General features: G+C 67.1%; 42 protein-coding genes (1 of these 42 only partly in view). 11 read left to right on the top strand and 31 right to left on the bottom strand.

From position 1 onward, the window contains the following. The 6 genes from DID96_RS15480 to DID96_RS38925 all read right to left on the bottom strand — a co-directional run. Positions 1–276 (bottom strand): ATP-binding cassette domain-containing protein (locus DID96_RS15480; protein ID WP_124600167.1); only part of this gene is annotated, 276 nt, incomplete at its 3' end. Between the two features lie 186 nt (positions 277–462). Beyond that, positions 463–1,581 (bottom strand): polyamine ABC transporter substrate-binding protein, encoded by a 1,119-nt coding sequence (locus DID96_RS15475; protein ID WP_124600166.1) that lies wholly within the window; start codon positions 1,579–1,581, stop codon positions 463–465. Positions 1,582–1,641: 60 nt separating this feature from the next. Then, a complete protein-coding gene (locus DID96_RS15470) occupies positions 1,642–3,069 on the bottom strand; it encodes an aspartate aminotransferase family protein (protein ID WP_124600165.1) in 1,428 nt (475 codons plus the stop codon). Positions 3,070–3,097: 28 nt separating this feature from the next. After that, positions 3,098–4,435, bottom strand: coding sequence for a glutamine synthetase family protein (locus DID96_RS15465; RefSeq protein ID WP_124600164.1), 1,338 nt, complete (start codon positions 4,433–4,435; stop codon positions 3,098–3,100). Positions 4,436–4,461: 26 nt separating this feature from the next. Continuing rightward, complete coding sequence (locus DID96_RS15460) at positions 4,462–5,247, bottom strand: gamma-glutamyl-gamma-aminobutyrate hydrolase family protein (protein ID WP_124600163.1); 786 nt, start codon at positions 5,245–5,247, stop codon at positions 4,462–4,464. Between the two features lie 325 nt (positions 5,248–5,572). Then, positions 5,573–5,794 carry a hypothetical protein gene (locus DID96_RS38925; RefSeq protein WP_124600162.1) on the bottom strand — a complete coding sequence of 74 codons (222 nt, stop codon included), beginning with the start codon at positions 5,792–5,794 and terminating at the stop codon, positions 5,573–5,575. A gap of 412 nt (positions 5,795–6,206) precedes the next feature. Between DID96_RS38925 and DID96_RS15450 the strand changes: the two genes are divergently transcribed. Next, entirely contained in the window at positions 6,207–6,758 is a 552-nt protein-coding gene (locus DID96_RS15450) for a cupin domain-containing protein (RefSeq protein ID WP_124600161.1), read from the top strand. A 90-nt stretch (positions 6,759–6,848) separates the two neighbouring features. Next, on the top strand, positions 6,849–8,351 hold the full coding sequence (locus DID96_RS15445) for an aldehyde dehydrogenase (RefSeq protein WP_124600160.1): 1,503 nt from the start codon (positions 6,849–6,851) through the stop codon (positions 8,349–8,351). A 121-nt stretch (positions 8,352–8,472) separates the two neighbouring features. On the opposite strand, the gene DID96_RS15440 is transcribed toward DID96_RS15445, so the two are convergent. After that, the gene (locus tag DID96_RS15440) at positions 8,473–8,673 is read right to left on the bottom strand and encodes a heavy-metal-associated domain-containing protein (protein WP_124600159.1); all 201 of its coding nucleotides are present in this window, start codon (positions 8,671–8,673) and stop codon (positions 8,473–8,475) included. A gap of 340 nt (positions 8,674–9,013) precedes the next feature. Between DID96_RS15440 and DID96_RS15435 the strand changes: the two genes are divergently transcribed. Both DID96_RS15435 and DID96_RS15430 read left to right on the top strand, forming a co-directional pair. Beyond that, positions 9,014–9,346 (top strand): cupredoxin domain-containing protein, encoded by a 333-nt coding sequence (locus DID96_RS15435; RefSeq protein ID WP_124600158.1) that lies wholly within the window; start codon positions 9,014–9,016, stop codon positions 9,344–9,346. 11 nt (positions 9,347–9,357) lie between these two features. Further along, positions 9,358–10,194, top strand: coding sequence for an FTR1 family protein (locus DID96_RS15430; RefSeq protein ID WP_124600157.1), 837 nt, complete (start codon positions 9,358–9,360; stop codon positions 10,192–10,194). A gap of 96 nt (positions 10,195–10,290) precedes the next feature. Here the strand turns inward: DID96_RS15430 and DID96_RS15425 are convergent, their stop codons facing one another. The 7 genes from DID96_RS15425 to DID96_RS15395 form a co-directional block, all read right to left on the bottom strand. Further along, complete coding sequence (locus tag DID96_RS15425) at positions 10,291–10,509, bottom strand: hypothetical protein (protein WP_124600156.1); 219 nt, start codon at positions 10,507–10,509, stop codon at positions 10,291–10,293. Beyond that, the gene (locus DID96_RS15420) at positions 10,509–10,997 is read right to left on the bottom strand and encodes a hypothetical protein (RefSeq protein WP_124600155.1); all 489 of its coding nucleotides are present in this window, start codon (positions 10,995–10,997) and stop codon (positions 10,509–10,511) included. The genes DID96_RS15425 and DID96_RS15420 overlap by 1 nt, the downstream gene beginning before the upstream one ends. Before the next feature lie 48 nt (positions 10,998–11,045). Further along, positions 11,046–12,863 carry a glutamine--fructose-6-phosphate transaminase (isomerizing) gene (gene glmS / locus DID96_RS15415; protein ID WP_124600154.1) on the bottom strand — a complete coding sequence of 606 codons (1,818 nt, stop codon included), beginning with the start codon at positions 12,861–12,863 and terminating at the stop codon, positions 11,046–11,048. Between the two features lie 53 nt (positions 12,864–12,916). After that, complete coding sequence (glmU, locus tag DID96_RS15410; RefSeq protein WP_124600153.1) at positions 12,917–14,278, bottom strand: bifunctional UDP-N-acetylglucosamine diphosphorylase/glucosamine-1-phosphate N-acetyltransferase GlmU; 1,362 nt, start codon at positions 14,276–14,278, stop codon at positions 12,917–12,919. A gap of 147 nt (positions 14,279–14,425) precedes the next feature. After that, on the bottom strand, positions 14,426–15,520 hold the full coding sequence (ttcA, locus tag DID96_RS15405) for a tRNA 2-thiocytidine(32) synthetase TtcA (protein WP_260463906.1): 1,095 nt from the start codon (positions 15,518–15,520) through the stop codon (positions 14,426–14,428). After that, complete coding sequence (locus DID96_RS15400; RefSeq protein WP_059613472.1) at positions 15,517–15,921, bottom strand: dihydroneopterin aldolase; 405 nt, start codon at positions 15,919–15,921, stop codon at positions 15,517–15,519. The genes ttcA and DID96_RS15400 overlap by 4 nt, the downstream gene beginning before the upstream one ends. Positions 15,922–15,976: 55 nt before the next feature. Continuing rightward, entirely contained in the window at positions 15,977–16,750 is a 774-nt protein-coding gene (locus tag DID96_RS15395) for an SDR family oxidoreductase (protein WP_124600152.1), read from the bottom strand. 13 nt (positions 16,751–16,763) lie between these two features. On the opposite strand from DID96_RS15395, the gene DID96_RS15390 reads away from it, so the two are divergent. Together DID96_RS15390 and DID96_RS15385 are read left to right on the top strand one after the other, a co-directional pair. Next, the gene (locus DID96_RS15390) at positions 16,764–17,954 is read left to right on the top strand and encodes a class I SAM-dependent methyltransferase (protein ID WP_124600151.1); all 1,191 of its coding nucleotides are present in this window, start codon (positions 16,764–16,766) and stop codon (positions 17,952–17,954) included. 12 nt (positions 17,955–17,966) lie between these two features. Then, positions 17,967–18,161, top strand: coding sequence for a DUF2905 domain-containing protein (locus DID96_RS15385; RefSeq protein WP_124600150.1), 195 nt, complete (start codon positions 17,967–17,969; stop codon positions 18,159–18,161). A gap of 6 nt (positions 18,162–18,167) precedes the next feature. Here DID96_RS15385 and DID96_RS15380 read toward each other — a convergent pair whose 3' ends face one another. The 6 genes from DID96_RS15380 to DID96_RS15355 all read right to left on the bottom strand — a co-directional run bounded on the left by DID96_RS15380 (position 18,168) and on the right by DID96_RS15355 (position 24,926). Beyond that, a complete protein-coding gene (locus DID96_RS15380) occupies positions 18,168–18,389 on the bottom strand; it encodes a hypothetical protein (protein ID WP_124600149.1) in 222 nt (73 codons plus the stop codon). Between the two features lie 66 nt (positions 18,390–18,455). Next, complete coding sequence (locus DID96_RS15375; RefSeq protein WP_124600148.1) at positions 18,456–19,367, bottom strand: carbohydrate kinase; 912 nt, start codon at positions 19,365–19,367, stop codon at positions 18,456–18,458. Further along, positions 19,364–20,644 (bottom strand): AGE family epimerase/isomerase, encoded by a 1,281-nt coding sequence (locus DID96_RS15370; RefSeq protein ID WP_124600147.1) that lies wholly within the window; start codon positions 20,642–20,644, stop codon positions 19,364–19,366. The genes DID96_RS15375 and DID96_RS15370 overlap by 4 nt, the downstream gene beginning before the upstream one ends. After that, entirely contained in the window at positions 20,641–21,657 is a 1,017-nt protein-coding gene (locus DID96_RS15365) for a LacI family DNA-binding transcriptional regulator (RefSeq protein ID WP_124600146.1), read from the bottom strand. Before DID96_RS15365 ends, DID96_RS15370 begins: the two co-directional genes overlap by 4 nt. 232 nt (positions 21,658–21,889) lie before the next feature. Next, complete coding sequence (locus DID96_RS15360; protein WP_124600145.1) at positions 21,890–23,740, bottom strand: EAL domain-containing protein; 1,851 nt, start codon at positions 23,738–23,740, stop codon at positions 21,890–21,892. A gap of 142 nt (positions 23,741–23,882) precedes the next feature. After that, positions 23,883–24,926, bottom strand: a complete 1,044-nt coding sequence (locus DID96_RS15355; protein WP_124600144.1) for a bile acid:sodium symporter family protein — start codon at positions 24,924–24,926, stop codon at positions 23,883–23,885. A gap of 350 nt (positions 24,927–25,276) precedes the next feature. Between DID96_RS15355 and DID96_RS15350 the strand changes: the two genes are divergently transcribed. The 3 genes from DID96_RS15350 to DID96_RS15340 all read left to right on the top strand — a co-directional run bounded on the left by DID96_RS15350 (position 25,277) and on the right by DID96_RS15340 (position 28,306). Next, positions 25,277–25,753, top strand: a complete 477-nt coding sequence (locus tag DID96_RS15350) for a peptide-binding protein (protein WP_124600143.1) — start codon at positions 25,277–25,279, stop codon at positions 25,751–25,753. A gap of 343 nt (positions 25,754–26,096) precedes the next feature. After that, positions 26,097–27,173 carry a porin gene (locus DID96_RS15345; RefSeq protein ID WP_124600142.1) on the top strand — a complete coding sequence of 359 codons (1,077 nt, stop codon included), beginning with the start codon at positions 26,097–26,099 and terminating at the stop codon, positions 27,171–27,173. Positions 27,174–27,343: 170 nt separating this feature from the next. Then, a complete protein-coding gene (locus tag DID96_RS15340; RefSeq protein WP_124600141.1) occupies positions 27,344–28,306 on the top strand; it encodes a LysR family transcriptional regulator in 963 nt (320 codons plus the stop codon). A gap of 164 nt (positions 28,307–28,470) precedes the next feature. Here DID96_RS15340 and DID96_RS15335 read toward each other — a convergent pair whose 3' ends face one another. Further along, complete coding sequence (locus tag DID96_RS15335) at positions 28,471–29,430, bottom strand: nitronate monooxygenase family protein (RefSeq protein ID WP_124600140.1); 960 nt, start codon at positions 29,428–29,430, stop codon at positions 28,471–28,473. A gap of 308 nt (positions 29,431–29,738) precedes the next feature. On the opposite strand from DID96_RS15335, the gene DID96_RS15330 reads away from it, so the two are divergent. Next, positions 29,739–30,635, top strand: coding sequence for an alpha/beta fold hydrolase (locus DID96_RS15330; protein ID WP_124600139.1), 897 nt, complete (start codon positions 29,739–29,741; stop codon positions 30,633–30,635). A 25-nt stretch (positions 30,636–30,660) separates the two neighbouring features. Here the strand turns inward: DID96_RS15330 and DID96_RS15325 are convergent, their stop codons facing one another. Continuing rightward, on the bottom strand, positions 30,661–31,152 hold the full coding sequence (locus DID96_RS15325) for an Lrp/AsnC family transcriptional regulator (RefSeq protein ID WP_124600138.1): 492 nt from the start codon (positions 31,150–31,152) through the stop codon (positions 30,661–30,663). Positions 31,153–31,263: 111 nt separating this feature from the next. Between DID96_RS15325 and DID96_RS15320 the strand changes: the two genes are divergently transcribed. Beyond that, positions 31,264–32,166 carry a DMT family transporter gene (locus tag DID96_RS15320; RefSeq protein ID WP_124600137.1) on the top strand — a complete coding sequence of 301 codons (903 nt, stop codon included), beginning with the start codon at positions 31,264–31,266 and terminating at the stop codon, positions 32,164–32,166. 296 nt (positions 32,167–32,462) lie between these two features. Here DID96_RS15320 and DID96_RS15315 read toward each other — a convergent pair whose 3' ends face one another. The 9 genes from DID96_RS15315 to DID96_RS15285 form a co-directional block, all read right to left on the bottom strand. Beyond that, positions 32,463–32,918 (bottom strand): PaaI family thioesterase, encoded by a 456-nt coding sequence (locus DID96_RS15315; protein ID WP_185732268.1) that lies wholly within the window; start codon positions 32,916–32,918, stop codon positions 32,463–32,465. After that, positions 32,915–33,934 (bottom strand): hypothetical protein, encoded by a 1,020-nt coding sequence (locus DID96_RS38310; protein WP_185732267.1) that lies wholly within the window; start codon positions 33,932–33,934, stop codon positions 32,915–32,917. The genes DID96_RS15315 and DID96_RS38310 overlap by 4 nt, the downstream gene beginning before the upstream one ends. Positions 33,935–33,974: 40 nt before the next feature. Further along, the gene (locus tag DID96_RS15310) at positions 33,975–35,069 is read right to left on the bottom strand and encodes a prolyl oligopeptidase family serine peptidase (RefSeq protein ID WP_260463908.1); all 1,095 of its coding nucleotides are present in this window, start codon (positions 35,067–35,069) and stop codon (positions 33,975–33,977) included. Between the two features lie 20 nt (positions 35,070–35,089). Next, positions 35,090–36,520 carry a hypothetical protein gene (locus DID96_RS38305; protein WP_185732265.1) on the bottom strand — a complete coding sequence of 477 codons (1,431 nt, stop codon included), beginning with the start codon at positions 36,518–36,520 and terminating at the stop codon, positions 35,090–35,092. Between the two features lie 43 nt (positions 36,521–36,563). Then, a complete protein-coding gene (locus tag DID96_RS15305; protein ID WP_185732264.1) occupies positions 36,564–37,334 on the bottom strand; it encodes an outer membrane lipoprotein-sorting protein in 771 nt (256 codons plus the stop codon). A 66-nt stretch (positions 37,335–37,400) separates the two neighbouring features. Next, on the bottom strand, positions 37,401–38,795 hold the full coding sequence (locus tag DID96_RS15300; protein WP_124600133.1) for an ABC transporter permease: 1,395 nt from the start codon (positions 38,793–38,795) through the stop codon (positions 37,401–37,403). A gap of 18 nt (positions 38,796–38,813) precedes the next feature. Next, the gene (locus DID96_RS15295; protein ID WP_124600132.1) at positions 38,814–39,560 is read right to left on the bottom strand and encodes an ABC transporter ATP-binding protein; all 747 of its coding nucleotides are present in this window, start codon (positions 39,558–39,560) and stop codon (positions 38,814–38,816) included. Between the two features lie 24 nt (positions 39,561–39,584). Beyond that, the gene (locus tag DID96_RS15290) at positions 39,585–40,517 is read right to left on the bottom strand and encodes a transglutaminase domain-containing protein (protein ID WP_124600131.1); all 933 of its coding nucleotides are present in this window, start codon (positions 40,515–40,517) and stop codon (positions 39,585–39,587) included. Continuing rightward, positions 40,517–41,642, bottom strand: partial view of an AMP-binding protein gene (locus DID96_RS15285; RefSeq protein WP_124600130.1) — the 3' portion only. 512 nt of this gene lie beyond the right edge of the window; 1,126 of the gene's 1,638 nt are visible here — the last part of the coding sequence; the start codon falls outside the window, past its right edge; its stop codon occupies positions 40,517–40,519. The genes DID96_RS15290 and DID96_RS15285 overlap by 1 nt, the downstream gene beginning before the upstream one ends.

Here is a 41,642-nt window from a genome sequence, read left to right as displayed (position 1 = left end):
CGATGCGAGATCCTCGCCGTCGACGTAGATCTTGCCGGAGGTGGCCGTCTCGAGGCCGGCGAGCATGCGCAGCAACGTCGACTTGCCGCAGCCCGAGCTGCCGAGCAGTGCGAACAGCTCGTTCTTTGCGATCGTCAGGTTCACGTTGTCGACGGCGGTGCTGTCGCCGAATTTCTTCACGACGTTCTCGATGCGCACGAACGCATCGTTCTTCGAGCGGGCCGCGGCGGCCGGCTGCGCTTGGCGCGCGGCAGCGGAAGAGGGTATCGATTGCATGTGTTTCACCATTCGTTCATCACGGATTGCAGGCGTGAGCGTCCCCGCGCGAGGCGCAGGATGCGACTCGCGTGAACGGCTCGTGCCGGGTGGAGCGTGCGCGCGACGCGCGCGGGCGGACGGTCGTCCGCGTGATTCATGCGTGCAGGGATCGAGCGATTCCTGCGCCGCGTGCATGCATGGCGATCAGTGGCCGGTCTTCAATTGCGCCCACAGGCGGTTCTGCAGACGCAGGATGTCGGCCGGCATCGGCTTCATCAGCGTCATCTTCTTCAACACCTCTTCGGACGGGTAGACGGTCGGGTCCTGCGCGACTGCCGGCGTCACGAGCGGGTGTGCGGCCTTGTTCGCGGTCGGATAGAACACCGTGTTGGTGATCGCCGCGTTGACCTTCGGATCCTCGATGTAGTTGATCCACTTCAGTGCGGCTTCGGCGTGCGGCGCGTCCTTCGGGATCACCATCACGTCGAACCACAGCAGGCCGCCTTCCTTCGGGTTCGCGAACTTGATGTCGTACGAGCGCTTCGCTTCCGACGAGCGGCGGTGCGCGATGCCGACGTCGCCCGACCAGCCGAGTACGACGCAGACGTCGTTGTTCGCGAGATCGTTGATGTAGCCGGACGAGTTGAACTGGGTAATGTACGGGCGGACTTTCTTCAGGACGTCGAAGGCTGCCTGGTAGTCGGCGGGGTTCGTGCTGTTCGGGTTCTTGCCCATGTATTGCAGCGTCGCCGCGAACACGTCGACGGCCTGGTCGAGGAACGACACGCCGCAGCCCTTCAGCTTCGCCATGTTGGCCGGGTCGAACACGAGCGCCCAGCTGTCGACTGGCGCGTTGTCGCCGAGCGCCTTCTTCACGGCCTGCACGTTGTAGCCGATGCCGTCCGTGCCGTATGCCCACGGTACGCCGTACTGGTTGCCCGGATCCGCATCCGAGATCATCTTCATCAGCAGCGGGTCGAGGTTCGTGAGGTTCGGCAGCTTCGACTTGTCGAGCTTCTGGTAGACGCCCGCCTGGATCTGCTTGGCCATGTAGTTCGACGTCGGCACGACGATGTCGTAGCCCGAGCTGCCTGCGAGCAGCTTCGCCTGCAGCGTGTCGTCGCTGTCGTAGTTGTCGTACTTTACGTGGATGCCGGTCTGCTTCTGGAAGTTCGGAATCGTGTCGGGCGCGATGTAGTCCGACCAGTTGTAGACGTTCAGCTCGTCGGCGGCTTGCACCGGCGGGCTGGCGACGGACGTGAACGCGGCCGCGGCGGCAAGGGCGGCGGCGGAGCAGGCTTGGCGAAGATGACGAGCACGCATGGTGGAGTTCCCTTGGGTTATATGGGCGGCGGCGCCCGCCGCCGCCCGTAAGCGAAGCCGTTACGAGAGGCCCAGTTGCTGGGCGGTCGCATCGACGGCTTTCTTCGCCTTCGACACGAGTTCGTCGATCTCCTGGCGCGAGATCACGAGCGGCGGCGACAGCAGCATCCGGTCGCCGGTCGCACGCATGATCAGGTTGCCGTTGAAACAGAAGTCGCGGCAGATCGTGCCGACGTCGCCGCCGTTCGCGAAGCGGCGGCGCTCGGCGGGCGCTTCGGCGAGCTGCAGGCTCGCGACGAGTCCGTGGCCGTGCACTTCGCCGACGATCGGATGACGCGCGAACATCTCGCGCATCAGCGCCTGGAAGTACGGGCCCGTATCGGTCTTGACCCGTTCGACGATGCCTTCGTCGCGCAGCAGCTTCAGGTTCGCGACCGCGACCGCCGCCGCGACCGGGTGGCCCGAATACGTGAGGCCGTGGTTGAACTCGCCGTTGTCGATGATCGGCCGCACGACGCGCTCGTGGATGCCGACCGCGCCCATCGGCACGTAACCGGACGTGAGGCCCTTCGCCATCGTGATCAGGTCCGGTTCGAAGCCGAAGTGCTGGTGTGCGAACCATTCGCCGGTGCGGCCGAAACCGCCGATCACTTCGTCCGCGACGAGCAGGATGTCGTACTTGCGGCAGATCCGCTGGATTTCCGGCCAGTACGTCGACGGCGGGAAGATCACGCCGCCCGCGCCCTGGAACGGCTCGCCGATGAACGCGGCGACGTTTTCCGCGCCGAGTTCGAGGATCTTCGCCTCGAGCTGCTGCGCGCGTGCGAGGCCGAACGCTTCCGGCGTTTCGCCGGCCTGCGCTTCGCCGAAGAAATACGGCTGGTCGATGTGCACGATGTGCTCGACCTTGGACGGCATCTGCTCGTGCATGTAGCCCATCCCGCCGAGCGTGCCGCCCGCGATCGTCGAGCCGTGGTAGCCGTTCCTGCGCGAGATCACGTATTTCTTCTGCGGCTGGCCCTGCACGCGCCAGTACTGGTGCACGAGACGCAGCACGGTGTCGTTGCCTTCCGAGCCGCTGTTGCAATAGAAGAAGTGGTTGAAGCCCGGCGGCGTCACTTCGGCGAGCATTGCCGACAGCTCGATCACCGGCGGGTGCGTCGTCTTGAAGAACGTGTTGTAGAACGGCAGCTCCTGCAGTTGCCGGTACGCGGCGTCGGCGAGTTCCTTGCGGCCGTAGCCGACGTTCACGCACCACAGGCCGGCCATCCCGTCGATGATCTTGTTGCCGTCCGAGTCCCACAGGTAGACGCCGTCTGCCTTCACGATCACGCGGCTGCCCGCGCGGTTGAGCGCGCCCATGTCGGAGAACGGATGGATGTGGTGCGCGGCATCGAGCGCGCGGTATTCGGCGGTCGTGCGCTGTTGCGTCGCGCGGGCCGCCGGCGCGGCGGGCTGGATCCAGGCTGATTCGTTGCGGTAGGTCATGTTTCCTCCGGATTGCGGTTGTGCACGCTTACACGTGCAGCAGCAGATGGCGGCGTTCCCACGAGCTGATCACGCGGAAGAACGCTTCGTATTCGGTTTCCTTCAGCGCGAAATACGCCTTCAGGAACTTGTGGCCGAGAATCTCGCCGAGCGGCTCGCAGGCGGCCATCAGCGTCAGGCCTTCCTCGAGGTTGCGCGGCAGCTGGTACGGCAGGTCGTAGCCGTCGCTGACGAGCGGCTCGGTCGGCTCCAGCCGTTGCGTCATGCCGAGATAGCCGGCCGCGAGCGTCGCGGCGAGCGCGAGGTACGGGTTGCAGTCGACACCCGGGATCCGGTTCTCGATGCGGCGCGCGGCCGGGCCCGAGTGCGGGATGCGGAAGCCGACCGTGCGGTTGTCGTAGCCCCACTGCACGTTGATCGGCGCGGCCATGAAGCGCGACAGCCGGCGGTACGAGTTGATGTACGGCGCGAAGATCGGCATCAGCGCCGGCGTGTACTTCTGCAGGCCCGCGAGATAGTTGTAGAACATCGACGTCGCGCCGCCCGTCTCCTTCGACGTGAACAGGTTGTGGCCCGTTTCCTCGTCGACGATGCTCTGGTGCACGTGCATCGCCGAACCGGGCTCGCCTTCCATCGGCTTCGCCATGAACGTCGCATACATGTTGTGGCGCAGCGCCGCTTCGCGCACCGTGCGCTTGAACAGGAACACCTGGTCGGCCAGCGACAGTGCGTCGCCGTGCATGAAGTTGATCTCCATCTGCGCGGCGCCGACCTCGTGGATCAGCGTGTCGATGTCGAGGTTCTGCGATTCGCAGTACTCGTAGATGTCCTCGAACAGCGGATCGAACTCGTTGACGGCCTCGATCGAATACGACTGGCGGCCCGTTTCCGGGCGGCCCGTGCGGCCGACCGGCGGGCGCAGCGGCAGGTCCGGGTCCTTGTTCATGTCGACCAGGTAGAACTCGAGCTCGGGTGCCACGACCGGCTTCCAGCCCTTCGCCTTGTACAGGTCGAGCACGCGGCGCAGCACGTAGCGCGGCGAGATCTCGACCGGGGAGCCGTCGAAATGCACACAGTCGTGGATCACCTGCGCGGTCGGGTCGACCGCCCACGGGATCAGGCGGATCGTCGACGTGTCGGGCACGCACACCATGTCGGGATCGGTGACGCCGGTGAGCGACCCGTCTTCCGGATATTCGCCGGTGACGGTCTGCACCATCACGGCCTGCGGCAGGCGCATCGATTCGCCGGACGTGAACTTGTTGCGCGGCGTGATCTTGCCGCGCGCGATGCCGGCCATGTCGGGAATGATCGCTTCGATCTCGGTGATCCGGTGTTTCTTCAGAAATTCGTCGATGTCTTGCATGTCTGTTCTCGTTGTTGGGTCGGCGCTCATGCGAGCGCGGCGGACGCGGCGGGCGTGCGGGCCGTGCGGCGCGCGCGGCAGGCCGCGCCGAATGCACGGAAGATCGCGCTCGACAGCGCGTCGTGCGCGTGACGCCATTCCGGATGCCATTGCACGGCGAGCGCGAAGGCCGGCGCGTCGATCACGCTCACGGCCTCGATCAGGCCGTCGGGGGCGGTCGCTTCGACCGCGAGCCCCGCGCCGAGTCGCGCGATGCCCTGCTTGTGCAGCGAATTCACCTGCACTTCGTCGCGGCCATCGGCGAACCGATGCAGCAGGCCGCCTGCCGTCAGGCGCACGGGATGCGCGGGGCCGTATTGCGATTCGAGCGGTGCGTCGTCGTCCTCGCGGTGATCGGCGAGGCCTGCCACTTCGTGCACGCGCTGGTGCAGCGTGCCGCCGTACGCGACGTTCAGCTCCTGGAAGCCGCGGCAGACCGCGAGCACCGGCACGCCGGCGGCGATCGCCGCGCGCAGCAGCGGCAGCGTCGTCGCGTCGCGCGCGGCGTCGTGCTTCGTGCCGGGCGCGCTCGGTTCGCCGCCGTACAGGTGCGGCTCGACGTTCGAATAGCTGCCGGTAAACAACAGGCCGTCGACCGCGTCGACGATGTCGTCGACCGACTGCCGTTCGCCGAGCGCGGGCAGCACCATCGCGAGCGCGTGCGCGCCGTCGACGATGGCCGCGACGTACTTGTCGCCGACGGTGTGCGACGCGTGCGCGCCGATTTGCGTGTAGTCGGCGGTGAGGCCGACGAGAGGTTTCCTTTCTTCCATGGCGTCAATCAGGTTGCCTAAACAGGTGCCTAAGCAGGCCGTGAAGCGTTGCTGCCGATGCAAGCCGGACGTGGCTAGCGCCGAAAAGCAGGCGCGACTTGGCCCCGCGGCCGTGCGCTGTGCGCCAAGGCCGCTGACAAATGAGCGCAGCGTGAATCCGTGGGCGACCCGCGCTGCGCGCGACGATCAGGCCGGCGTCCGTTTCGTGGTGCGGCGCAGCGCGCGGCAACGCACGCGCGAGCGCGATCCGTCACCGGTCACCAGTCAAACGGTGGGCGGCAGACGTGATGCGGGCGAAACGGACGGCGGAAAAGGAAAAGAGGCGCTACGGCAGCAGCGACGCCACTTCGTCGGTATGGATCGCGACGAACGCGCGCGCGGAGACGGCGTTGTGACGTCGAACGGAACGACGGGACAGGATGGTGTAGATCGACAGATGCAGGCGAGGACTATGCCAGCCGCAACTGCCGTCGGAAGGCGGGGCAGCGCTGCGCAAACTTCGCGCATCGCCTCGATCCCACCTCACCAGAGGGCCACGGACTCTCACGATTACACTCGACTGGTTTGTTGAAAGTATTGAACACCTGATTGCTCGAACACCGGGGGCGTTTAAATAATCGAGGCGCCGGTCGCGCGTCATTCACATCGATGAGCGTCGATTTTTGCGTTGCAATAATGCAATTCGCTGCTCATGACGGTCAGATGACGCTGACCTGAGAGCCAGCATATACGAGCCAAAAACGGCGTCAAATGTTTTTTATCGGCTCCGCATCAGGGCTTTCCCGAGCACTGCGAATAAAAGATGCGTAAATGGAATGATGCGCGGGGTGTTGATTATTTCGAACGCCTTTCAGGGTTTTCCCCGTCAATGCGCGGCATAAAGTGATTAGAATATTCAACGGGCGTACCACGCGTCGTTTCACTTTTTCATCGCATCTATCGTGTCCGAATCCGAATCGATGTCCACCGAAGTCGCCGAGCGTCTGCGCTTCGTGCGCAACAAGCATGGCCTGTCGCAACGCGAACTCGCGAAGCGGGCCGGCGTGACCAACGGCACGATTTCCCTGATCGAACAAGGGCGCGTCAGCCCGTCGGTCGGCTCGTTGAAGAAGCTGCTCGAATGCATCCCGATGAGCCTCGCGGAATTCTTCACATTTGAGCTCGTCGAATCGCGCACGGTGGTGTCGCGCCGTGACGAGATGCCGAACCTCGGCAACGATACGCTCGCGTTTCATCTCGTCGGCGCGGGCGTGAAGGACCGCAACATGTGCATCATGCGCGAGGTGTACCAGCCGCAGGCCGACACCGGCCCCGAGATGCTCGCGCATGCGGGGCACGAGGGCGGCGTCGTCGTGTCGGGGCAGCTCGAACTCACCGTCGACGGCGCGACCTGGCTGCTCGACCCCGGAGACGGCTACTACTTCGAAAGCCGTTTGCCGCATCGTTTTCGAAATCCCAGCGCGGAGCAGATCTGCGAGGTCGTCTCGGCCAACTCGCCGCCGACCTTCTGACCTTCTTGCCGCGCGTCACCGCATTCGCTGCCGGCCATGTCGTGGGCGCATCGCTTCGGATGGCGAATGACTCAACACTGAGGCATCCTGATGAACAAGTTGACTTTGGCTTTGACTTTGGCTGATTGGCAGGACAAGGCAGCGTCGCTCGAGATCGAAGGGCGCGCATTCATCGATGGCGCGTTGCGCGACGCGCACGCTGGCAAGACGTTCGACTGCGTGAGCCCGATCGACGGCCGCGTGCTCGCGAAGGTCGCCGATTGCGGCGAGGCGGACGTCGACGCGGCCGTCGCGGCCGCGCGCCGCGCATTCGACGCGCAGGTATGGGCGGGCCTGAACCCGCGCGCGCGCAAGGCGGTGCTGCTGCGCTGGGCCGCGCTGATGCGCGAGCATCTCGACGAGCTGGCGCTGCTCGAGACGCTCGACGCGGGCAAGCCGATCGGCGATACGACGACGGTCGACGTGCCGGGCGCCGCATACTGCGTCGAATGGTTCGCCGAAGCGATCGACAAGGTCGGCGGCGAAGTCGTGCCGGCCGACCATCACCTGGTCGGGCTCGTCACGCGCGAGGCGATCGGCGTCGTCGCGGCGGTCGTGCCGTGGAACTTCCCGATCCTGATGGCCGCGTGGAAGTTCGGCCCGGCGCTCGCGGCCGGCAACAGCGTCGTGCTGAAGCCGTCGGAGAAATCGCCGCTCACGGCGATCCGGGTCGCGCAGCTCGCGCACGAAGCCGGCATTCCGGCCGGCGTGTTCAACGTCGTGCCGGGCGCGGGCGAGCCCGGCAAGCTGCTCGCGCTGCATCGCGACGTCGACTGCGTCGCGTTCACGGGCTCGACGGCGGTCGGCAAGCTGATCATGCAGTACGCCGCGCAATCGAACCTGAAGCGCGTGTGGCTCGAGCTCGGCGGCAAGTCGCCGAACATCGTGCTGCCGGATTGTCCGGATCTCGACCGCGCGGCGCAGGCCGCGGCCGGTGCGATCTTCTACAACATGGGCGAGATGTGCACCGCGGGCTCGCGCCTGCTCGTGCATCGCGACATCAAGGATGCGTTCGTCGAGAAGCTGGTCGCGGCCGCGCGCGCGTACGTGCCCGGCAATCCGCTCGACCCGTCGACGTCGATGGGCGCGATCGTCGACGGCATCCAGCTCGAGCGCGTGCTCGGCTACATCGAGGCCGGGCGCAGCGAAGGCACGCTCGTGACGGGCGGTGCGCGCGTGAAGGAGGAGACGGGCGGCTTCTATGTCGAGCCGACGGTGTTCGAGGTGAAGCCCGACGCGAAGATCGCGCGCGAGGAGATATTCGGGCCGGTGCTGTCGTTGATCGTGTTCGACGACGTCGACGAGGCCGTGCGCATCGCGAACGACTCCGAGTACGGGCTTGCGGCCGCGGTGTGGACGTCGAACCTGACGACCGCGCACGAGGTATCGCGCCGTCTGCGCGCGGGCACCGTATGGGTGAACTGCTACGACGAAGGCGGCGACATGAATTTCCCGTTCGGCGGCTACAAGCAGTCGGGCAACGGCCGCGACAAGTCGCTGCACGCGCTCGAGAAATACACGGAGCTGAAGTCGACGCTCGTGCGGTTGCGCTGAGCTCGAGTGTGCGCGTGCGTGCCGCGGCGGCATGCGGTGTGCACGCGGCCGGCTGCCGTGTGGCAGCCGGCGGTGCGCGGGTGGTGTGCCGGTGATGCGTCGGTGATGTGCCGGTGGCGTGTTACGCGGCGCGCAGCGCGGGATGGAAGCCCGCGGCTTCGATGATCGACTGCACGTGTGTCGCAGACTGCGTCGATTCGACCTTCACCGTCTTTGCCGCGACGTCGATGTCGAGCCTGGCGCCGGGATCGGCCGCCGTCACCGCACGGGTGATCGCGTTCGCGCAGCCGCCGCAGGTCATGTCCTGTACTTCGAATTCCATCATTGCCTCCCAGGTTGAAGAACGTGCACAGCATGAAGCTTGCCACGGTGGCAAGGTCAAGTGCGCGCGCGCATGCCGCGCATCGTGCGTCGCATCCGCGTCGCGACAGGAATTAGTAAGAATGTAATCAGATGATTTAAAAATTCGCCGGAACGTCATTCGGTAGTTAGCCTGATTGACCGTTTGAGGATGCCTGGCAGTTCGCCGAAAGCCATTTATAAACAAGCGCTTGTGCGAATCTCCGCTACGCGATCTCCATTTGACGAGCAAGGGCATCCGATGTGAAAATGCGAATCGATCTTAATATCAATCTCTGTCAACATTTCGTTCCCTGTCAAACATGAACCGTATCGCTTTCGGCTTTGCTGTGGCCCTGCTGGGCGCGTCGGCCACTTCCGCGTGGGCTGCCGACGACGTCTACAACCTGACCCTGAAGGACCACAAGTTTTCGCCTGAGGGCGTGACGATTCCGGCCGGCAAGAAGGTGAAGTTCGTCGTGAAGAACCTCGACGCGACGCCGGCCGAATTCGAGAGCGACGACTTCAAGGCCGAGAAGGTGATTCCTGCCGGCAAGCAAGCGGAAATCATGATCGGGCCGCTGAAGGCCGGCACCTACGAGTTCCACGACGAGTACCACGAGGCTCAGTCGAAGACGCATCTCACCGTCAAGTAAGCGCACCCGCCATGTTGTCCACTGCCCTGATCGTTTTTCGTGAAGTGCTCGAGGCCGCGCTGGTGGTCTCGATCGTGATGGCCGCCACGAAGGGCGTGCCGCGGCGCGGCTGGTGGGTCGGCAGCGGGCTCGTCGGCGGCATCGTCGGCGCGGGCCTGATCGCGGCGTTCGCCGACGTGATCTCGCAATGGGCGTCAGGGATGGGCCAGGAGGTGTTCAACGCGGGCGTGATGTTCGTCGCGACGCTGATGCTCGCATGGCACAGCATCTGGATGAGCAAGCATGGCCGCGAAATGGCGCAGCACATGAGCGCGGTCGGCCGGGCCGTCGCGGCCGGCAGCAAGCCGCTCACCGGGCTCGCGATCGTCGTCGGCGTCGCGGTGCTGCGCGAAGGCTCGGAGGCCGTGCTGTTCCTGTACGGCATCGCGGCGGGCGATCCGGGGCAGACGCCGCAGATGGTCGCGGGCGGGCTGCTCGGCGTGTTCGGCGGCGCGGGGCTCGGCTATGCGATGTATGCGGGCCTGCTGCGGATTCCGCTGAAGCGCCTGTTCTCCGTCACCAACGGGTTGCTCGTGCTGCTCGCGGCGGGAATGGCGAGCCAGTGCGTCGGCTTCCTGCTGGCGGCCGATCTCGTGCCGTCGTGGGGCGATGCCGTGTGGGACACGTCGTGGCTGCTCAAGGATACGAGCATCGTCGGCAAGGCCTTGCATACGCTGATCGGCTATACCGCGCGTCCGGCGGGCATCCAGATCGCCGCGTATCTCGGCACGCTGGTGGCGATCGTCGTGCTGGCGCGGCTCGTTGGCCGACCGCAGCGCGCGGTGCAGCCGCCGCGGCAAGCCGTCTGATTCGACACGCGAGCGTGAATGCGACAAGGGGCGTCCGAGGACGCCCCTTGTTTCATTGAAGGCCAGGATCGGCCGTGCCTCACCAGCCGCAAGCGCTCAGCGATGGTTGTCGATCCACGCGCGAGCCCATTCGAGCCCGGCAACGCGTGCGTCATCCTCGGTGTCGAACACACCCAGCACGCCCGACGCTTCGACGAGCTTGTTGTTCTGCGTGATCGTTCCGCTTGCCGCGAAGCGCTCCGGCTGCAGGATCTCGTCCTGCTGCAGGATCGCGTGGCCCCAGATCTGGTAGCCGTGGTAGGTTTCCGCTTCCATTATCGTGCCACCCTGGCCGGCCCGTTGCGCGTGCCGACCCGCAGCACGTTCCCGTCCGGCGTGTATTGCCGCGGAATGTCGTTGTACGCGAGGCCATGCGGCGTGTCCTGCGCGTCGGGCTGCATCACCGTCAGCCGGCCCGGCGCCGGCTGGGCGACGGGGCGCGCAGCCGGTGCGGCGTCGGGCGCCGGCGCGTGATGCGCGCCCGTCTTCAGCGTCTTCAGCGTCTGCGCGGTTTGCACGACATGGCGCTTGTGGAGTTTCACGGCCGCCTTCGGCTGCACGGCGGCATGCTTCGCCGGTGCGGCCGCGTGCGGCTCGGCGGGGCGGGCCGCCGGCGTCCGGGGCGCCGATGCGTGTGCATCCGGCGTACGGGCATCCGGCGTACGGGCTTCCGGCGGATTCCAGACCTCGACGTAATGCTCGGCGGCCCAGCCCGACGACGCGAATGTGAGTGCCAGCAACCCGCAACCAATCAGTCTCACCATGCTATCTCCGTCTGTCTCGTCGGCGGTGCAACAGGCGTGCGACGCCGCTTATTCGACCGTCACCGACTTTGCCAGATTGCGCGGCTTGTCGACGTCGGTGCCGCGCGCACATGCGGTGTGGTACGCGAGCAGCTGCAGCGGCACGACGTGCAGGATCGGCGACAGCTGGCCATAGTGTTCCGGCATCCGGATCACGTGCAGGCCTTCGTCGTTGACGATATGCGTGTCGGCGTCCGCGAACACGTACAGCTCGCCGCCGCGCGCGCGCACTTCCTGCATGTTCGACTTCAGCTTCTCGAGCAGCGTGTCGTTCGGCGCGACCGTGACGACCGGCATCGCTTCCGTGACGAGCGCGAGCGGGCCGTGCTTCAGTTCGCCGGCCGGGTAGGCCTCGGCGTGGATGTACGAGATTTCCTTCAGCTTCAGCGCGCCTTCGAGCGCGATCGGATAGTGCAGCCCGCGGCCGAGGAACAGCGCGTTTTCCTTGCGCGCGAATTCTTCCGCCCACGCGATGATCTGCGGCTCGAGTGCGAGCACGCTGTTCAGCGCGGCCGGCAGGTGGCGCAGCTGCTTCAGGAATTGTGCTTCGAGCGCGGCGTCGACGTGCCCGCGCAGCTTGCCGAGCGTCGCGGCCAGTACGAACAGCGCGACGAGCTGCGTCGTGAACGCCTTCGTCGACGCGACGCCGATCTCGGTGCCCGCGTGCGTCAGGAACTGCATCTCGGTGAGGCGCACCATCGCGCTCGTCGCGACGTTGCACACCGCGAGCGTGTGCGTATGGCCGAGCGACTGCGCGTGCTTGAGCGCGGCGAGCGTGTCGGCGGTTTCGCCCGACTGCGAGATCACCAGCACGAGCTGGCGCGGGTTCGGCACCGATTCGCGATAGCGGTATTCGCTCGCGATCTCGACCTGGGTCGGGATCTTCGCGATCGATTCGAGCCAGTACTTCGCGGTGAGGCCCGAGTAGTAGCTGGTGCCGCACGCGAGGATCAGCAGGCTGTCGATGTCCGCGAACGCGGCGGGCGCCGCGTCGCCGAACAGCGTCGCGTCGAATGCGTCGGCCTGCGGGACCGTGTCGCTGATCGCGCGCGGCTGCTCGAAGATTTCCTTCTGCATGAAGTGGCGATACGGCCCGAGCTCGACCGCGCCGCCGTATGCGCTGACGATGCGCACTTCACGCTGCGCGAGCTCGCCATGACGGTCGACGATCTTCACGCCTTCGCGCGACAGCTCGCAGACGTCGCCTTCCTCGAGGAACGTGAATTGGTCGGTGCTGCCCGCGAGCGCGAGCGCATCGGACGCGAGGAAGTTCTCGCCATCGCCGTAGCCGACGACGAGCGGCGAGCCCTGCCGTGCGCCGACGACCGTGTGCGGCTGGTCCTTGTGGATCACCGCGATCGCGTACGCGCCGTGCAGCTGCTGCACCGCTTCGCGCACCGCGGCGAACAGGTCGCCGCGATACAGGCTGTGCACGAGGTGCGCGATCACTTCGGTGTCGGTCTGCGACACGAACTCGTAGCCCTTCGCGCGCAGCGCATCGCGCAGCGGCTCGAAGTTCTCGATGATGCCGTTGTGGACGAGCGCGAGCGCGTCCGACGAGAAGATCGGGTGGGCGTTGTGCGTGACCGGCGCGCCGTGCGTCGCCCAGCGCGTGTGTGCGATGCCCGTCGTGCCTTCGAGATGCGTGTCGCGAACCTGCTCGTCGAGGTCCGAGACGCGCGCGACGCTGCGCGCGCGCTTCGGTGCATTCGGCTCGAGGACGGCAACGCCGCACGAATCGTAGCCACGGTATTCAAGGCGCCGCAAACCTTCGATCAGCACCGGAACGATATTACGCTGCGCAACTGCGCCGACAATGCCGCACATGGAAATCTACCCTCTATGTCGAAGCGGGCGCCATGCCGGCGCCCGCGAGAAGTTCAGCTTTTCTTCTTGACCGGTCGGACGTAGCCGCTTTTCGCGGTCTGCGTCTTCTCGTTCAATGCGAGAAGGCCGTCGGCGACGTCCTTCCAGATCGTCGTGCCCGCCGCGATCGTCACGCCGCGGCCGACATGCACCGGCGCGACGAATTGCGTATCCGATCCGACGAACACGTCGTCTTCGATGACGGTGCGGAACTTGTTCGCGCCGTCGTAGTTGCAGGTGATCGTGCCCGCGCCGATGTTCACGCGCGCGCCGATGTCGGCGTCGCCGATGTACGTGAGGTGGTTCGCCTTCGAGCCGTGCCCGATCACCGCGTTCTTCACCTCGACGAAGTTGCCGACGTGCGCCTCGTCGGCGAGCTGCGCGCCCGGGCGCAGCCGCGCGTACGGGCCGATCACCGTGTGCGCGCCGAGTTCGGCGCCGTCGATGTGCGTGAACGCGTCGATGCGCGTGCCCGCGCCGATCGACGCATTGCGGATCACGCAGTTCGGGCCGACCGTCACGTTGTCGGCGAGCGTCACGTTGCCTTCGAACACGCAGTTGACGTCGATCGACACGTCGCGGCCGCAGCGCAGCGTGCCGCGCACGTCGAGCCGCGCCGGATCGGCGAGCGTCACGCCGTCGACGAGCAGCGCGTCGGCGAGGGTGCGCTGGTGCACGCGCTCGAGCTCGGCGAGCTGCGCCTTGCTGTTCACGCCGAGCGTTTCCCATTCGGCGTCGGGCTGCGCGGTGACGACTTCGAAGCCGGCCTCGATCGCGAGTTCGACCACGTCGGTCAGGTAGTACTCGCCCTGCGCGTTTTCGTTCTTCAGCGCGCCGAGCCACATCGACAACTGGGCCGTGGGCGTGACGATGATGCCGGTGTTGATCTCGTTGATCTTCTGCTGCTCTGGCGACGCGTCCTTCTGCTCGACGATGCGCGTGACGAAGCCCGCGGCGTCGCGCACGATGCGGCCGTAGCCGGTCGGATCGTCGAGCGTCACCGTCAGGATGCCGTAGCGGCCTTCGCGCGACGCATCGACGAGGCGCTGCAGCGTCGAAACGCGGGTGAGCGGCACGTCGCCGTACAGCACGAGGGTCGGTTGCGCGGGGTCGAGGAGCGGCAGCGCCTGGCGCACCGCGTGGCCGGTGCCGAGCTGTTCGGCCTGCACCGCGAACTGCACGTCGGGGGCTGCGACGGCCGCCTGGACCTGCTCGGCGCCATGACCGACGACGACGACGAGCCGGGACGGCTGCAGCGCGCGCGCGGTGGCGATGACGTGGGAGAGGAGCGGCCTGCCGGCCAGGGGATGAAGCACTTTCGGCAGCGCGGAACGCATGCGCTTGCCGGTGCCTGCCGCCAAAATCACGATATTCATGGCGCCAGCGTGTCAGAAGAGTTCGAAGCCGCCCATTTTAGCATGGGCGCTCCGGCGCCCGAGGGCCGCCGCACGAGATTGGCGGAACCGGAAAGGGCGCACCGCGGAACCCGGAAGCGGCGCGTCGCGCCCCTTCCGGCAGCCATGTTACAGGTCGTCGAACTGGACGATCGAAATGGGTTTCGCGCCACCTGGCGCGGACGTGTCGTCGCCCGTCGCGCACGGCTCCTCGTCGAACGCGATGTCGCCCTGCGGATCGGCCTCGCCGGTCGCGCGCAGCGACGCGAACGGGAACTGCGTGGTGTCCATCAGGTGCGACGGCACGACGTTCGCGAGCGCGCTGAACATGTTGTCGACGCGGCCCGGGAAGCGCTTGTCCCATTCGCGGATCAGCGCCTTCATTTCCGCGCGCTTCAGGTTCGGCTGGCTGCCGCACAGGTTGCACGGGATGATCGGGAATTCGCGCAGCTCCGCGAATTTCTCCAGATCGGTTTCCTTCACGTACGCGAGCGGGCGGATCACGACGTTCTTGCCGTCGTCCGACTGCAGCTTCGGCGGCATCCCCTTCAGCTTGCCGCCGTAGAACATGTTCAGCAGCAGCGTCTGCAGGATGTCGTCGCGGTGATGGCCGAGCGCGATCTTGGTCGCGCCGAGCTCGCCCGCGACGCGGTACAGGATCCCGCGGCGCAGCCGCGAGCACAGCGAGCAGGTCGTCTTGCCCTCGGGCACGAGGCGCTTGACGATGCTGTAGGTGTCCTGGTTCTCGATATGGAACGGCACGCCGATCTGCGTCAGGTACTCGGGCAGCACGTGCTCGGGGAAGCCCGGCTGCTTCTGGTCGAGGTTCACGGCGACGATGTCGAAGTCGATCGGCGCGCGCTCGCGCAGCCGCAGCAGCACGTCGAGCATCGCGTAGCTGTCCTTGCCGCCCGACAGGCAGACCATCACCTTGTCGCCTTGCTCGATCATGTTGTAGTCGCCGATCGCCTGGCCGACCTGGCGCACGATCCGCTTGAACAGCTTGTTGTTCTCGTACGCTTCCTTCTGCTCGCGGCGCGTCAGCGCGCGGCGGCCGGCGTTGGCCGCGCCGGCTTCGACGGGGGCCGCATCGGCGGCTGCGGTGTCGGCCGTCAGGCTGGCGACTGCCGCGGCATCGGTTGCCGCGCTATCGACCGCCGCGGTATCGACCGCCGCGGTACCGACCGCCGCTTCATTCAGATTGGGGGTATGGGGGGCGTTCATGCTCGCTCCTCGTCCTTGATGCGAAAGACTTCGACGCCGACGGCGTCGCAGTCCGGATAAGCGTCCGGTTTCTCGGTACGGACGCGTACCGCGCGCACGGCATCGTGCGCCAGCAGGTGCGCGGCGATCGCGTCGCACAGCGTTTCCTGCAGGTGGATGTGGCCGCGCGCCACGCATTGCGCGACGCTCTGCTTCATCAGATCGTAGTCGACGACTTCATGCAGCCGGTCGTCGACGGGGGTGCTGAGCGCAAGCGGCACGAACAGGTCGACATTGATGACGACGCGCTGCTCGCCGCGCTTCTCGTGCTCGAATGCCCCGATGTTGATGTGCACTTCGTAGTCGCGCAGGTAGAGCCTGCGGCAATCCGCGAGGCGGGGGTGCAGGAGGGCGGAATGCATGGTCGTTCCAGTCAAATTGGCGTGCGCGCACGCAAAGCGGCGCGGGCGGCGGCCGTCATGGCGCCCGCCCGTGCGGTTCATTCGGGTCGGCGGCAGGCGGCACCAGGTGCTCGCCGCCGTCGACGGTCAGCGTCGCGCCGGTGATGCCGGGCGCGTCCGCCAGGTAGCAGGCTGCCGCCGCGATGTCGTCCGCGTGCGGCGCGTGCCCGCGCACGAGCGCCGCGACGCGCACCTTCGGCGCAAGCGCGAGCGCGAGCGCGGCGGTCGCGCGGTTCAGCGCGGCCTGCATCAGCGCGTGCGACAGCTGCCCGGGCGCCGGGTGGAACAGCGCCTGGTCCAGCACGTGGATCGCACATGCGCGCAGCGCTTCGTCGGCGCGCGCGCCGTCAGGCGTCGCGGCTTCGAGCGCGCGGGCCAGCGCGAGCGGCGCGGTGACGTTGCGGGCGAGCGCGGCAGCGAGCGCCACGTGGTTCACCGATTGTGCATCGTCGGCGCCCGCCGGTGCACTGTGGAACACGACACACGCGGGCCGGCCGAGCGCCGCGCCGCAGGCGTCGACGAGTCCCGCCGCGCCGGCTTCGAGGGTCAGATCGGCATCGAGCACGGCCGCGCGGCGTCCGAGCGCGCCGATCTCGGCGACGATCTCGGCAAAAATCGCGTCGGCCGCCGCCCGCGGCGCGCCGGCGCCGCGCTGCAGCGCGACGTCCCAGCCGCGCCGGGCGAACGCCGTCGCGAGCGCGCGACCGATCGACGCGGCGTCGGCCGCGCTGTCCGCGGCGCCGGCGATGAGCACCACGCGTGCGGGCGACATATCGGCTGAAACGGTCATTTACAATGCCGGGATGAACCCGAAAGCTCACGAACCCGCTAGTTTACCTGCTCCCGGCCCCGACGCGCTCGCGCAGTCCGAAACGCTTGCCGCGCAACTGCGTGGCGAGATCGCGGCGGCCGGCGGCTGGCTGCCGTTTGCCCGCTTCATGGAAGCCGCGCTGTACGCGCCCGGCCTCGGCTATTACAGCGGCGGCGCCCGCAAGTTCGGCCGCCGCGCCGAGGACGGCAGCGACTTCGTCACCGCGCCCGAATTGTCGCCGCTGTTCGCGCAGACGCTCGCGCGGCCGGTCGCCGAAGCGCTCGCGGCGAGCGGCACGCGCCGCGTGATGGAATTCGGCGCGGGCACCGGCAAGCTCGCGGCGGGGCTGCTCGCGGCGCTCGACGCGCTCGAGGCCGGGCTCGACGAATACCTGATCGTCGACCTGTCAGGCGAGCTGCGCGAACGGCAGCGCGACACGATCGCGGCCGCCGCGCCGGGCTTCGCGGCGAAGGTGCGCTGGCTCGACGCGCTGCCCGAGCGGTTCGACGGCGTCGTCGTCGGCAACGAGGTGCTCGACGCGATGCCGGTGCGGCTGTTCGCGAAAGCGGACGGCGCGTGGCGCGAACGCGGCGTCGCGCTCGACGCGCGGCAGGCGTTCGTGTTCGACGACCGTCCGGTTGCGGCGGCCGGGCTGCCGCCCGTGCTCGCGACACTCGACGCCGCCGACGGCTACGTGACCGAGACGCACGAGGCGGCGCTCGCGTTCACGCGCACCGTCTGCACGATGCTCGCGCGCGGCGCGGTGCTGCTGATCGACTACGGCTTTCCCGCGCACGAGTACTACCATCCGCAGCGCGACCGCGGCACGCTGATGTGCCACTACCGCCACCGCGCGCACGACGACCCGTTCCTGTACCCGGGCCTGCAGGACATCACTGCGCACGTCGAATTCTCCGGCATCTACGAGGCCGGCGTCGCGACCGGCGCGGACCTGCTCGGCTATACGTCGCAGGCGCGTTTCCTGCTCAACGCGGGGATCACCGACGCGCTCGCCGCGCTCGATCCGTCCGACGTCACGCAGTTCCTGCCGGCCGCGAACGCGGTGCAGAAGCTGATCTCGGAAGCGGAGATGGGCGAGCTGTTCAAGGTGATCGCGTTCTCGCGCGGCATCGACGGCACGCTCGACGCGTTCGCGCGCGGCGACCGCTCGCACGTGCTCTGACGGGAGCGGGCGATGCTGCGCTGGCTGATGGCGTCGTTCATCGCGGTGATGATCCTCACGCGCTGCTGGCCGTGGCTCGGCAAGCTCGGCGTCGGGCGGCTGCCGGGCGACGTGACGCTGACGCTCGGCGGGCGGCGCTACCCGTTTCCGTTCATGTCGACGCTGGTGATCACGATGCTGGTGTCGATGGTGGCGCGGCTCGTCTGACGCGCGTCACAGCTCTATTTCGCCGAGGATCCGGTGCGCGAGCGCCTTCGCCTCGTTGAACGCTTCTTCCTCGTTGGGGCTCGTCGTGTGGACGTCGTAGCGCACATTCTCGGTATCGTCCCCGTTGTCCCGGGTCAGGATCACGTAGCCCTGGAACTGCCCGGTGCCGGAATGCTGGGTGTGCGCCTTGGCCGTGTAGATGCCCTTCGTGAACGTGTTGGTGTCCATGACGCTTCTCCCGCAACAGGATCATTTCATCGTAGCACTGCGCCGCACCATGTACAGCGGTTCGTGTCAATCGTCGAACAGCGCGACGACCTCGTCGAGCGTGGGCGCGTGCGCGCCCGTGTGACGGCACGCGGCGGCGCCGGCCGCGAGCGCGAACGCGAGGTGCGCGCGCCACGGCCGCTGCGGCGCCGCCATCAGGCTGAACAGCAGCCCGCCGATCGACGCGTCGCCCGCGCCGACCGTATCGACGACTTCGATGCGCGGCGGACTCGCTTCGTGAACGTCGCCGTCCGCGTATAGCGTCGCGGCATTCGCGCCGCGTGTGACGAGCAACGCCGCGCGCGGGTTCATCGCCCGCAGCGCCGCGATCGCATCGGCTTCGCTGCCGCCGTCGAACAGGTGCCGCAGATCCTCGTCGGATACCTTGATCAGGTCGGCGAGGCTGGCCATCCGCTCGAGCGTCGGCCGGTAGGCGGCCGTCATCAGGTTCCGGAAGTTCGGATCGAAGCTGATCTTCACACCGCGCGCGTGCAGCTCGGCGGCGAGCGCAAGCAGCGTGCCCGCGAGCGGTTCGCGCACGAGGCTGATGCAGCCGAAGTGCGCCCACTGCACGTGATCGGCCCAGCCGGCCGGCAGCCGCGCGGGATCGAACGCGAGATCGGCGCTGCCTTCGCCGATGAAGAAGTAGGCGGGCGGCCGCGTCTCGTGGACCATCGCGAGCAGCGGCGGCCGCGCGACGCGCTGCAGGAAGCGCAGGTCGAGCCCGGCGGCCTCGCTGGCGCGCCACAGCGTGTCGGAGAAGCAGTCGTCGCCGATCGCGCCCGCGAGCGCGCTCGACACGCCGAGCCGCGCGACCGCGCGCGCGACGTTCCAGCCGGCGCCGCCCGGCACCGACGTCCAGTGCGCGTCGCCCGCGCGCACCATGTCGGTGAGGATGTCGCCGGCGGATACGAACGCCGGGAAGGCGCGGCCCGTCATTGCGTCGGCTCGCTGCGCGCCGCGCGCGCGAGCGTCGCGAGCACTTCGTAGCACGCGCCCATCGTGTGGTAGTCGGTCTTGCCGGCGGGGCTCTTCTCGTCGCTGTACTTGCGGTTGTCGCACGTGAGGATCCGGTACCACGCGCCGTAGCGGTGATCGACGAAATGCGCCCAGCTGTAGCGCCAGATCTCGTCGTACCAGTCCCAGAAGCGTTCGGCGCCGGTGCGCGCGCCGAGCAGCGCGGCTGCCGCGAAGGTTTCCGCCTGCACCCAGAAATACTTGTTGTGGTCGCAGATCGTGAAGTCGGGGCCGAAGCCGTAGCAGAGCCCGCCGTGTTCGGCGTCCCACGCGTGCGCGAGCGCCGCGTCGAACAGCTCGGCCGCGCGCGGCACGAGCCAGTCGAGCGGGCGGTGCCGTTCGAGGATCAGCAGCAGCTTCGCCCACTCGGTCTGGTGCCCGGGCTGGAAGCCCCACGGCCGGAAGATGTTCGAGCTGTCTTCCTTGTTGTAGTCCCAGTCGACCGACCAGTCCGCGTGATAGTGCTCCCACACGAGGCCGCCCGACAGCGCCGCCTGGCGCTGCGTGATGTGCGTCGCGAGCTTTTCCGCGCGATCGAGGTAGGTGAGGTGGCCGGTCGCCTCGTAGGCGGCGAGCAGCGCCTCGGTCATGTGCATGTTCGCGTTCTGGCCGCGGTAGCTCGACACGATCCAGTTCGGCGACGCATCGTCCGCGTACAGGCCCGCGGCGGCATCCCAGAAGCGGTGCTCGGCGAGCTCGTAGGTCGCGGCGATCAGCGGCCGCGCTTCGGCGACGCCCGCCATCGTCGCGTGCGCGGCGGCGAGCAGCACGAACGCGAGGCCGTAGCAGTGCCGCGTGCCGTCGAGCGTCGCGCGCTTCGCGCCGTCGCGCCAGTCGAGTTCCCAGTCGTAGCCCTGCAGCTCGTCGTCCCAGTGCGCGTCGTGCAGGAAGCGCAGCCCGTGGCGCGTGTATTCGAGATGGCGCGGATCGCCGAAATGCCGGTATGCCATCGCGTAGTTGAAGACGAACCGGCAGCTGCTGACGAGGTGCCGCGACGTGCGGTTGTACACGCTGCCGTCGTCGCGGAAGTAGTGGTAAAAGCCGCCCGTCGGGTCGAGTGCGTTCGGCGCGTAGAAGCGCAGCGTGTCCTCGACGTGCGACAGCAGGAACGACGGATCGCGGAAGCTCTCGACGAACGGGGCCGATTGCGCGTGCGCGGCCGGCGTCGCCGGGCTGGGGTGGGCCGGGGGCATGTTCATGATTCGGTGACCGTGGTGTCGAATGCCGGCGTCGCGGCGGGCTGGCTGCTGGCCCGCACGATCAGCTCGACGGGCAGGCAGATCTCGGTGTGTTCGGGGGCTTCGGCGAGCAGCAGCTCGACGCCGCGGCGGCCGAGCGCTTCCTTGTCGACCGCGAGCGTCGTGAGTGGCGGGTGCGCGTGCGCGGCGGCCGGGATGTCGTCGAAGCCGACGATCGCGATGTCGTCCGGCACCCGCAGGCCGCACGCGATGCACACGCGCTGGGCGGCGAGCGCGGCCGCGTCGTTGTACGCGAACACCGCGTCGGGCCGCGGGCGCGGCGCGTCGAGCAACTGCTGCATCGCGCGCGCGGCGCCCGTGTCGGGATCGAGCCCGGCGTCGATCGTCACTTCGTACGCGGGATCGAACAGCCGGCCGGCTTCGAAAAACGCGCGCCGGTAGCCGATCGCGCGCTGCGTGATGCTGTAGTGCGCAGGCGAGCCGCCGATGAACGCGATGCGCGTGCGGCCGGTCGCGAGCAGATGGCGCATCGCGAGCGCGGCGCCGGTCGCGTTGTCGATGTTGACCGAGCGCAGCCCGGGCGCCCACAGGTCGATCAGCACGAGCGGGCGGCCGGTCGCCGCGAGCGCGTCGATCGTCTCCGGCTCCATGAAGCCGGCCACCGCGATCGCGTCGGGCGCGTGCGGGCGCATCTGGCGCAGCACGTCGTCATTCGGGCCGACGGTGAGCAGCGTCGGGACGATGCCGCGCTCGCGGCATGCGTTCTCGACGCCGTGCAGCACGTGCGAGAAGAACGGGCTGGCCGGAAAACGGTTGTGCTGGCGATGCAGCAGGAACGTGAGCCGGCGGATGCGCGGCCGCAGCTGCGCGGGATCGTAGCCGAGGCGCTGCGCGATTTCGACGATGCGCGCGCGCGTGATTTCGGACAGGCCCGCCTGGTTTTTCAGCGCGCGGGAGACGGTGCCGATCGAGACCTCTGCCGCCCGCGCCACGTCGCGAATGGTGGTGCCCATCGTTCGGGATCCGGATTTGTTTAGGGTGAAAGCGATTGTATAGTAAAACGCATCGCGAAATTCGTTCCGTATACCCGGGCGTGCTCCGTAAATACCCGGATTTAAAGCACTAATCTGCGTGCTGGCTTTTACTAAAAATACTAAACAGGTGACAAAAAGGGCAAGGTGATCAACGCGATCAACGCGCGCGGCGATCCCCTTCGCCGGCCGACCGCGACCGGCGCGAGCCCGGTCAGCCCGCGTTCGCGTGCGGCGGCTCGCCGCGCGCGAGCAGCGCGGCTCGGCCGGCGTCGAGATTGACGAGCGCGAGCCCGTCGGGCTGCTGCTTCGCGCGCCGCTTCGCGAGCGCCGCGACCGACGCGATCTCGTCGCTGCCGTAGCGCATCGCGCGGTGCGCGCCCGCCGGCACGCCGACCGCGCCGATCGCCATCGTCACGAAGCCGAAGAACGCCGGGTTGCCCTGCCGGTCCTCGCCGCGCAGCCCGCCCGCGCGCTGGTCGGCCTGCGTATAGAAGCGCTGCGCGCCGTCGTTGAAGCGCTGCATCGCGGCGACTGCGCGCGCCTGCCAGTCCTCGCTCTGGAACAGCACGAGGAAATCGTCGCCGCCAACGTGGCCGAGGAAATCCCGCTGCGGATCGCAGATGCCGGCCAGCACGGTCGCCGCGAACTTCAGCACCTCGTCGCCCTGCCAGTAGCCGTACTGGTCGTTGAACGGCTTGAACTGGTTCAGGTCGACGTAGCACGCGTAAAACCCGGCGTCGCGCTCGAGCAGCCGGTCGATGTGTGCGCTGATCGGGATGTTGCCGGGCAGGAACGTCAGCGGGTTCGCATAGCGGGCGGCCTCGATCCGCATCTCGGTCACCGCGCGCACGAGGCTCTCGCCGGTGCCGAGCCCGACGTAGCGGCCGTGCTCGGTGATCACGAAGCCGTCCGCGAGATAGCGCTGGTCGTTGCTCGCGAGCAGCGTCGCGAGCTGCTCGACCGTCGTCGTGTTCTCGATCATCAGCGGCGCGTCGTTCGCGAACTGCAGGCACGGCTTCTTGCCGAACACCTCGCGGTGGTACGGCAGCGCGACGCGGTCCATGAAGCCGCGGCGGTTCACCAGCGCCAGGGGCCGCTCGTGCTCGACGAGCGCGACTGCGTGCAGCCCCGGCATCCGGTTGAACAGGTCGAGCACGTCGTTGCTGGTCGCGTTGCGCGGCAGTGCCGGCGCGGCGACGAGCATTTTCGTCGCGATCGTGCCGGCCTGCGGCGCCGCGCGCGTCGCGCCGGGGAATACCGCGATGTGCGGCGCGCGAATCGCGTCGCGTGCGGCCGGCGCGACGACCGCCGACGGCCGTGCGTGCGGCCGGCCGAGCAGGAAGCCCTGCACGCAGCAGATTCCCATGTCGCGCACGACGATCAGGTCGCGCTCGTGTTCGATGCCTTCCGCGATCAGCTTCGCGCCGCTCGCGTGCGCGAAGTGCTGCATCGCCTTCACCGCTTCGAACTTCAGCGGATCGAGCGCGATGTCGTGGATGAAGAAGCGGTCGATCTTCACGACGTCGGGACGCAGGCGCAGCCACAGATTCATGCTGGCGTTCGCGGTCCCGTAGTCGTCGAGCGCGAACTGGATGCCCGCGTCGCGCAGCGATGCGATGGCCGGCGCGACGAGGGCGAGATCCGGCATCGCGTTCTGCTCGGTCAGCTCGATCACGATGCGCTCGGTGGCGACCTGCGCGCGCCCGAGCAGCGCGCGGGCGCGCCCGCGTTCGCGCGCGAGCTGCAGGATTGCGCCTGCGCTGAAGTTGAGGAACAGCTTGCCGTCGAGGCCGAGCGCGGCGAACGCGTCGAGACAGGTGACGGCGGCCGCGTGCTCGAGCGCGACGGTCTCGCCTTCGCGCGCGGCCTGCGCGAACAGCGCGGCCGGCAGCTCGAGGTCGGTGCCGCGTGGGCCGCGGATCAGGCCCTCGTAGCCGATGACGGTGCCCGAGCCGATGTCGACGATCGGCTGGAACACGGCGGCGAGCGCGCGCTCCGCGATCAGGCGCGACGTGCGCGTGGCATCGGGGGCGGCATCGGGAGCGGCAGGGAGGGCGGGCATGGGCGGCGCGGCCGAATCGATGGAACGCCCAGCTTAACGGCGCCGCTCACGGAAAATTGAGTGAAGATTTCGTGAAGCCATGCGCGATTCTGGTGCATCGCTTCATGCGGGCGCCGCCGTGCGCACCGGCGCCCGGCGCGGGTCAGCGCTTGCCGGCGCTCAGCGCACCGGGTGCGGACACGACCCCGCCCGGCGCGGCGCCTTCGTCGCCCGATTCGCTCAGGTCGCGCGCGCCCCAGCGCTGCGCGAGCGCCGCGCAGGCCATCAGCTGGATCTGGTGGAACAGCATCAGCGGCAGCACGATCGCGCCGACCGCGTGCGCGGAAAAGATCACCTTCGCCATCGGCACGCCGGCGGCGAGACTCTTCTTCGAGCCGCAGAAGATGATCGTGATCTGGTCGGCGCGGTTGAAGCCGAGCCGCTTGGCGACGAACGCGGTCAGCAGCAGCGCGATCGCGAGCAGCAGCAGGTTCACCGCGAGCAGCCCGGCGAGCGCGCGCGGCGGGATCTGGTGCCAGAGGCCCTGGTCGACCGCCTCGCTGAACGCGACATAGACGACGAGCAGGATCGAGCCCTGGTCGACGAAGCGCAGCACGCCGCGGTTGCGATCGATCCAGCCGCCGATCGCGGGCCGCAGCAGCTGCCCGGCGATGAACGGCACGAGCAGCTGCAGGACGATGCTGCCGACCGTGCTCCACGGGGACGCGGACGCGCCCGTCTGCGACGTGATCATCAGCCCGACGAGCGCCGGCGTGACGAAGATGCCGAGCAGGCTCGACGCCGACGCCGAGCAGACGGCCGCCGGCACGTTGCCTTTCGCGATCGATGTGAACGCGATCGACGACTGGACCGTCGACGGCAGCGTGCAGAGGAACAGCACGCCCGCGTACAGCGCCGGCGTGACGAGCGGCTGCAGCACGGGTTTCAGCGCGAGGCCGAGCAGCGGGAACAGCGCGAAGGTGCTGAGCAGCACGACCGCGTGCAGCCGCCAGTGCGTCGCGCCTGCGACGACGGCTTCGCGCGACAGCTTTGCGCCATGCAGAAAGAACAGCAGGCCGACCGCGATGTTGGTCGCCCAGTTGAACGCATGGGCGGCGCCGCCGCGGCAGGGCAGGAGGCTCGCGAGCACGACGGTGCCGACGAGCGCGAGCGTGAAGTTGTCGGGGAGGAAACGGGGGCGGGCCATCGGAGTCTCGATCGGGGCGACTGGAGTGCATGCCGCGTACGTGTGCGGAAGCCCGTATTGTCCCGGTTGGTCATTCAATAAACAAATTCATTATGCGAATCGATTGATGATTCTGTTGCATGCTGACGGAGCCCGTGCTGGACCGTGCCCGGATGACGAAATTGGCAGAAGAATGTTCTGCGGCCATCGGGCTCCTATGCGAAAAAACCTAGCAGTAACATGGTGTTACACCGGTGCCGGCGACCTAACACTTTTTGGCTCGACACGAATTCGCCCCGCTCATAAATTACTGCTGAAAGGCTCGGGCTCGCCTATCCGGCGGGCGCGCGAGTGCAACCAGGCATTGAACGATGACGGAACGGGTGAAACGGAAGATCGGACGGTGGGCGGCAGGCGTGCTCGGCGCGCTCCTGGTGCCGCTCGCGCTTGCGCAGCCCCCGCACGGCGGACACGGTTTCGGCGGCGGCGACATGCGTGCGTACGGTCAGCCGTCCGGCGGCCCGCCGGTCTGGCACCGCGTACCGCAGGCAGGCGGTGGTGCGCGCTTCGGCGCCGGCGTGAACGGCTATGGCGGCGCCCGCTGGGGCCTGCGGCCGACGCCGTCGTACGGCCACTACGCCGCGCAGAGCCCGTACCGGCCGATCAGCGCCGACGCGCGTCAGGTGCCGCGTCCGCCCGGCGGCGGAAACGTGCCGCTGCGCGCGGGCTCGATCCGCGCCGACGTCGCGCGCTACAACGAGGAGCGCGGCGGCCGGCCGCTGCCGCCACCGCGGTCGCAGGAAGAGCCTGCCCATTCGCCGTTTTTCTCGCCGTTCTACCGAAACTGAGCGCGCCCGCGTTCTGCCCCCCGCCGGCTGATGCAATTTCGCCACAGTCGGGCCCAGATTTCCGCTGATTTTCCCACCGCATTGCGCTATCTTTCGCGCCCGGCTCGCGCGATGAGCGCCGCCGCGCCGCTGCGCGCTCCGTCCGCGTGTGGCCGTCGCGCCCCGCCAGTCCAAGCATGACCCGTGCGAAGTTAATGCCGCCGCTATACCCGCAATAAGCGCATGCAATTTTGACCGGACAAATGATCCGTAAAGATGGCTGCGCCCCAACACGACGCAAGCATCGGCTCCGATAACAACGCTAGCGCCGCACGATTCCTTTTCGACAATACCTGGAGAACCCATGAAAGCACTCGCCCGCCGTGCGTCGCGCACGTCCGTCAAGCTGGTCGCGGCCACCGCCTGCGTCGCCGCCACCGCACCCGTTCATGCGCAGTCGAGCGTGTCGCTATACGGGCAGGTCGACGAATGGGTCGGTGCGACCAAATTCCCGGGCAGCGACCGCGCATGGGGCGTATCGGGCGGCGGGATGTCGACGTCGTACTGGGGGATGCACGGCGCCGAGGATCTCGGCGGCGGCTACAAGGCGATCTTCACGCTGGAAAGCTTCTTCCGCGCGCAGAACGGCCAGTTCGGCCGCTTCAACGGCGACACCTTCTTCGCGCGCAATTCGTACGTCGGCATCAGTGCGCCGTACGGCACCGTGACGGCCGGCCGCCTGACGACGCACCTGTTCCTGTCGACGATCCTGTTCAACCCGTTCTTCGACTCGTACGTGTTCTCGCCGATGGTCTATCACACGTTCCTCGGCCTCGGCACGTTCCCGACCTATCCGAGCGACCAGGGCGCGGTCGGCGATTCGGGCTGGAACAACGCGGTGTCGTATACGTCGCCGGCATTCGGCGGTTTCAACTTCGGCGCGATGTACGCGTTCGGCAACCAGGCCGGCGACAACGGTTCGAAGAAGTGGAGTGCTCAGTTCAACTATGCGAACGGCCCGTTCGCGGCGACCGCCGTGTACCAGTACGTGAACTTCAACAACGGCCCGCGCGACCTCAGCTCGCTCGTGACGGGCCTGAAGAGCCAGGGCATCGCGCAGGTCGGCGCGACCTACGACCTGAAGCTCGTGAAGCTGTTCGCGCAATACATGTATACGAAGAATGACCAGGTCGCGGGCAGCTGGCACGTGAACACCGGGCAGGGCGGCGTGCTGGTGCCGCTCGGCGCGGGCAGCGCGATGGCGTCGTATGCATATTCGCGTGACGCGGGTGGCCTGGACCAGACGCGCCAGACCTGGGCAGTCGGCTACGACTATCCGCTGTCGAAGCGCACCGACGTGTACGCCGCGTACATGAACGACCACATCAACAGCCTGTCGAACGGCAACACGTTCGGCGCGGGCGTCCGCGCGAAGTTCTGACCCCGCGGGCATCCCGCCGCGCGAGCCGTTCTGGCTTCGCGCCCTGTTTCGTTTTCTTGAACGGCGCCGCCAATTGCGGCGCCGTTTTGCCATTGTTGACCTTTCCCTCTCCTCACTTTTGCTACCCTATCTCGTAATTTCACGATTCTCAGGAATTGCGGGCTAGTTCGATGGATACCCTCGTCAGCATGAATGTGTTTCGCTACGTCGTCGAAGTGGGCAGCTTCGTCGGCGCGGCGGAGCGCATGCAGATGTCGGCGGCGATGGCGAGCAAGCATGTGATGCACCTCGAGCAGCAGCTCGGTGCGCGCCTGCTGCATCGCACGACCCGTCGCGTCGCGCCGACCGAAGCGGGGCGCGAATACTACGAGCGCCTGGTGCAGGCGTTGTCCGAGCTCGACGAAGCCGGGCAGGCGGTCGGCGCGGCGAGCGTCGTGCCGCAGGGCCGGCTGCGCGTGACGTCGCTGTCCGCGTTCGGGTTGCGGCACGTGATGCAGGCGGTGACCGATTACGCGGACCGTTTTCCGGATGTGACGGTCGACATGACGCTGTCGGACCGTGTCGTCGACCTGATCGAGGAAGGCTACGATGTCGCGGTACGCGCAGCGCCGAGCGGGCTGAAGTCGTCGTCGCTCGTCGCGCGGCAGATCGCGACCGCGCACATCCTGCTCGTCGCGTCGCCCGAGTATCTCGAGAAGCGCGGCACGCCGCAGACGATCGCCGATCTCGCGCACCACAACTACCTGCGGCGCGATTCGCATTCGACGATGCTCGATTCGCTGGTGATCGATGCGGCAGCAGCGTCGCGCGTGACGCTCAACGGCAACCTGATCGTCAACCACCTCGAAGGCCTGCGTGCCGCCGTGCTCGCCGGGGCGGGCATCGCGCTGCTCGGCACCGAAGTGGTCGGCGACGACCTCGAGTCCGGCCGGCTCGTACCGGTGCTGCTCGACGCGGTGCCGCCGCACGAGGCGCCGATCTACGCGGTCTACGCGAGCCGCCGTCACGTGTCGGCGAAAGTGCGCTCGTTCGTCGATTTCCTCGCCGCGCGGTTCGAGGGCCAGTCGCTGTGCCCGTCGATCGAGGCGCGCCTGCGCGTGCTGCCGATCACGCGGATCAAGCGCGCGGGCTGAGCCGCGCTTTCCCGCCGCACTTCGCCGTCGCGCTTTCCGCTGCGCTTCTCCACGTTTCGGGCGGGCCATGAAAAAAGCGCGAACCGTTGCGGTTCGCGCTTTTTGTTTTGTCCGACGATTGCGCGGCGGCGACGCGTCGCCGGCCGCCACCACCGGCGCGTGCGTCAGCGCGCGATGCCGAGCCGCGCCTTCGCGGCGTCGTATTCGCTCTTCAGGCGCGCGACGAGCGCGCCGACGCTCGGCAGGTCGTCCATCAGGCCGACGGCCTGGCCCGCGCCCCAGATGTCCTTCCACGCCTTCGCCTTGTCGCCGCCGAAATTCATCTTCGACTTGTCGGATTCCGGCAGCGCGTCCGGATCGAGGCCGGCCTTCTCGATGCTCTCGCGGATGTAGTTGCCGTGCACGCCGGTGAACAGGTTCGTATAGATGATGTCGGCGGATTTCGCGCTGAGGATCGCGCGCTTGTAGTCCTCGACCGCGTGCGCTTCCTGCGTCGCGATGAAGCGCGTGCCCATGTACGCGAGGTCGGCGCCCATCGCTTGCGCGGCGAGGATCGAGCCGCCGTTTGCGATCGCGCCGGACAGCACGATCGGGCCGTCGAACATCCTGCGCACTTCGCCGACGAGCGCGAACGGCGACGTCGTGCCCGCGTGGCCGCCCGCGCCGGCCGCGACGAGGATCAGCCCGTCGACACCCGCTTCGAGCGCCTTTTGCGCGTGACGCAGGTTGATCACGTCATGCAGCACGATGCCGCCGTAGCTATGCACCGCATCGACGATCTCGCGCGCGGGCGCGCGCAGGCTCGTGATGAAGATCGGCACCTTGTGATCGACGCACACGCGGACGTCGTGCTCGAGCCGCGCGTTCGACTGGTGGACGATCTGGTTGACCGCGATCGGGCCGATCACCGCATCGGGATGCTTCGCCTTGTGGTCGGCGAGTTCGGTCTGGATCTGCGTGAGCCACTCGTCGAGCACTTCGGCCGGGCGCGCGTTCAGCGCGGGAAACGAACCGACGATGCCCGCCTTGCATTGCGCGAGCACGAGTTCGGGGTAGCTGACGATGAACATCGGCGACGCGATGACGGGCAGCGTCAGCTGCTGCAGGACGGCGGGCAGTGCCATGTGAAGTCTCCATTTGTCGACCGGCGGTGGCGCTTCAGCGCTGACGCCGGTCTTATGCCAGGCAGATCGCGATCGTGCGCGGCGCGCGAACGGCGCTTCGAGTGTATCCGGTGCCGCCGCCCGGGCAAGGGCGGCGTTTCATAATAATACGAACGGTCGTGCGATTGCATGCGAGCGTATCAAATTACGCCGAACGCGCGCAATCGAGTGAGTGCTCTCTTTCTACGAATTCGGGTATCCACGTCGCTGTGCGGTTTCGAGCGCGCTCCTACAATAGCCGCCTATAACAATCCAACGAGAAACACACCATGTCGTTTGAGGCATTCGTACCGTTTCGCGTAACGGTGCAGGACACCGACATCTTCGGCGTCAAAGGAGGCGCGGGGCCGCCGCTTCTGCTGCTGCATGGCCATCCGCAAACCCATATGATCTGGCATCGCGTCGCCGCGACGCTCGCGAATCATTTCACGGTGATCGCGACCGACCTGCGCGGCTATGGCGCGTCGGGCAAACCCGAGAGCGATGCGCAGCACACGCCGTATTCGAAGCGCGCGATGGCGGCCGACCAGGTTGCGGTGATGCGGCAGTTCGGCTTCGAACGCTTCTACGTGTGCGCGCACGATCGCGGCGCGCGCGTCGCGCACCGGCTCGCGCTCGATCACGCCGACGCGGTCGAACGGATGATGCTGCTCGACATCGCGCCGACGCTCGCGATGTACGAGAAGACCGATCGCGCGTTCGCGACCGCGTACTTCCACTGGTTCTTCCTGATCCAGCCCGAGCCGCTGCCGGAGACGCTGATCGGCGGCAACACCGATGCGTATATCGAGCGCGTGATGGGCAACCGCTCGGCGGGCCTTGCGCCGTTCGCGCCCGAATCGCTGAACGCGTATCGCGCCGCGCTCGCGCAGCCGGGCGCCGTGCATGCGATGTGTGAGGACTATCGCGCGTCGGCGACGATCGATCTCGAGCACGATCGCGAGGATCTCGAGCGCGGCAACAAGGTTGCGTGCCCGCTGCGCGTGCTGTGGGGCCAGAACGGGATCGTCGGCCGTTGCTTCGATCCGCTCGACGAATGGCGGCGCGTCGCGCGCGACGTCAGCGGCCGCGCGGTCGAATGCGGGCACTACATTCCGGAAGAGGCGCCCGTCGACCTGATCGACGAGATACTGGCGTTCTTCGAGGCGCGTGATCAGGTCGCATGAGCCGGTCGCATGAGCCGGCCGCACGTCAGCGGCGCGCCGTGTCGTCGTCTGCGAGCGGCGGCAGCCGGCGCGGCACGGGCGTCGACTTGACGATCGCGGTGCTGGTTTCCGCGCGCTCCGTCACCTTCGACAGGATCCCGTCGAGCTGCTCGATCGTGCGCAGGTAGAGCCGGCAGATGAAGCAGTCGTCGCCCGTCACCTTGTCGCATTCGACGAACTCGGGAATGCGCCGCAACAGCTCCTCGACGAGATGCAACTGCCCGGGCAGCGGCTTCACGCGGACGATCGCCTGCAGCGTGTAGCCGAGCGCGCGCGGATCGAGCTCGACCGTGAAGCCCGCGATCACGCCCTGCGCTTCGAGCCGCCGCACGCGGTCGGCGGTGGCGGGCGCCGACAGGCCGATCTGCCGCGCGAGCTCGCTGGTCGCGATGCGCGCATCGTCGGCGAGCGCGGCGAGGATCGCGCGGTCGGTCGCGTCGAGCGACGCGACCGCAGGGGGTGAAAGGCGTTTGGTCATGGTGGCTTTGCTTTCGAAGGTGAAGCGGCGGATTCGCTTCAGTTTAGTCGTGGAGATCGCGAAAGCAAGTTCCTAGAATCGAAGTCATCCAATCCCTCAACGGAAACTGTGATGACCTCGAACGAAATTCGCCGCGGCGCCGCCGAGATGGTCGCTGCAATGCTGATGTCCGGCACGATCGGCTGGCTCGTGATGTCGTCGCGGCAGCCGCTCGCCAACGTGGTGTTCTTCCGCTGCGTGTTCGGCGGCGCGACGCTCGTGCTCGTCTGCGCGGCGTTCGGCCTGTTGCGCCGCTCGCTGTTCTCGTGGCGCATGCTCGGCCTCACCGCGCTCGGCAGCGTCGCGATCGTCGCGAACTGGCTGCTGCTGTTCGCCGCGTATTCGCGCGCATCGATCTCGATGGCGACCGCCGTCTACAACACGCAGCCGTTCATGCTCGTCGCGCTCGGCGCGATCGTGTTCCGCGAGCGGGTCACCGCGTCGACGCTCGCGTGGATGCTGCTCGCGTTCGTCGGCCTCGTCTGCGTGGTGCGTGTCGAGCCGGCCGTGCTCGCGGTGCCGGGCGCCTACCTCGAAGGCGTCGCGCTCGCGCTCGGCGCGGCGTTCCTGTATGCGCTGTCGTCGATCATCACGAAGCACCTGAAGGGCACGCCGCCGCATCTGCTCGCGCTACTGCAGGTCGGGCTCGGCGTCGTGATGCTCGCGCCGTTCGCGCACTTCGACACGCTGCCCGCGACGCCCGCGCAATGGCTCGACCTCGTCGCGCTCGGCGTCGTGAACACGGGCGTGATGTACGTGTTGCTGTACGGCGCGATCCAGAAGCTGCCGACCGCGATGACGGGCGCGCTGTCGTTCGTCTATCCGGTCGTCGCGATCGCGGTCGACCGCATCGCGTTCGGGCAGACGCTCGCGTGGACGCAGGTGCTCGGCGCGCTGCTGATTTTGCTCGCGGCGGCCGGCGTCAACCTCGGCTGGCGCATCGTGCCGGGGCGCCGGATGGCCGCCGGAAGCTGAAATGCTCGTGCGATTCAGTTCACCGCCATGGCGTGCGGCGGCGGGGTCGGACGCGTGTGAAAACGACGCGCGCGAGCGCATCGGGCACGCCTGTATTGCGTTGTAAGAAGTTGTAGGGAAACACCCGATGCGATGCGATCGGCGTCGCTCGTATGATGCGGTCTGTGACGTTGATCACGTTCACAGGATTCCGATTCGAGATGCCGTTCGCCCGACAGGCCGAACGGCATTTTTTTAAGCATCGCTCGAGGACAGCTCGCGCCGCGCCGGTGTCAAAGTCATGAGATTCCCTGTCCTCAGGCGCCAGATTTCGAAGGCGACACAGATAGCCGTTTGAACGCGGCCATACCCTGGGCACACAGGCTTTCGCGACTGTCGACAACGGACGCCTCGCAGAATACTAGCGCCAAACTGCGGTGTACGACTCTTGCCCTTGCCACGAGACGGCCCGCCGCCCCGTGAATGAACTGCGAGCTCATCTGGACTGTCGCCATGCCGGGCGAGGTTCCCGAACCGGGATTCTGTGCGGCCAGCCCCATCGCCGAATCGAGCAATGTCATCACGAGACCGCCGTGCGCGACGCCCCAGCTATTGCGATGATGCGCCTGCACGTCGAGGTGCAGTACCGCTTCGCCGCAACCGCATCGCACCAGCTGCGCGCCGAGATACTGCAGGAACGGAATACTTTCAAGCAATTCGCCGAGCCACGCTTCGTAGTTGCCCCCACCTCCGGTCATCACGTTCGTCGTCACGACCGCCCTCCTCGCAGCGCGTCGTCGAAAAACGACACAATCTGCCGATTCAGTCGCTCGTGGAACGCGCCGCGATCGAAGTCGGGCGCGTCGCGCGCGAGCACCGGCAGCTCGTCGTGAAGTGCGCCGGGGAACGGCGTCAGGAACGAGAAATGTCCGGCCGACGCCACGCACTCGAAACGCCTCAAGCATGGCAGCAACGCGGCGAGCCGATGCGCGTGATACGGCTCGCGCAGCACGTCGTCGCGTTCGGCGCAAAATAGCGACACCGGCACGTCGATCGCACGCAGATCGGCGTCCGCAAACAGCGCGCACAACGGCGCGAGCAGCACGGCGGCCTTGAAACGCGCGTCGTGTTCCGACGCGAACGCGTCCGGATGCGCGGCAAGCATCGCGTCCAGTTCGCCGGGAGAAAGCCCGGCATCGTCGGGTGCGACCGGCAACAGATCGTCCGGATGGCGCCGGCGGTGATCGGCCAGCGCGTGCACGCTGGCGCGCGCGCCCAGCACGCTCAGTGCCGTATAGCCACCTAGCGAGAATCCCATCACGCCGCACGCGTCCGGCACCAGCAGAGGTCCGAACGCCGGATCCGACAGCACCACGTCGACGACGGTGCGCAGATGAGCCGGACGGTCGCGCCAAAGCGCGGGCGTACCACTCTGGCTGTCGTCGAGATAGTTGTCATGCGGATGCAACGGCGCGGCGACGACGTAGCCGGCGGCCGCAAGCTCGCGTGCGGTGCCGCGGTGGCCGAGGTGATTTCCCTTCGAGCCATGCGAGATCACGACAAGATGCCCGTTGCCTTGCCGCGGTGTCGCGTCAAGCGCGACACGCATCGAAAACGGTCCAAAAAACTGCATGTGCTCCGGCTCGTCGGTCGGATACCAAAGTCCGACGGGCAAGGGCGCGCGCCCGAACTTCAGCGTGCGCTGGCGAAAACCGACCGGACAGGCTTCGGCGGCAGATGCTGACGCGCCCGCTTCTTGACGGGTGTCGGTCGTGTTGCGTGTGGTCAAGGTTGCGTTCATATGAGCGGTAAATTGCACGATGCGACAGTCAGAAGCACTTCCGTGAGCGACTGTCTGGTTGTTTAGGATCCGCCAGCGCGCGCGCGAGGAATGTCGCCGTTAGCTGGTTCGCAGTGCGCAGCGCCGCCGTTTCGTCTTCCGCGTTGGCATCTGGCCGGGTGTTGCGCAACCACGCCGGATCGATCGACACAAACACGAAGTGGCCGCCCGGCACGGTGTGGTATTCAACGCGCTCGCGGAGTACGGATGCGAGATAGCGTGCATCGTTGGGATATTTCAGCACGTCGTCGCGATCACCCTGCAGCAACAGCGTAGGCACGTCTAGTTGCCGCAGTCCCGTCGCAGCAAACAGCGCGGCGCCGGGAGGCGCCATCGCAACGACAGCACGCACGCGGGCGTCCTTCGACACGTCGAGCGATTCCTGCCGCATATCGAGCCAGCGTTCGACGCGTACGCCGGCCCGGCGCAATGGTCCGTACTGGACGCAGAGAACGTCGCTTTGCGGATGGGCGAGACAATAGTCGTCTAGCGCAAGCGACGATGGACGCGCGCCACCCACCGCGAGTGCCGTATAAGCGCCTGCCGAGAATCCAACGGCGGCGATCCGCTGCCGGTCGATAAACTGCGCATAGTGCGACGCGAGCAGCGCATCCAGCGCAGCAGACCATTGCTTCGGGCGGGCGCGCCAGACTTCCAGCGTTGAACTCCCCGACGAGTCGACGGCGTTGTCGTCCCGATGCACGATCGCCAATACTACATAGCCGCGTCGCGCGAAGTAGCGCGCTGTTTTCCAGTGCGTCATCGGCGTTCCGCCGGAACCGTGCGACAGCACGATCAACGGGTACCGGCCGGAACGCGGCACGGCGTCGCGCGCGGCGGCGAAGCGGGTGCGGCCCTCGCTCTTCGGCTGCTCGGGTACGTCCGTCGGATACCAGACGAGCCACGGCAGGCTCTGGACTTCCGGCGTCGCCGGGCCGATGAGCTGGCTCACGCCAGCATTCGCGGCCGGTACGCACGCATCGGCCGCATGCGGAGTACCGGCCGCGTAGCACGCTGCGAACAGGCCCGCGACGACCCGGGCCGGAAGTTTCGGCCAGTTGGCGAGTCTGCGACTTGTTGTCATCGATATTAGGCGTATTAGGGTTAGAAGTAGAAGATCGCGCTTGCCAGCACGCCCATGTTCGTCTGATAGCTGCCGTACTCGGTCGCAGCTCCGCCGAGATAGCGGTTGACAATCGCCGAGAACGACCACTGCCTCGAATAATCCCATCGCGCCGTCAACTGTTGTAATGACGAGCGATCGTGCAGATTCACGATGCCGAGGTAGACGAGGGTCACGTTCGGCGCGAGCGAGTTCCGCCACTCGGCGCGCCAGAACAGATTCTGCCGACTCATCGGTTCCTGCTCGTCCAACGCGAACTGCCTCAGGTATTGCAACTGGCCCAGCTGCGCCGCATTACCCGAGCGCTGCGCCTCTGCGCCAGCGGCAAACCAGCGGTCCCAGTCACCGGACGACATCGCGCTCTGATGGAAGTCGTATTCGACAGACACGTCGAGGTTGCCGTTGATCGGCAAGCTGAGGCCGACGGCGAGGTCCTGCCTGAACCTCAGCGCATTGTCGTAAGGCAGCAGCGGCCGGAAGTTCGCCGGGAACCGCCCCTCGGCCACGCCCGCCGCATACGCACGCGCCAGCAGATTCCGTTGCCATCCGCCGCTCCACTCGAGCACGCCGGTCACGCGGTCGCCGAGCGCGCGCGTCAGGTTCAGCCCGAGCAGATTGCGATCCTTTTCAAACAGCATCGACACTTCGGGCGAGAAGTTCGGCGCGATCGCGTAATTCGCGTCGAGCTTGAGCCGGGCGCTGTTGTTTGTGCGTCCGAACTGCGGCTTCAAGCCAGTCTGCCCCTGGACATCCACCGCGGGCGTCGGCGCGAGGCGCGGCGCCAGTGTCGCGGACCACGCGCCGCGCGCATAGACCTGCTGCACGCGTACTGCGACTGTGCCGAGCCGGTTCTCGCGCAGCACCGCCGGATCCTGCGACACACGCTCCACGACGGAGCGCGACCGAAAGTAGTCGGTCGGGTTGTAGCCGGCCGCGACTCCGCCGCGGATGTTGATGCGCCCAACGTCCATGAGGCTGGTCCCCGGCGAGTACGTTGCATACAGCTCGCGCAAATCATTGCGGCTGAGTGAGTTCGCCGACCAGTCGTCAGACTCGCCGTGTTGAAGGCTGTAGCGGTCACTCACGGTAAACGACCACGGACCAAAGCCCTTGAAGCGACCTTGCCAATCGACGTCAGTGCGCGCGCGCCAGCTCGGTGTTGCGGTGCCCGGCGGCATCGGCACGACGGGCATGCGCCGGTAGTCATAAAGCGTCATGGCGGCCTCGGCATAGCGCCGTCCGGAATACGACGCAACGCCGTCGCCGGCGGCATCGCTTCCGCTGTCTGCATGGCTCCGCACAATGTCCATCGCAGAATCGACCAGTCCGTCTAGCGCCGAATCGTCGCCGGCGGTGCCGGTGGGCGCGGCGGCACCGGCTCCGAAGCACCGTGCGCCGCCGATCAGCAGCACGAGACCGGCGCACGCGAGCGCCAGCGGCCGGGCGGCGCACCGGTCAGGACGCATCGATGCGCGGCAGGTACGAACGTTGGAACCAGGCATCGGGGATGTCGACGGCGCGGAAGTCGCTGAAATTCATCGTGGTCACAAGGCGGGTGTTCACGGCATCGATCAGCACGGCCTGCATCGGACGCACCCCGCCGAGCGTCGGCTTTTGCTCTCGGTAATACACGAGCTTCAGAAGCTGTCCGCTGTCCGCGTAGCACTTGCCTTTGACGATCGCGTTCGTGGTCTTGTCGATCCAGTATTCGAGGCGACCGTAGACGGCCGCGTCGGACGCGGCGGTGAACTCGACGACATTGCAGTCGTGCGGTCTCTTATCGGCGTCGTCAACGGCGGCTTCGCCGGTCAACCGCGCGCGGTAATCGCGACTGTAGTTGATAGTGAGAACGTCGCCGTTCGATGCCTGACCGAGCAGTCGCTGCTGCATCGAGATGCGCAGGCTGGCTCGCGACGCGGGATCGTAAAACCACAGCGCGTCGCCGTCATTGAGCAAGGTCTTGCCAGTATCGCGTGGCGGATCGATGTACTGGACGATGTCCAACCATTTGCCCGACGACTGATGCCGCTTCGTGAAGACGGCGACCTTGATGCGGCTTATTTCAGCACCGTTCTCGTACTGGACTATCGTGTTGAACATCCGATACGCGGGCGTCGGATCGAGCAGGCGCTCGACTGCAGTGACGATGTCGTCGGCGTTCCGGGTGGTGGCGTCCGCATAGCGGGGCAGCGCGAGCAGTCCGGGCATGGCAAGGGCGCCGAACATGAAGGATCTTCTTCGCATGGGTCTCCGAGGTCGATGATGGCCGCCAGCGGGCGGCCGATTGGTGGCTCACGCGTGACGCAACGCGGTGACGACGTTCAGGCGCGCCGCACGGCCCGCGGCGAACCGCGCGGCCAGTCCCGCACTGAACACGAGTAGTACCCAGAGGACGACGGTCGTTGGCACGGCGCCGACGAAGCTGAAGCGCATCGGTACCGGCCGCAGGCTGCCGGGCGGCATCCAAGTTAGGCCAGCGTGGTTCAGCGCGAGCACGAGCGCTGCAGCCAGTCCGACTCCCAGCGTCGCGCCAGCCGTGCCGAGCAGCAGCCCTTCGGCGACGAATAGTCGGCGCAGCGGCCCGCGGTCCATCCCCAGCGCGCGCAGCGTACCGATCTCGCGCGTTCGCTCGAAGATGCTTGCGCTCATCGTGTTGACGGTCATGAACAACGCGACAGTACAGATCAACACCATCAGGCAATTTGACAACGTTCCGTAGAACTCGTTGATTTGCCGGTATGCGGGCGAAAGCGTTGCGAAGTCGATGATTTCAAGCGGTGCGGCGCTGTCGTGCGTGAGCTGCGCGATGCGCTCCCTCGCGCGCGGCAGGTTGGCGGTGTCCTTGAGCTGAACGACGATCGCGGTCGCCTGCCGCTCACCGCGCCCGAACAGCAGCTTCTGCGCGAGAGCGATCGGCATGCCGACGTACCGGTCGTCGAGCTCCTTGATGCCAAGCCGTACTTGCCGGACGACGCGCAGGGTGACGACGTTTGGCGCGCCGCCGGACGTCGCGGCGAGCAGGTTGACGGTGGATTCCGGTGCCCGGTCGCCTGTGCCCGCGACATCTTTCGCCAGATCGGCGAAGCGTTGAGCCTGCGTGCCATCGGCCGGCGGCGATGGCGGCGTCTGCGTGGCCGCCGCCCCGTTCCCGCAGCGGGGAGCCGGTGGCACGCAAAGATTCAGGATGCGGGCGAGCCCTGCGCCGACGATGCCGCTATCGATCGAGCCTTCGGGCACGCCGGACGTTAGCGCATCGGCGGCGCCGGGCAGGCCGTACGCGTTCCATTGCGCCATCGTTTGACGGTCCGCGGGCACGACCCCCTGCGCGAAGAACGTGCTGGACGCATCCGAGTCGGTGCCGCTGACGATGCCGCCGACACTGACGGTCGGCGTCACGACAGTCAGCATCGGCTTGAGGAGCGGATCGGACCGGAGCTTGTCGATCAGGGGCGCGTAGCCGGGAATACCGTAAGCGCCGGGGTTGCCGCCGCCCGACGCGAAGTAGCCCTTGCGGAAGATGTTCAGATGACCGAGGCGAACAACGGTTTCCGTCTGCAGCCCGTTCGTAACGTTGGCGGCGAACGCGCTGAACAGCGTGACGGCGACGCTGCCAATCGCGATCGATGCCGCGGTGACAATCGAGCGCCGGCGGTTGCGTACCAGGTTTCGCAGTGCGATGTCGAGCATAGTAGCCAAGATGGGGGGTTAGGAATGCGCGGCGGCGTGAACGCCGGCGCCCGGCTGGGAGTACGGCCGGACGCCGCTTGCAGTGTCGAAGCCGCCGTCCTTCATGTACGCGACGATATCTGCCTCGCCGAGCAACTCGCTGTCGTGCGTCGAGAAAACGAACGTGGTGCGGGACGAGCGCTGCATCGACCGCATCAGCGCGACGACCTCCGCGCTCGTCGCGGAATCCAGGTTGGCGGTCGGTTCGTCCGCGAGCACCAGCGACGGCTCCTTGACGAGCGCGCGGGCAATCGCGACGCGTTGCTGCTGCCCGCCGCTGAGTTCGCCGGGCCGCCGGTCGCGCTCGCGACCGAGGCCCACCATGTCGAGCGCCGCCTGCGCGCGCCCAACGCGCTCGCTGCGGCCGAGACCGAGCAACCGCAGCGGATATTCGACGTTCTCCTGCGCGCTCAGAACCGGCACCAGATTGAAGCTCTGGAAAATGAAGCCGATCTTCTCGCGCCGGAAGCGCGTCAACTGGCGTTCAGGCAGACGCGCGATGCTCTGGCCGTCAATTTCAATGTCGCCGGCATCGGGAGCGTCGACGCAGCCGAGTAGGTTGAGCAGGGTCGATTTCCCGCAGCCAGACGGTCCGGTCACCATCCAGAACGTTCCGGATGGAATTTCCAGCGACACGCGACGGACCGCGCGGATCTGCTGGTTTCCGGCTTGGTATTGTTTGTCGACATCGACGAGACGCGCGGCGCAAGGGGTAATGGATCGCATAATGGATTCGCTTCGAGGGTGGATTCAGGATTCGTGCGTCGGCAGCGGCCAGCGGCGCACTCCGGCTTGCGGGCTGAACGACGTGACGACGCCCGGCACGCGAAGCACGTCGCTCGATTCGTAGACGTCACGCAGCCGTGCCCACTCCCCAGGCTCGTCAGGATTCAGGCATGCGCACCTGTCGAGCGCTTCGAGTTCTTCTTCGTCGTCGATGACCGCCTCCGGGTGACGGAAAAGCGCCGGACCCCAGACGTCCCACATAAGCGGTTCGAAGCCGTTCAGCGACGCGATGTCGAGATACGCATACTTGGCGACTGCGCTCATGCCCCGGCCGAGGCCGCCGTGCGGGCCGCCGAACGTCGCGAAATCGCGCTCACCGCTGCGGCACTGGTGCCACAGCGTCAGCGCTGGCACGAACAGGCCGTCGGGCAGCAATTGGCCCGGCACGAGGTCGATATCGTGAAGCGCGATAACTTCGCCGTGCATTCGGCAGTCGATCGTTTGCCATCGTTGCCCGTCGAAGAATTCAGTGACCGCGTGTTCGTGCATACGTGCGTGCGGCCGGTAAAGGCGGTGCGCGAAGCCATAGCGCACGCGCGCTGGAACCGCGTATGTGCGCAGGACCGACGCGCACAACAGCGCAGTGTCCCGGCAGTTCCCCACGATCCTCTCGTCGGGGCGGCGCGGTGCCGACAGCGACGTTTCCGAGATCGCGAACAACGCATCGAGCATCGCCTCGGTGGTCCGCAAGTCGACTTGCCAGAGTCGCGACGCGAACAGCGCACTGTCGACGAGCGTTCGATCCGTAACGAAGTTAAGTACAGTGCGTCCGATGCATTCGACGAGGTCGGATGGCGCGAGGCTAGCTACGGTGGCGCGTGCCGCGTGGGCACCGGGATCGCTGACGACTGTCTGGCGGGAAAACGTCGCCCAGTCGCGGGTGATGGCCGTGTTCATCACGTCGCTCCCTGCTCGGTGTCCGGAACCGGCGACGTATCGAGCAGAAGCGTCCGCAGGTGCCCGTAGTCCACCTTGCCGCTCGACGTACGTGGGATCTCGCGCAGATGGATGGCAGTCGGCACCATGTACGCGGGCATCAGCTCGCGACAGCGGCGCAGGATCGCCGCGCTGTTGAGCGACGTGTTCGCGACGACGCCATGAATCGTCAGGATGCTGCTCTGATCGTTGAGCGGGAGCATCACTATCACCGCGTTCTGCGTTCCGGCGGCTTCGCGCAGCATCGCCTCGACTTCGAGACGTTCGACCCGGTAGCCCTGGACCTTCAACTGGTCGTCTACCCGGCCGACGAAGCGCCAGCCGCGCGCGGTGTGCGTCGCCAGATCGCCGGTACGGTACCAGAGCCGTCCGTCCGCGCCACGCAGGAATCGCCGTGCGGTTTCATTGGGATTGTTTCGGTAGCCGGATGCTACCTGGCTTCCCGACAGATACAGTTCACCGGTCGCACCGTCCGCCACCGGCTCGCCGCGCTCGTCGCGCGCGACGAGCGTCTGCCCCGGCAGCGGTTCGCCAAACGGAACGAATTCGCCGTCGTCGCCGTGGTGCCAGCGGTGGCAGGCAATTGCGACCGATGCCTCCGTCGGCCCGTAGAAATTCTCGATCACGCTGTGCGGAGCGGCCTCGTGCCATCGCCGCACGAGGCTGGTCGGCAGCGCCTCCCCGGCGAACACGCTGCATCTCAGGCTCGCGAGCGCGTTCGGCTGCAGCGCATGTAGATCCTGCAGCATGATCGCGACCGAAGGCGTCGAGAACCAGTTCGTCAAGCGCTGCGCCCGGATGTAGGCGGGAATCCGGATCAACTGATCCGGCAGCCGATGCACGCTGCCCCCAGTCGCCCACGCGACATGGCTCTCGAAGATGCTGACGTCCCAGCTCAAGTTCGAGATTTGCCCGAAGCGGTCTTCCGCGGTCGACGCAAGGCGCAGCGCTGCGCTCTCGACGAATGCCAGCAGATTGCCGTGCGTGATCGGTACGCCCTTCGGCACACCCGTGCTACCCGACGTGAACAACAGGTACGCGACCGTACTCACGTCGCACGCGGCCGGTTCGGCGTGGCAGGCCGGC

Source organism: Burkholderia sp. Bp8963 (genome assembly GCF_003854275.1).
Classification (GTDB): domain Bacteria; phylum Pseudomonadota; class Gammaproteobacteria; order Burkholderiales; family Burkholderiaceae; genus Burkholderia.
Note: the sequence above shows the minus strand (reverse complement) of the source record. Positions and strands in the feature narration are given on the sequence as shown.

Bases quoted from the DNA above. Each gene is read 5' to 3' on its own strand.
- DID96_RS15355 (WP_124600144.1), bottom strand. From the start codon at position 24,926: ATGGCCCGCCCCCGTTTCCTCCCCGACAACTTCACGCTCGCGCTCGTC.
- DID96_RS15390 (WP_124600151.1), top strand. From the start codon at position 16,764: ATGAACCCGAAAGCTCACGAACCCGCTAGTTTACCTGCTCCCGGCCCC.
- ttcA (WP_260463906.1), bottom strand. From the start codon at position 15,520: ATGAACGCCCCCCATACCCCCAATCTGAATGAAGCGGCGGTCGGTACC.
- DID96_RS15350 (WP_124600143.1), top strand. From the start codon at position 25,277: ATGACGGAACGGGTGAAACGGAAGATCGGACGGTGGGCGGCAGGCGTG.
- DID96_RS15360 (WP_124600145.1), bottom strand. From the start codon at position 23,740: ATGCCCGCCCTCCCTGCCGCTCCCGATGCCGCCCCCGATGCCACGCGC.
- DID96_RS15320 (WP_124600137.1), top strand. From the start codon at position 31,264: ATGACCTCGAACGAAATTCGCCGCGGCGCCGCCGAGATGGTCGCTGCA.
- DID96_RS15325 (WP_124600138.1), bottom strand. From the start codon at position 31,152: ATGACCAAACGCCTTTCACCCCCTGCGGTCGCGTCGCTCGACGCGACC.
- DID96_RS15310 (WP_260463908.1), bottom strand. From the start codon at position 35,069: ATGACAACAAGTCGCAGACTCGCCAACTGGCCGAAACTTCCGGCCCGG.
- glmU (WP_124600153.1), bottom strand. From the start codon at position 14,278: ATGAATATCGTGATTTTGGCGGCAGGCACCGGCAAGCGCATGCGTTCC.
- DID96_RS15435 (WP_124600158.1), top strand. From the start codon at position 9,014: ATGAACCGTATCGCTTTCGGCTTTGCTGTGGCCCTGCTGGGCGCGTCG.
- glmS (WP_124600154.1), bottom strand. From the start codon at position 12,863: ATGTGCGGCATTGTCGGCGCAGTTGCGCAGCGTAATATCGTTCCGGTG.
- DID96_RS15365 (WP_124600146.1), bottom strand. From the start codon at position 21,657: ATGGGCACCACCATTCGCGACGTGGCGCGGGCGGCAGAGGTCTCGATC.
- DID96_RS15335 (WP_124600140.1), bottom strand. From the start codon at position 29,430: ATGGCACTGCCCGCCGTCCTGCAGCAGCTGACGCTGCCCGTCATCGCG.
- DID96_RS15375 (WP_124600148.1), bottom strand. From the start codon at position 19,367: ATGACGGGCCGCGCCTTCCCGGCGTTCGTATCCGCCGGCGACATCCTC.
- DID96_RS15400 (WP_059613472.1), bottom strand. From the start codon at position 15,921: ATGCATTCCGCCCTCCTGCACCCCCGCCTCGCGGATTGCCGCAGGCTC.
- DID96_RS15305 (WP_185732264.1), bottom strand. From the start codon at position 37,334: ATGTTCGGCGCCCTTGCCATGCCCGGACTGCTCGCGCTGCCCCGCTAT.
- DID96_RS15460 (WP_124600163.1), bottom strand. From the start codon at position 5,247: ATGGAAGAAAGGAAACCTCTCGTCGGCCTCACCGCCGACTACACGCAA.
- DID96_RS15300 (WP_124600133.1), bottom strand. From the start codon at position 38,795: ATGCTCGACATCGCACTGCGAAACCTGGTACGCAACCGCCGGCGCTCG.
- DID96_RS15345 (WP_124600142.1), top strand. From the start codon at position 26,097: ATGAAAGCACTCGCCCGCCGTGCGTCGCGCACGTCCGTCAAGCTGGTC.
- DID96_RS15395 (WP_124600152.1), bottom strand. From the start codon at position 16,750: ATGACCGTTTCAGCCGATATGTCGCCCGCACGCGTGGTGCTCATCGCC.
- DID96_RS15450 (WP_124600161.1), top strand. From the start codon at position 6,207: ATGTCCACCGAAGTCGCCGAGCGTCTGCGCTTCGTGCGCAACAAGCAT.
- DID96_RS15295 (WP_124600132.1), bottom strand. From the start codon at position 39,560: ATGCGATCCATTACCCCTTGCGCCGCGCGTCTCGTCGATGTCGACAAA.
- DID96_RS15465 (WP_124600164.1), bottom strand. From the start codon at position 4,435: ATGCAAGACATCGACGAATTTCTGAAGAAACACCGGATCACCGAGATC.
- DID96_RS15445 (WP_124600160.1), top strand. From the start codon at position 6,849: ATGAACAAGTTGACTTTGGCTTTGACTTTGGCTGATTGGCAGGACAAG.
- DID96_RS15330 (WP_124600139.1), top strand. From the start codon at position 29,739: ATGTCGTTTGAGGCATTCGTACCGTTTCGCGTAACGGTGCAGGACACC.
- DID96_RS15425 (WP_124600156.1), bottom strand. From the start codon at position 10,509: ATGGAAGCGGAAACCTACCACGGCTACCAGATCTGGGGCCACGCGATC.
- DID96_RS15380 (WP_124600149.1), bottom strand. From the start codon at position 18,389: ATGGACACCAACACGTTCACGAAGGGCATCTACACGGCCAAGGCGCAC.
- DID96_RS15420 (WP_124600155.1), bottom strand. From the start codon at position 10,997: ATGGTGAGACTGATTGGTTGCGGGTTGCTGGCACTCACATTCGCGTCG.
- DID96_RS15385 (WP_124600150.1), top strand. From the start codon at position 17,967: ATGCTGCGCTGGCTGATGGCGTCGTTCATCGCGGTGATGATCCTCACG.
- DID96_RS15290 (WP_124600131.1), bottom strand. From the start codon at position 40,517: ATGAACACGGCCATCACCCGCGACTGGGCGACGTTTTCCCGCCAGACA.
- DID96_RS15470 (WP_124600165.1), bottom strand. From the start codon at position 3,069: ATGACCTACCGCAACGAATCAGCCTGGATCCAGCCCGCCGCGCCGGCG.
- DID96_RS15440 (WP_124600159.1), bottom strand. From the start codon at position 8,673: ATGGAATTCGAAGTACAGGACATGACCTGCGGCGGCTGCGCGAACGCG.
- DID96_RS15340 (WP_124600141.1), top strand. From the start codon at position 27,344: ATGGATACCCTCGTCAGCATGAATGTGTTTCGCTACGTCGTCGAAGTG.
- DID96_RS15475 (WP_124600166.1), bottom strand. From the start codon at position 1,581: ATGCGTGCTCGTCATCTTCGCCAAGCCTGCTCCGCCGCCGCCCTTGCC.
- DID96_RS15370 (WP_124600147.1), bottom strand. From the start codon at position 20,644: ATGAACATGCCCCCGGCCCACCCCAGCCCGGCGACGCCGGCCGCGCAC.
- DID96_RS15430 (WP_124600157.1), top strand. From the start codon at position 9,358: ATGTTGTCCACTGCCCTGATCGTTTTTCGTGAAGTGCTCGAGGCCGCG.